Source organism: Acidovorax sp. GW821-FHT09B03, assembly GCF_059418305.1.
Genome location: NZ_JBWKPP010000005.1, coordinates 338,300 through 395,104 on the forward strand (window position 1 = coordinate 338,300; position 56,805 = coordinate 395,104).

A 56,805-nucleotide genomic window follows, 5' to 3' on the forward strand; every position below is an offset into this window, starting at 1 on the left:
TACACGCGGGGCACTCCGTCTCGCTGGGCCTGCTGGCCGCGGCCGTGGTGGTGGTGCCCGTGGGCGTGGTGCATGCCGGCACCGCGCTGCTGTCGCCGTACGTGCTGCTGGTCGGTCTGGGCGTGGCAGCCGTCTCCAGCGCCATCCCCATCTCGTTGGAGATGATGGCTCTCAAGCGCCTGCCCAAGGAGGCCTTCGGCATCATGATCAGCATGGAGCCCGCTGTTGCCGCCCTGCTGGCCCTGCTGCTGCTGGGCGAGGTGCTCACGTTCAACCAGTGGCTGGCCATCGCGCTGATCATGTCGGCGTCGATGGGGACGGCGATGACGGCGCGAAGACCGGAGCAGGCGACGCTGCAACCGGCATAGCCGCGCCGAGGGAGGCGGGCTTGCCGCCTGGCCATTCTGCGCTGGCACCCGCCTGCGCGCGTTGCTACATTGCGCTACGCCAGGGCCCGCTCGCAGGCGCAGCGGCAGCCGCGTCGGCCCTCCCCAACCTGAAGCCCCTCTGCATGACCATCCCCGCCAGCAACACCCGCTACCCTCCACGCCGCCTGGGCACGACACATGTGCCAGTGCGGCCATCGCGCCTGGCCAGCGCCGTGCAGCGCCTGGGCAACTGGGCAGCGGGCCTGCGCCTGTTGCCTGTGCTTGCCGTGTGCGGCAGTGCCCACGCCGCGCCCGAGCCCCCTGTCGTGCCGCCAGGGCTCCAGGCGTGCTCCATCGTGCAAGCGCGTGCGGTGCCCGGCGGGGCCGTGCTGCGGTTCCAAGAGAAGGAGTGGCGCTATCGCGACTCACTGGGCAACGCGGGACGGATCGATCGCCGCGGGGTCACCCGCTTCTCTCAACGGCCCAGCGATCCGGACTTTCCTCCCGAGCCGACCCTTGCCGTGCAAAGCGGTGCAATGCTCACTCTGTTCGAGCACCACTTCGGCTGCACCGTGTCGGTGGACACCGTGGACGGCCGCACCGTGCTCAGGATCCGCAGCTCCTTCAGCTACCCCGGCCACCCGGGCCGCAAGGACGAGTACGAGGTGCCGCTGTAGGGCAGGCGGGCAGGCAGCCGCTTGTACTCGCTTCCTCTTGGGCGCCTGCTAGCCGCCTCCGGCAGAATCCGCCCAGGCACTGGAGTGCATCCCGCTCGCCAATGCCGGCATCGCAAGGAGAAAGATCAGTGACACGAATGATGGGCATGGCCCTGCTCGTTCCTCGGGCCCTGCGCGCTGCGGGCCTGCGCATGCGCCTGATAGGCGGCCCGGTGCTGGCTCTGTCTCTGTCGGCGGGACTGACCCTGTCGGGATGTGCCCCCCCGGATGCCCCTGCCGCCGTGATGGCCGATGGCAAGATCTCGGAGGTCCGCAACTGCCCGCCTTCGGATGCCAAGTACGAAGTGGAATGCCTTCGCCTGGTGTGCGAGAAGGTCCTGTATGAACGGGGAACGATCCCGGCGGGTGCGCGCGTCATTGCGGCCCAGGGTAGGTACGGCATGTCCGACATGCCTGGAAAGACCTGGCACCAGGTGAAGTTTTCCCAGGCCGATGGCTACGGGTACGCGGAGTGCGAAATGCAGGGCAGGGACGTGGTCGCCGCGCACGGCCTGAGGGCACGCGACCAGAAATGGTAGGAGCCGAGCAGGCGCCGCCAGGCACGCGTGCATGCATGCCTGAGTTGTCAGTGCGCGCCAGCCGACACGCCACCCGCAAGCAGCGCGGTACGGCACCCTCTACAGCACCTTGCCAAAGGTGGCTGCCCCCAGCGAGCGATGGGCGCCCCCGCATCACTCCACCACCAGCAACACCTTGCCAATGGCCTGCCGGCCCTCCAGCGCCCGGTGGGCCTGTGCGCCGTCGCGCAGCGCAAAGCGGTGCGCGATGCGCAGCTGCAGCTCGCCCGCCTGGAGCGCGGCGAACAGCTGCGCCGCGCGCGAACGGCGTTCCTGCGCGCTGGTGAGAACGTTCCACAGGTCGCCGCCCACCAGCGCCAGTGAACGGTCCATCAGCAGGCGCGGGTCCACCGGCGCCGGGTCGCCTGCGGCCATGCCGTAGAAAACGATGGTGCCGCCGGTGCGCGCGGCGGCCAGGCTGTCGGGCAAGGTGGTGCCCACCGAGTCGTACACCAAGTCCGCCCCGCGCCCGCCGGTAATCGCCTGCACGGCCTGCAGCCAGCCCTCGGTGGGGATGACCGCCGCCACGCTGGCGTCCGCGCCCAGCACCTCGCGCACTGCCTGGCGCTTGGCCTCGGTCGATGCGATGGCGACAACCCGCGCGCCCAGGCCGCGCAGCATCTGCGCGAGCAGCAGCCCCACGCCGCCCGCCGCTGCATGCACCACGGCCCAGTCCCCTGGGCGAACCGCATAGCTGTCACGGCACAGGTACTGCGCCGTCAGGCCCTGCAGCAGGCTGCCCGCGGCCGTCTCGAACGAGATCGCGTCGGGCAGGGGGATCAACCGGTCGACATCCACCGCGCACAGCTCGGCATTGGCGAACGGGCTGTCGGCAAAACCCACCCGCTGCCCGGGCTGCAAGCCGCTGCCCGGCGGCGCGCTGATCACCTCGCCCGCGCCCTCGTAGCCCAGCACCCATGGCGGCGACCCGGCCAGGTGGTAATTGCCCTTGCGCCGGTACACATCGGCAAAGTTCAGCCCCACGGCCCGCATGCGCACCAGCGCCTGGCCGGGCGCCGGGGTCGGCTCGGGCACCACTTCATGGCGCAGGACGTCGGCATCGCCGAACTGGTGGAAGACGAGTGCGTACATGGCGGGGCCTTTCTGTGGCGGGCGGACGGGGGAATGGCAACGAAGCGAATTTTTCTCCTGCCATGGGCTGGGGGCAGCCCACCGGGCACCGCTGTGGCATGGCGGGCCGTGGCATGTGAAGGCAGTCAGGTTAGCACCGGCAGGCCGGTGCAGCGAGGAGCTTGGGCTGCATTCAGTCGGTAGAAAAACTGCTGGCTTGGCGGGGGTGGCGCCAGCAATGAGGTGGGTATATACTGAACTTAATGGTTCAGTATTCGGATGCCCACCTCGATGCCGCCTTTGCTGCGCTGGCCGACTCCACCCGGCGTGGCGTGCTGCAGCAGCTCGGGCGCGCCGATGCGTCCATCACCGAGCTGGCCGCCAAGTTCGGCATGACCCTCACGGGGATGAAAAAGCACATCGGCGTGCTGGAGCAGGCCGGGCTGGTCACCACGCAGAAGCTCGGGCGTGTGCGCCACTGCCAGTTGGGCCCGCACCCGCTGGAGGCGCAGGCGCTGTGGATCGAGCAGCACCGCCAGCTCTGGCATGCCCGCTTCGACGCGCTGGACCAGGTGGTCGAGGAATTGCAACACCAGGAGAAAACCGATGGACGCAGGAAACACAACTAGCCAGCCCGCCTCTCCGCAGCACCGCCTGTCGGTGGAGCGCAAGTCCGAGCGTGAACTGGTCGTCACGCGCACCATCCAGGCCCCGCCGCGCACAGTGTTCAAGGCCTGGACCGATGCCGCGCTGTTCCAGCGCTGGTGGGTGCCCCAATCCTTTGGCCTGGCGCTGCTGTCCTGCGAGCTTGACGTTCGTGTGGGCGGCAGCTACCGCCTGGTGTTCAGCCACCCCGACGCGCCGCAGGGCATGGCCTTCCACGGCCGCTACCTGGAAGTGGCACCGCCCTCGCGCCTGGCCTGGACCAATGACGAAGCCGGCGGCAGCGGCCAGGTCACCACCGTCACCTTCGAGGAACAGCCAGCGGGGCACACGCTGCTCGTCGTGCACGACCTCTACCCTTCCAAGGAGGCGCTCGACGCCGAGATCGCCGCCGGCAGCACGGGCTGGAACGACGAGACATTCGACCAGCTTGACGCGCTGGTCGGCCCTACAGGTTGTTGAGCCCGACAGGCCCTACTCCTTGATATTGACGGTTTGCACCACCTTCTGGTTGCGTGCGTATTCGGCCTGCACGAAGCGGGCCAGGTCCTGTGCCGAGCCGCTGCCCGGCAGCGCGCCCTGTTCCTGCAGCTTGGTGCGGACTTCGGGGGTGTTGAGCACCGCGTTGAGCTCCTGGTTCAGGCGCGCGACGATGGGCGCGGGCGTTTGCGCGGGGGCGAACAGGCCGGTCCAGGCCACCGGGGCGTAGCCTTTGAGGCCAGGCATTTCGTCGAAGGTGGGCACGTTGGGCAGCGATTCGAGGCGCTTGGTGCCGGTCACGCCCAGGGCCTTGAGCTTGCCGCTCTGCACGTAGCCGGGCACCGCGCCGGCGCTGATGAGCATGGCGGTGTCCACCTGCTCACCGATCACGTCGGTGGCGATCTGCGCTGCGCCACGGTAGGGGATGTGCGTGACGAAAATGCCGCTGCGCTGCTTGAGCAGTTCCATCGACAGGTGCAGCACCGTGCCCACGCCCGAGGTGGCATAGCTGGTCTTGCCGGGCGAGGCCTTGGCGAGCTTGACGAAGTCGGCATAGCTCGCCACGCCCAGGCCGGGCCGCGCCACCAGCACCATGGGGGCCGTGTTCACCATGCCCACGGCCACCAGGTCCTTGAGCGGATCGAACTTGTACGCGGCGGGGTTGACCAGCTTGCCGATCGCAATCGTGCTGTCGGGCGCGGCCACGATGGTGTAGCCGTCGGGCGACGCCGCGGCCGCCTTGGCCACTCCGATCGCGCCGCCGGCACCGCTCACGTTCTCGATCACCACCGACTGCTTGAGGCGCTCCGCCAGCCGCGTGGCCACCAGGCGCGCCACGAAGTCCACGCTGCCGCCGGCGGAGTACGGAACGATCAGCGTGATGGGTTTGGCAGCAGGCCAGGCGGGCGCCTGGGTCTGTGCCTGCGCCGTGCCCAGGGCCAGCAAGGGCAGGGTAGCGAGCAGAGGGGCAGCAATGTATCGCATGTTGGGGGTCTTTCGGGGTAAGGGGGCTGTGGGGGGCTGTGCGGGTCGTCAGGCCAGGCCGTGCGCGTCACGCAGCGCATCGAACTGTGCGCTCCATTCGCTGCGCCAGCGGCGGCGCTGTGTGTCGTCGATCCAGGCGCCGTCCAGGCCGTTGTGCATGAAGCCGCGCAAGTCGTCCAGGCCGAAGCCGAAGTCGCGCGCCATCTTCAGCCAGGCCCCGGTCGGCGTGACCTGGTGCAGGGTCGGGTCGTCGGTGTTGGGGTGGATGCGCAGGCCCAGCGCCGGCATGTGCCGGATCGGGTGGTCCAGCGCCCAGCGCTCGGGCGCCAGCGTGCGCAGGTAGTAGGAGTTGGTGGGCACCACGGTGAAGACCACGCCGCGCTCGGCGCACTCACGTGCGAACGCCGGGTTGTCGACGACCGTGTAGCCGTGGTCGATGCGGTCGACCTGGAGCACGTCGAGCGCGGTGCGCACATTGGTCCAGGGCATGCCGAACTCGCCGGCGTGGGCGGTAGTCTTGAGGCCCGCGCGCTGTGCGTCGCGGTAGGCCTGCAGAAACAGCTCGGGCGGCCGGTCGTTCTCGCGGTAGTCGATGCCGATGCCGATCACCTCGTCGCAGCGGTGCGCCGCCACCCACTGCACCATCTCCACCGCGGCCTCGGGCGAGGCCTCGCGGTCCACCGCCGCAATCAGCCTGCCGGCGATGCCGAACTGCTGCTCGGCATCGCGAATGGCGCGCACGATGGCGCCTTGCGCCAGCGGGTAGGCGATGCCCGAGGCGTGCACGGTGCCGGTCGGGTTCCAGAAGAACTCGGCATGGCGCACCGCGTGGGCCGCCGCGTCCTCCAGGTATTCGATGGTCAGCTGGTACAGGTCATCGGCCGTGCGCACCAGTTGCGCGTCAAGCGCGCGCAGCACGCGCAGCACGCCCACGGGCTTGTCGCCGCGCGTGTAGAAGCCTTGCACCTCTTCATCGGCCAGCGGCGAGCCGGCCCGGCGGTTCAGCGCGGCAAAGGTCGCATGGCGCACCGTGCCGAACAGGTGGCAGTGCAGCTCCACCTTCGGCATGGCGCGCAGGAAGGCCTCCAGGGGCGCATCGGCGGGGGCGGGGTTCGGGCTCATGCGGAAAGTTTAGGCAAGCCCCGCAGATAAGGAAAATTTCAAATATCTATATATTCATTCATCGGATCTATAACCGTCGAGGGAGAACCAGGCCATGGGCACCACCGCACTCCATGCGCTCACGCTGCGGCAACTGCGCTTTTTTTCCGTGCTGGTCGAAGAGGGGCAGTTCGGCCGGGCGGCGCGCCGGCTGTCCATCACCCAGCCGGCCCTGAGCAATGCCATCAAGCAGATGGAGCGGCTGGTGGGCGCCGAGCTGCTCACGCGCTCCACGCACCAGCTACAGCTCACGCAGCTGGGCGCCGAAGTTCTGGCGCGCACCGACTTCGTGGTGCACACGGTGGACAGCGCCCTGAAGGACATCGACAACACCGTGCAGCGCGGGCGGGCGCTGGTGCGCATCGGCGTCATCCCGTCGGCCAGCGCGCGCGTGGTGGCAGCGGTGGGTGAGTTCCTGCAAGAAGACCAACAACAAAGCGCTGGGGCGCCGGCGCAGCGCAGCCGCATGGACCTGGCCTGGCGCGACGCCCCCTCCACCACGCTGCTGGCCGAGGTGCGCAGCGGGCAGCTCGACCTGGCCATCGCCGCCATCACCGAGCCCCCGGGCAGCCTGGTGTGCACCGACCTGTTCCGCGACCCGCTGGTGCTGGTGCTGCGCCGCGACCATGCGCTGGCCCAGGTTGACAAGCCGGTCGCCTGGCAGGACATCGGGCACGAGCGGCTGGCGCTGTTTGAAAGCGGCAGCATGCCAGCGCTGGGCGAATCGGCCCGCGCGCAGTTCGCCCAGCATGCCGAGCCCTACCGCGTGAGCTATGCCGAGACGCTCTACGCGCTGGTCCGGGGCGGCATGGCCCTGGGCCTGATGCCGCGGCTGTACACCGCCGCGCTGCGCGACCCGGACCTGGTCGTTCTGCCGCTGGTCACGCCACACATCGAGCGGCGGGTGGTGCTGGTGTACCAGCCGGGCCCGATGCGCAGCCAGGTGGTGCAGGCGCTGCGGGCGTTCTTGCAGCAGCGCCTTGCCGCCGCCCCTGCGCCCAGCAAGCCGGCGCGCCGGGCGAAGCGCACGCAGTGACTGCGGTGGCCCCGCGCCGCTGGAGGAAGAAGAAAGAAAAAAAGTGTTTCTTTCCGGGCGCTTCCTGTCGATCTGGCGGATCCTCGTTCGTCGAGTGCTTAGAACGTGTTTACGATCTTTTCAGGGCCGCGCAAGTACCTTGCCGGGATGGGATGCTAGGCGCGGGGCGCAGTTGATAGCTCGGCACAACCAAGCGCCGCAACGCCGCAGACCGCCCGGCAAGGCACTTGCCCGAAGGGTTGGGGCGAAATCGGGCGATTGGACGCCTCGGCTGCTTGCATGGGCATGAGCCCATGCGGCACATCCGGAGCATCCACTCATCCCGATTGCGCCCCAACGCGGCCCCGAAAAGATCGCAAACACGTTCTTACGGGGTGCCCATGGCGGGTACGCCGCATGGTCGTCAACCCAACAGGAGTCAAGACATGTCCTACATCGATGGTTTCGTGATCGCCGTCCCCACCGCCAACAAGCAGAAGTTCATCGAGCACGCGCGCCAGCTCGACCCGATCTTCATCGAACTGGGCGCCATCCGCGTGATCGAGGGCTGGGGCGATGACGTCCCCGACGGCAAGGTCACCGACTTCCGCCGCGCAGTGCAGGCCACGGCCGAGGAGACGGTGGCCTTCTCATGGGTCGAATGGCCGGACAAGGCCACGCGCGACGCGGGCATGAAGAAGATGATGGAAGACCCACGCATGGACCCGTCCACCCCCGGCAACCCGCCCATGCCCTTCGACGGCAAACGCATGATCTTCGGCGGTTTTGAGCAGGTGGTGGAAGTGAAGGCTTGACCAGGGTGTGGGATAGTCTGTCGCCGGGACCGTTGCGCACCCCGCCGCCCCGAGATCCGAAGCCCATGACCGCCGACTCCCACGCCAGCAGCAATAGCCCCACCGCCCCGCCCCTACAGGGCCTGCCCTCCCTGAAGGCGCTGCACGCCTTCGAGGCCGCTGCGCGGCACCTGAACTTTCGGCTGGCGGCCGAGGAGCTCGATGTGACGCAAGGCGCCGTGGCGCAGCAGGTGCGCGCGCTGGAGGCCGAGCTCGGTATTCGCCTGTTCGAGCGGCGCGCGCGCGGCCTGGCACCCACCGAGGCGGGTGCCACCTACGCGCTGCGCGTACGCCGCGCGCTCGAAGAGATCGCCGACGCCACGCGCCAGCTGCGCCCGGGCGAGCGGCAGGTCACCATCAGCGTGGCGCCCACGCTGGCTGCCAAGTGGCTGCTGCCACGCCTGCCGCGCTTTGCCGAGCGCCACCCCGGCACCGAGCTGTGCGTGCTGGCCACCGAGCGCGTGTCGCGCTTCCACGCGGAGGGCGTCGACCTGTCGATCCGCTATGGCCAGCCCCCGTTTGGGCCGGGGCTGCACGTGCAGCGCCTGCTCGAGAACACGCTCATCGCCGTGGGCAGCCCGGCGCTGGTGGGAGCACCGGGCGCGCTGACGCCAAAGCGCCTGGCCAAGCTGCCGCTGATCCACGACGCCCATGGCTCCTGGCCCGCGTTCTTCGCGCAGGCCGGCATGCCGGCCCCGCCACCGGGCGGCACGCGCTTCAACCAGATCAGCCTGGCCATCGACGCGGCCATCGCCGGCCAGGGCCTGGCGCTGGCCAGCCCCTTCTTCGTCGCCTCCGACATAGCTGCCGGCCGCCTGGTGCGGGTGCTGCCGCAGGTGGCGCTACGCACTGGCATTGACTACCACCTGGTGTGGCCGCAGCGGGCGCGCAGCGGCGATGGGGGCTTGCTGGACGAGGTCACTGCATGGCTGATGGAGGAGGCTGCGCGCGAGGGAGCGCTATCCACGCTGCCTTGAGACCGACTTCGATACTGCCTTGCAGGCCAGTACGGCAAAGGTGTATGTAGGACAGCCGGGCCTGCGAGGCGCGGCTTGCAGGCCCTGGGCGAGGCCCTTGCTCCTACACCCCTTGCGTGAACCGCGCGCCATAGTGGCAGTGCCGCTTTCATGGTGCGGTGCCACGTGGGCAGACGTGGCCGGATAGGCGCCGAGGCGTTTGCGGGTACTCCAGCCGGCCTGTCTTTTGCTCGCCCTTCGGGGCGGGCATTTTTTTTCCGTGTCGGCTGGTGGCTGTGGTGTCACGGCCTGCGGTGCGGGCTGACAGGGTGGAATCGAAGGCGCCCGAGGGGCTCTGAACGTCGCTTTGTCCCGTTCTTGTCCCGTTTTCGGGGTGGGCTGCGCCAAGTGGTTGATTCCAAAGGCGGGAAGTGGTCCCCTCGACAGGAATCGAACCTGTATCTAGCGCTTAGGAGGCACTCGTTCTATCCATTGAACTACGAGGAGGACGCAGCGGGCGATTGTAGGGGCAGTGCGGGGTGGTCCCGGCAATGCCCGCTTTTTGCTCCGCGCCGTGCCCCGCATGCGGCCTTGCCTTCAGCCGCATGGCTAGGCGGGAAGCCGCAGACAGTGCTTTAGAACCTGTTTACGATCTCGCAGGGGATCGCGTTGGGGCGCAATCGGTATGAGTGGATGCTCCGGGTGCGCCGCATGGGCTCGTGCCCATGCAAGCAGCCGGGGCGTCCAATCGCCCGATTTCGCCCCAACCCTTCGGGCAAGTGCCTTGCCGGGCGGTCTGCGGCGTTGCGGCGCTTGTTGATAGCGGGGCTATCAACTGCACACCGCGCCTAGCATCCCATCCCGGCAAGGCCGCTGCGCGACCCCTGCGAGATCGTAAACAGGTTCTGAGCACGGCAAGGCGAACCAACGACGCCAGGCGGTTGAAGGCACAGCCGCATCAGTCGTACTTCAACGTGTAGATGATGTCCACCGCACTCTGCGCCCCCGTCTGCCCGCGCAGAGTCAGGCGGCGCGACAGGTCGTAGAAGATGTACAGCGTGCCCAGCGTTCCCGACAGGCTGCGCTCGTACGTCACGTACAGGTCGGTGGACAAACGCTTGCCGAAGGTCAGCGCGGCGCCGGTGGCGTCTTCACCGGCACCGGGGCCCTTGAAGCCGATTTCGTCCAGGCCCAGGCGGCTGGCCATGTTGGCGGTGGCGCCGGTGCCGCCCTTGCGGCCGAGCAGGGCCAGGGCGGCTTGCTGCAGCACGGCGGCTTCGGCGCCGCCGGCGGCGGCGTCGCGGCCCAGCACCACCCACGACAGTTTTTCGGCATCGGGCAGGTCGGGGTCCGAGTACAGGCGCACGCGCGGGGCCAGGGCCGAGCCGCTGACCTGCACGCCGGCACGAACGCTGATGTTGGGGCGCAGCGCCAATATGTCGAGCGAGGGGTTGTTGTACGGGCCGCTGAAGCGGATGAGCCCCGTCTCCACGTCCAGCACCTGGCCCCAGGCGCGGTAGCGGCCCTGCTCGGTGCGCACCTCGCCGATCACGCGCGGGGGCGCGCCGGGCACCGCACTGCTGCGGATGTCGAGCTCGCCCGTCAGGCGCGTGGTGATGCCCTGGCCCTGCAGCGCAAAGTCGCGCCCCAGGTTCAGGGTGATGGCGATGTCGGGCGGCTTGGCCGTGGTGGGCGTGGTGCCGGTGGCAGGCTGCGCGGCGGCCTGGTTCGCCTTGGCCACTGCCTGGGCCTTGGCCTGGGCTTCGCGGTCCTTGGCGGCCGAGCGCACCACCACGTCGCTGCCCAGGCTGGGCGCGGTCTCGTCGGGCAGGATGATGGTGGCGCGGTCGGTGGTGAGTTGCCCGCGCACGCTGAACTGGCCCTGCTGCAACTGCGCCTGCACCTTGCCCGACACGCTGACCTGCCGGTCGGCCCGGCCCAGCACCTGCAGGGCCTTGGCCTCGGCCTGAAAGCTCATGGCCAGGCCCGACATGCCACCGTTGTTGCTGGTTGCCGCATCGCCCCAGGTCACGCGGCCGGTGCCGGTGAGGCTGCCGCCGTCTTGCGGGGCGCTGGTGCGGTTGCCGCTGTAGCCGGGGATGCGCGCCTTGCTGCCGCTGCCCCCGCGCAGGCTGAACTCGGTGATATCGAGCTGGTTGCCATTGAGCGCCGCGCGCAGGCGCCCGCCCTGCAGGTCCACCCCATCGAGGATGGAGCGCACGGCCAGCTCGTCGGCCCCCAGCGTGCCGGCCCAGCGCGGCGCAGCGCGCGTGCCCGACAGGGTGGCGTTGGCATCCAGCGTGCCGCGCACGCGCCAGCCCGGCGGGGCCAGGGCCGACCACACGCCCACGTCGGGCAGGCGGGCGCGCAGGGTGCCGGCCAGCGGCGCGTCGGGCGCCAGCGTGGTCGCACCCAGCGTGCTGCCCAGGGTGAGGCGGGTGCTGGCGGTGGCGTCCACCTCGCCGGCGCGGTCGCTGGCCCACACCAGTTTGGCGCGCAGGGCATCGCCCTCGGCCTCCAGGGTCAGCTCGGCCTGGCGCACGCCGGCATTGCTGCCGCTGCCGGGCTCTTCGGTCACGGTAGCCTTGGGGCTGCCCGCGCCGGTGCCCTGGCCGCTGCTCTGCACGGTGGTGATGGGGGCCGAGTCCACCGCGAGAATGCGCAGGTCACCCGAGGCGCGGCGCACGCTGGCGCTGGCGCGCAGCGGGCCGCTGGTGGTGTCCACGTTCCACTGCCCGTCGAAGACGATGTTGCCGGCCAGGCCCAGGCGGGCCAGCAGGGGCTGGGCGGGCTTGCCAGCGGGGTCGCTGCCGCCCCCAAAAGCATCCACCCAGGCCATGGGCAGGCCTTGCAGGCTGCCCTGCGTCTGCAGGCGCAGCGGGCTGCCGCTGCCGCCCGCGTAGCTGATGGGCTGCCAGCGCAGCGTGGCCGTGCCCGCCACCGGCCCGGTGATGCGCGCCTGCCCGGCCGATGCCTGCACCGACAGGGCTGCCGCACCGGTGGCAGAAGGGGCTGTGCCCGATGCTGCCGTGGCCGGTGCCAGCGCGGCCCCGCCCATGCGCAGCTTCACGGTCACGGTCACGGGCTCGGCCAGTTGCACGGCCCAGGGGCCGGGCAACTGCGTGTCTTGCGCTTGCAGGCGCAGCTCGGTCACCTGGGCTTGCCACTCGTTGGCACCGCTGGTGCCGCCCGCCAGGCGCGTGCGCACCGTGGCGCGCTGCGTACCGGTGCGGGCCTCGCCATCCAGCGCCAGCGTGGCCTGGGCCAGCGAGCCTGAGAGCTCGGCATTCACCCCGCGCAGCTGGATCGCGGACATGGGGCTTGCGCCGCCCTTGCCTGGTGGCAGGACCACATCGAGCTGCGGCGCGTTGACGCGGGCCTGCAGGGTGAAACCGCCGTCCTTGCTGGCCAATGCGGGCAAGGCCTTGCCGGCCGCCAGGGCTTCGATCTGGTTTGCTGCCGTCTGCCAGCCACCCGTCCAGCGCGCATTAAGCTGTGCCTGGCCTTTGGCCGTGGCGCCCTTCATCGCATCACCCAGGCCCGGCAGGCTGGCCAGCCAGGCTTGCGTGCGCTCGGCATCGCTTAGCTGCAGCTGCAACTCGCCCGCGCCCTTGGTGGGCGCCATCTGGCCGTTGGCATTGGCGGTGGCGCCCGGCACCGTGGCGCGCAACTGGCCCTGGGCCGATTGCTCGCCAAGGGCCACGCGCAGTTGCGTGGCCTCGACTTTGGCCTGCAGCGCGTCGAGCAGCAGGCGGTCGAGCTGCACCGTGCCGCCACCCGTCTGCGCCAGGTACTGGCCCTGGGCGGTGAAGGTGTTGATGCGCAGCAGGGGCGCGCCCTTCTTGCCAGGGGCCGCTGCGGCCGGCTGCACCGGCGCAGCGCCCGTGGCGCGGATGTCGGCGGTGAAGCGCACGGCCTGGTCGGCCTGGCCCTGGGCGGTGATGCGCCCGCCCAGCGGCGCCGCCGCCAGCGCGGTGTGCAGCGCATCGGGGCGCAGGTTGCGCAGCTCGGCCAGGCCCTCGGCCGCGCCGGTGGCGGGTGTGAACTGGCCCTTGAGGGCAATGGTGCCCGCGGCCTTGCCCGTGCCGATGGTGGCCGTGGCCGCAGGCACATCCCAGCGCGTGCCATCAAAGCCCGCGCGGGCCTGCAGTACGGCCAGGGGCAGGTGCCTGGTGTCCCAGGGGCCTGGCAGGTCGTTGCGCAGGTCGGCCTCGATGTTCCAGCCGGCGATGGCGGGTGCGGGGGATGAACCGGTGGGTGCCGTGGCAGCGGTCGCATTCACCGGGTCCACCTTCACCGTGCCATGCAGCAGCGTGCGCGGCGCCTGGGGCCACAGTGCGGCCAGGTCCAGCGCCTTGAGGGCGGCAGCGGCTTGCTTGAGGGGCTGGGGCACCCAGGGGAGGATGGTGGCCTGCACGTCAGCCTGCATGGGCTCGGCAGGGGCTGCCGGCGCCTTGGCGCTGGCCGGTGCGCCCTTGCGTGCGGGTGTGGCTGCGGCCGATGCCGCCGGAGCCGCAGGCTCAGCCGCCGCCACCACCACGGGCTTCAACTGCGCCGCCGCTTGCAGCTGCGCGGCGGCCGTGGCCAGCGTGCCCTGCACGGTGGCATGCGCGGCCACCTGCAGCGGGTTGCCGCCGCCCGGGGGCGTGGTGTGCACGGTGCCGTCCAGCGTGGCGTCGATGGCCATAGGGGCTTGGGCCTGCAGCTTCACGCGGGCCTGGTACTGGCCCTGGGCCAGCTCCACGTTGTCGATCTTCAGGTGGTGTTCGGTGCCGTCGTAGCGGTAGTCGCCGGCCAGGTTCTGGGCCCGCACGGCGGGCTTGCCGGCCAGGCTGATCTGCTGCTCGGGCGAGCCCGCCCACTCCAGGCTGTCCACCTTGAAGGGCACGGCCACCTGCACCGGCAGCACCAGCTGCTCCAGCGGTTTCAGGGGCTCGGTGCTGGCGGGCGCCGTGGCCTGGGGGGTGATGCGCACGCGCGCGGCGTGCACCTCGCCCAGCTCCACCTTGCGGCTGAGCAGCGGCGCCAGTTGCCAGCCGATGCGCGCGCCGTCCACCTCCACCACCAGGGCCGGGCTGCTCCAGCGCAGCCAGCCAATGCTGCCGCCCGTGCGCAGTGATCCGCTCACGTCGCGGCTCTCCAGCTTCTGCCCGGCCGGCAAATACTGCGCGGCGCGCGCCAGCGCCAGGGCCAGCGATGTGCTGCTACCCGCCCACCACCACGCCGCGCCGGCCACGGCCAGCACCAGCGCCAGCAAGCCCAACACCAACCACACCAGCAGCCGCAGCCAGGTGCGGCGCCGGCGCGGCGGTGGCGGCGGTGCCGACGACCCGGCGCTGAAATCGGGCGAGCGGTTGGCGGCAGAGGCGGGCGGGTTGCGAGAGGGCATCAATCAACAGGTCAGGAAATCAGGGGCGGTAAAAAGGCAGGCCGTGCGGCCGTCTCAGAACGTGAAGCCCAGGCGCAGGTGCAGCCGCAGCTCCTTGGCCTGCACGCCATAGGCCAGGTCGGCCTGCAGCGGGCCCACGGGGCTGCGCCAGCGCACGCCGGCACCTACGCCTACGCGCGGGTCCAGGTCGCCCACCTTGTCGGCCACGGCGCCGGCATCCACGAACAGGGTGCTCTCCCAGTCCGTCATGCTGCCCTTGTAGACGATGGGGCGCTGCCACTCCAGGCTGCCCACGGCCAGGTAGCGCCCGCCGTACAACTGGTCGTTGTCGGTGCGCGCACCGATCTTGCGGTAGCCGTAGCCGCGCACCGTGGTGTCGCCACCGGTCAAAAACAGCTGCGTCACCGGCAGCTGTGCGCCCTGGCGCGCAAACACCGCGCCGCCCTCGGCGCGCACCGCCAGCCGCGCTGCGCGCGAGGCGCCGTCGTCGGCCTCCACGCGGCCCGCGGCGATAAAGGTCTGCCAGCGCAGCAGCGTGCGCACGAAGGGGTCGCGCTCGGGCGTGAGCGTGGTGCCCACGCCCAGCTCGACCGCAATGCCATGGCCGCGCGTGGGGGCCGTGTTGTTGTTGAAGTAGCGCCCCGTCCAGCCGTAGTTGATGCTCAGCGCTGTGCCCGAGGGCGGGGCGTTCAGCCCCTGGCTCTTGGCATAGTCGTACTGCAAAAAGTAGTTGCGGTCGATGTTCTTGGTGCTCTTGCTGCGGCCACCGCGCAGCCGGGCGCTGTTGGTCTCGTAGTCGCCCGTGTCCTCGCGCTGCACCTGCCCGCCGGCAAACCAGCGCCAGCCGTTCTCGCCGGGCAGGTCGGTCCACTCGGTGCTGAGCAATTTGTTCTTGCGGTCGAGCGAGAGCTTGCTCACCGCGCGCCAGCCCAGCAAGGGCATCTGGTTGTGGATGTGGTCAATCGTCAGCCGCGGCCCGCTGTCGGTCGACAGGCCGGCGCCGAACACCACCTTCTGCAGCTGCGCCTCGCGCACCTGGGCCACCACCGGCACGGCCAGCGGGTCGGTGCCCTCGGTGTCCAGCGTCAAGAACACCGCGTCGTAGTACCCGCTGCTGGCGAGGCGCAATTGCGCGTCCAGCAGCTCGGTCTCGTCGTAGATGGCGCCCGTGGGCAGGCGCGCCAGGCGGCGCGCACCATCGGGGTCGTAGCGCTGGTTGCCCTCCACCCGCAGCGGGCCAAAGCGGTACAGCGGGCCCGTGTCGTAGGCCACGCTCAGGTTCGCCTCGTGCTTGTCGGCATCCACCTCGGCGCGGCTGTTGGTGATGCTGGCCGTGGGGTAGCGGCGCACCTGCAGCTGGCGCAGACCATCGTTCTTGGCCCCGTCCCACGCCGACTGCGTGAAGGCCCGGCCCGGCGGCAGCCCCCAGCCGCTTTGCACGCGCCGCAGCTGGCGCGCGCGGCCCTCGCCATCTTGCGCATTGCTCACCGCCTCGGCAAAGGTGATGTCGGCCTTGGCAATGTGCGTCTGCGGCCCCGGGTCCACCGTCACCACCACCGTGCGCGGCGCCAGTTTGGCATCGGGCGTTTCGGTCAGCTCCACCGTGATGGTGGGCGCAAAGTAGCCCAGCGTGCCCAGCAGCTCGCGCGCGTTGGCATCGGCCGCGCCCAACAGGCGCTGCAGCTCGCTGGCCTGCAGGTCGGGCAGCTGGCGAAAGCGCTGCAGCTCCAGGTGCTTCTCCAGCGTCTCTCGCACCGTGTCGGGCGCGCGCACCTGCACGTCGAACGAGGGGCTGCCATCGCTGTCCGCCGCAATGGGGCTCGATGCCGCATCGCGTGGCGCCTCTTCGCCCCCCCGCCCGGGCAGCAGGCTGCAACCCTGCAGCAGCAGCAACGACGAGGCGGCGGCGCTGAAAAGCAGCAACGCCGACCATCGGGCCGGCGTTGAAGGCTGGGAGAACGGGGCAGTGTGCGAACGGGGGCTACGGGACACGGCAGGCGGCTTCGGTTGGGATGGACGACGGGGGCATGGTACGGCACGGCGCACACACGGCAGGCACAGCGGCACCAGGGTGCAACGGCGTGCGAAGGGCGCAGGGGGCCTGCCAGCGATGCCACACTATCGCCGCAAAACGCCCGTTTTCTTGTAAGACAGATTCCCGCAGCGTATCGGGGTGTGTCCGTTGAGAGGGCGCCTCCTGGCCGCAATCGCCTGGGGCATATGCCCCATCAAAGTACCACCCACAGCGCCACCCCCGCCACCGCCCCCACCAGCAAGGCCGGTGCGGCCACCGACCAGTCCTGCGTGGACGGCACGCTCGCCCCGAAGGCCGAGGCGGCCAGCCAGGCATGCAGCCCGTACGCCACGCCCGACCCGGCCCCCGGCATGAAGGTGGTGGCCCACCAAAAGCTCAGCGGCGCCAGCGCAACCGGTGCCAGCGCAATCGGCAGCGAGCGAAAGTACCCCGCCTGGAACCGCACCGACCCGAGCCGCCAGCCCCCATGCGTGCGCACCGGCACCAGGGTGGGCATGGTGGGCCGGGCGCCCAGCAGCGCTGCCACGGTCCAGTGCATGGCCTCGTGCAAGGCCGTGCCTGGCAGCACCGCCAGGCAGTACGTCCACATGCCGATGTGCACGCACAGGCGCTGGAAGACGAGGATGCCCGCGAGGACGAGCCAGTCCCTGGAGCCCAGGGCCTGGGCGCGCGCGGTGGCCCAGGCCAGGGGGTGGGCGAGGGCTTCGGTGATCCATGCGGTGCTGTCCATGGGGGGTAATCAGCCAGTCATTGAAGAAGTGGGTGGGGAAGCGCGTGCGCCAGACGCTTGGCACACAGGGGCCATTGTCACGACGAAGCCCGACATGTGCGTCAGACGGCATGCCTTGTTGGCCGGTATCGACCGGCTTGTCCCGCAGGTTCTGCGCCGTACATTACGTCCTGGGCGGCACGGGATGGATGGGGACTCCGCGACGGTGCCCGCCCCCGTAGCCAGGCGGCGAGTGGCTCGTCGCGCATCTTGAACGGAAGAGACACCATGGGACTCTTGACTTTCAGCATCAACCTCACCCTGGATGGCTGCATCGACCACCAGGAAGGCATCGCCGACGACGAGACGCACGCCTTCTTCACCCGCCTCATGGACGAAAGCGCAGCGATGCTGTGGGGCCGCGTGACCTACGAGATGATGGAGGGCTACTGGCCCGCGGTCGCCCGCGGCGAGGTGCCGGCACCGCCGGCGGTGCGCGAGTGGGCGGTCAAGCTCCAGGCCAAGCCCAAGTACGTGGTGTCCTCCACGCGAACGGACTTTCCGTGGGCCCACAGCCACGCCCTTGCTGGCGACCTGCGCACGGGCGTGCAGCAGCTCAAGGACGCGACCCCGGGCGGCGTGCTCCTGGGCAGCGGCAAGCTCGCCACCGCACTCGACCGGCTGGACCTGATCGATGAGTACCAGCTGCTCGTCCACCCGCGCATCGCCGGCCACGGCCCGACCCTGTACGCGGGCGGGCTACCCGCCACGCGGCGGCTTGATTTGCTCTCGGCCACGCCGCTGCGCTGCGGCGCGGTGGCCCTGCATTACCGGCGTGCGGGGTGAGGGGGAGAGGGGCAGTGTCCGAAGCCACGGATCGTGCGCAGGAGAGCAACTGCTACTGCGGTTCTAGCGCGACCTCGGGCGGTGGGGCTCCATGGCCACGGCCCTCATGCGCCAGCAGGCCCCGGTCACACCGCGCGAACCGGTCTGCACCGCGCTCGATGAGCATCGCCACATTGCCCGGCTTGCCACCCATGTAGGCGTAGTGGAGCGGGGTCATCTCGAATTCACCAGGCTGGTTGATCTGGGCGCCATGGTCCAGCAGCCAGGCGATGTCCTGCGGTTCTCCCTTCCACGCTGCAATGTGGATGGGGCGCTCGCCGAGTGCGTTTTCTTGGTCCACCGCGGTGAGGGGAATATCCCGTCCTTCTTCATCTGCCAAAGACCACCAATGCGGTTGGAGTCTTTCATAAACCGAGGGCAATTTTCTCTCCTTGTGGGCGATTCGCTGCTGCTCAACCGCTCCTGGCTTTAAGGCTGTTCCGAACTGGAAGGCCTGCGAACATGAGGCAGGTAGCGGCGGTCTGAAGCACCATGCGTAGCGTAGTTTTGGCGTGCTTCAGTCAGGCTGAGTAAACCGTTCGGGCCACCTCGAACCTCATCTGCATCGGCATTGCCTTGGCCATCATCTGTCCAGAAGCACACGGGGCAGATCTCAAATCCACCAGGATCCGTAAGCGTCAATGCCCTGCAGCATGGACAGGCTGCGCCCTGAGGTTTTACGGAGTGATTCGAGTCCATGTGTTGCTCAGTTCCGCTGTTGGCCATTGGCCCGCAGTTTGCCAGCGACTGGCGTCAGCCCTGCGTGAAGCCTCAGGCCGAACCGAAGGCCCTGGTATGGGTGGCTTGCAGCCACGCCTGGTCCGGTGAACCGTTGAAGCCCACCACGGCATCCACGCCACACTGGGGGCAGATGGCAGTTTGGTCCTGGTGGTCGCCGTCGCACCATTCCCTGATGGCGCTGGGCGCAAAGCTGCACAGGCAGTGGTAGCAGGCAGCCAACTCGCTGCCCAGAAGTGCATCGCGATGTAGCGACGATCCGCAATTTCTGCCCATGGTGCCATCCTATCCTGACTGTCATGGCGCCGGCCCCATGGCCAGTCGCAATCGCGGCGGCCCAGGGGGGCTTGTCGTACGCCGCCATCCCGCTGCTTGCGCAACCACATCCACGCGAATGCCAGGCCAACGCCAGCAAAAACGAGGTGCAGCGCCCACGCCCTGGAGACGTACCACTCCCACCGGATGGGGTACCTGTGCCTGGACGAAGGCAAGAGACCCAGCCAGACGCCGAGCGGGCCGGACAAGACCCCCAATACCAGTCGCAACAGGAGTGGCGCCGAAGCGGAACGGCACAGCTGGATCGGCAAGGCAACGATGGCCAGGAAGAGTGCCGTGAGCACTGTGCCAAGGGCTGCCGCGGCCAAAAAATCCATCGACAGGATGACAGGCCAATACCTGCCACGCGCTCCGAGCAAATCCCACACGTAAAACGCACACGGGCCGAGCAGCAGTGCCCGGACGGCGAGAAAGCGCGCGGTACTCACCATGATGGTCAGTGTCCTGTCCCGCAAATAAATGCCAATAAAACCGCGTCTTTCACAACAGGGCCGCATTCCTGCGTGTGCATCCATCCGATCATGCCACCGGGCCTGCGCACAATGCCCGATTCAGCCGCAGCCGCGGCGCTTCTGATGCCGCTGCCTGAGCATCTGCGCCCCCACCCAGGCCACCGCCACCCGTCGATGCCGGCGCCATCAGCAGCGACACTGGTTGGCTGCGCAGGTACTCGGCGCCCTGGTCCAGCAGCCAGGCGATGTCCTGCGCCGCGCCCCGGCTGCATTGACCACCTGGAGGGCATTGCCGACGACGAGACGCACGCCTTCTTCACCCGCCTCATGGACGCGCGCGGCGCCATGCTGTGGGACCGCGCCACCTGCGAAATGATGGAGGGCTACCGGCCCGCCGTGGCTCTTAGCCGGTCATCGCCTTCAGCGCGGCCACCAGCTTGTCCATATCGCCCTCGGTCGTATAGAGCGCCGGCGAAATTCGGATGCACTGGCCCTTGGCCACGCCGGCACGGCGCACCGAGAAGATGCCGTGCTTGTCGCGCAGCTCCGCGACGATGGCGTTGTTGTCCGCCGCGCTGGTCTTGCCCGCGAGGCGGAACGAGGTGATGCCGGCGGCCATGCCCGGCTCGTCGGGCGTCAGGATTTCCAGGCCCTTGAAACCACGCGCGCGGCTGACCCAATGGTCGCGCAGATGGCGCAGCCGCGCCTGCTTGGCGCGGGCACCGATGTCCTGGTGCAGCTTGAGCGCAGTGGGCAGCGTGAGGAAGGCCGCAAAGTTGGTGGTGCCGGTGTGCACGCGCGAGCGGATGTCTGCAGGCGGAAAGTCCTCGTCGCCCAATGCGCGGTCGATGTCGGGCAAACGATTCTTCTTGATGTACATGAAACCCGCGCCCAGCGGAGCGCCGATCCACTTGTGCAGGTTGAAGCCCACGAAATCGGATTGGAGGTCGCCCACATTGAAGTCGATCTGGCCCCAGGAGTGGGCCGCATCCACCACCACGTCCACGCCGCGCGCGCGGGCCATGGCTGCGATTTCCGCCACCGGAATCACAAGGCCGGTGCGGTGGCTCAGATGCGTGAGCAGCAACAGGCGCGCCTTGGGGTTGCTCTCCAGTTGCTTCTGATAGGTCTGCAGTACGGCTTCGCGCGTTGCGGGCTCCGGGATGGCAAAGCGCACCACGTCGACACCGCGGCGGTCCTTCAGCCAGTTCATCGCGTACTGCATGGAGTCGTAGTCCAGGTCGGCGTACAGCACGGTGTCGCCGGCCTTGAGCTTGTTGTAGCCGGCGATCAAGAGCTGCAGCGCCTCGGTGGCGCCACGCGTGAAGGCGATTTCTTCCACGGAGCAGCCCACGGCGGCGGCCAGTGCGGCGCGGATCGGCTCGATCTCGCGGCCGTAGGCGTTGCGCGCATAGAACGAGTTGTCGCGGTTCACCATGTCGGTCTTGGCAAGGTACTCGCGGCGCACCGGCTCGGCCATGACGCCCCAGTAGCCGTTTTCCAGATTGACGATGTCAGGTGTGACCGCGTAGAGGGAGCGCACTGCCGCCCAGTAGGGGGCGTCGGTCGCCAGGGCCTGGCCCGGCGCGGCGGGCAGGGCCACCAACGAATTGGCCGTTTGTGCGACGGCGCGGCCGACAGAGGCCACGGTGGTGGCAGTGGCCGCCAGACCCAGCATGAAGCCACGGCGTTCGGAGGAAGTGATCATGGGTTTTTCCTTCGTCAAAATGGTGTGTGCCTGCGGTTGTAGCAGGCTGGCATGACAGTGGTTTTGCCAACAAGAGTGGCCAACGACCACCTGTCGCCCTCCAATTGATCGACCACCAGGGCAGCGACAGGTCCGACCCCAGCTCCAGCACCTCGCGAAAGCGCCCTGCGCGCAGCATCCCGTGTGGCGTGCGAAGGGATTCCCCGGCGCTGCTGTTTCTCCCCCCTCTATTTGTCCCCGGCGACCGAGAATCCGTAGATCGTCTCGGTGACACGCTTGTGGATGCCCTGCCACCTAGCGCGCCAGCAGCCGCCCTTCCACCTGAGTGAGCTGGTTCTTGGGAAGGATCTCCACTCAACTGGGCTGCACACCGTAGGCGACCAGAAGCATCACCAGCACGAAGGGAACGCACTGGATACCGCCTCTCGGGGGGCGACCAACCAACCAGCCCAGCAGGCACAGCAGGCCCTGGGTGCTTTTCACAAACATGTCTGCATGCCCTTGACGCGCTCCAGCGCTCACTCCAGGCGGGTCGCACAGGTCAGCTACGGGCCACCCGCCTTGCACCACGCAGGGCCGTTGTCATGCAGCGTGGGCGCGCAGCCAGGCAACGATGTCCGCAGTCACCTCGTCGCGATTCGTCTCGTTGAGGATTTCGTGGCGGGCTGCGGGGTACAGCTTGACCGTCACGTCGGCAATGCCTGCATCGCGGTAGCGCTGGCCCAGCAGCTGGATCAGTGCACCGCCACCGGCCAGCGGATCGGCGTCGCCCGAGGCAATGAGGATGGGCAGGTCACTGCGGATGCCCGCCAGCAACGCGGGGTCTGCCAGGCGGGAGGCGGGGGCGAAGAGCGAGGGGATCACATCGTCCGGCACATCCCATCCGCACCAGGGGTCGGCCACGTAGGCATCGACCTCCGCGTCGTCCCGCGACAGCCATTCGTACCCTGTGCGGTGCTCGAAGCCGGCATTGAATGCCGCGAGCCCTGCCGGCGCTTCTGCCGGGGCATTGGCCATGGCAGCGGCCAGCGCATCGAGTGCGGTGGAGCCCGAGAGAATGACCCCTGCCCATGTCGACGCGTGGTCCAGGAGAGCGGCTTGCGCTGCAAACGAACCCATCGAATGTGCCAACAGAAACACCGGCAGGCTGCCATGCTGCGCACGCAGTGCCGATCCGTACTGGGCCACATCGGCAATCAGCCCGCTGAAACCGGCCGCACCGAAGTTGCCCAGTCGACCCCCGGCGGTACGCCCGTGCCCACGGTGGTCGACCGCATGGACCACAAACCCCGCGGCATTGAGCTGCCTGGCAAAGCGGTCATAGCGCTCACCATGCTCGGCAAGCCCGTGGGCAATCTGCACCGCGCCAACGGGTTTGCCAGCCACGTCTGCCCAGGTGTATGTCGCGACCTTGGTGCCGTCTGCGTTGGAGAGGAAGGAAGAGGTGGATGAAGTGCTGCTCATGCTTTCATTCTGGCACGCAGGAGGTTGGGGTCGAAGGGATGATTGGCTGGTGGGGCGAGGGGGGGCAGGCGCCCACTCTGGCCGTTGGAATCGCTGGCATCGCTTCGTGGCGCCACCCCCTCAATACACCGGCCACGGCAGCCCCAGGTCCGGCCCCAGCTCCAGCACCTCGCGAAAGCGCCCCGCGCGCAGCATCTCGTCCACATCGCTGCCATAGCCGATGAACAGGCGCAGGCCCTCCAGGCCTGGGCCGTCCAGGCGCGGCAGCAGGGTCAGCGGTGCGGACTGCGCCTCGCTGCCCAGCTGCACGTTGCTGGCCAGGGCCGGCACGGGCCAGCGCAGCGGGCCCCAGTGGCCCTGTGCGTCGAGCTGCACCCACGTGCTGCTCGGGCCAGGCACGCCCAGGGTCGCCAGAGCGTACAGGTTGGCCCCGGCCGGCGTGCCCGCGCTTCCGAACACCTCGCCCTTGAAGGCCAGGCTGCGCGGGTTGCCCACCAGTTCCATGTTCACGCGAAACGGCGGGCGCTGGGGAGTGCCGGCCGTGGTGGGCAGGTTGGGCGTGGCGGGGTCCAGGTCCAGCTCGCCCCGGCCGGCCTCGCCCGCTACGGGCGTGGGCTCGACCGCGCTGGCGTAGGCGCCCGTGCCCAACTGCCCGTAGCGGCCCTGGCCCAGGGCCCACACCGTGCCATCGGCCAGGCGCAGGTGCACCGAGCCGCCACGCTGGCCGTAGGCGACGATGCCGGACTTGTCCTCGTCCATGCCCATCGACACCGCGGTGATGGGCGCGTGCATGCGCAGGCGCCGGCCCAGGTGGTCGTTGAACAGCTTGCCGTAGCACTGGGCCGTGCCATCGGCCAGCACCGCGCAGGCGTTGAACTCGCCACCGTGGATGGACACCGCCTTGCCCGGCAGGGGCAGCACGATAGGTTCCTGCACCAGCCGGTCTGCAACGGGCAGCAGCCTGCCGTCCTGCCCGGAAATGCCGTTGTTCAGCCGATAGCCCCAGAACCACACCGTGCCCGAGGCATCCAGCGCGTACGAAGCGCCACGGGTGTCATCCACCGTGGCCACCTGCACGATGGTGGCGGGCAGGCCCAGCACCTTGCGCGGCGTGTACAGCCAGCCAACTGCGGTCGGACTGAGTATGTCGGTGCCCGGCGGCAGGTAGCCCGTGCCGCCATTGCTGCCGATGCGCCACACCGAGCCATCCACCCCCAGGATGAGCCCGTGCCCATTGCCGCCCACCGCCACATCGCGCGCCAGTGGCATGCCCGACGATTCGCCCACGATGACCGGGCGGTTGTGGGTTGCAGGGTACACGCCCCAGCCGCCCGAACTCCACACCTTGCCATCGGTGTCCACCGCCAGCCACTGGCCCAGCGCCGTGGCCAGCTTCTTCACGGGCGCAGCCAGCGCCACCTGTGTGGGCAGCTGCGGCGGAAGGCCCGCGATAAAGTTTGCGCTCGGGTCGTAGTGCGTGGCCCCCTGGCCCCAGGCAAAAATACGCCCGTCCTGCAGCAGCGCATGGCTGCCCGTGCCGCTGGCGTGCACGCTCACTGCGGGCCCGGGCAGCGCCACCTTGCGCGGGCTGGCGGATGACTCCAGCTCGCCCGATGCCGGCGCGGCCAGGTGCCCGCCCGTGTTGGAGCCCAGCGCATGCAGCTTGCCATCGCGCGTGATGTACATGAAGACCGATGCCACGCCCATTGGCTCGGTGCGGGAGCTGCTGGCGTCCACCACATTGGTGGCCAGCTTCTCCAGCGCAATCTGCCAGCCCGGTGTTTCGTAGGGGTTCACATAGCGCCAGCGCCACAGGTCGCCCTCGGCCGTCAAGCCCAGGTAGCCATCGCCCCCCACCATGATGGTCTTGATCTGCACGCCGGCGCGCAGCAGGTCCGGGTGCACCGCGTAGCGGTGGCGGTCGAACGGGTCCACCACGTTGTCGAGCAGCCGCACCGGCGGGCAATCCGTTTTTTGCGGCGGCGGTAGCGCGGTCTGGCTGCGGTACACCGGGTCGGTGCCCCAGGTCCACAGCGTGCCATTGGCCGCCTTGGCCGTGATGCGCGCGGCGGGCAGCTCCCTGGGACCATAGCCCTGCCATTCAGCCAGCGGGGCCGACGCGTATACATCCAAATCCACCATCGGCGGCAAATCGCGCATGGCCACCGGCTGCGAGTAGGTGGCCGATGCCGCGCACGGCGCCCCCTCGCCCCACGACCACACCACGCCCTGGTCGTCCAGCGCCACCGTGGTGCGCGCCTGGTGCAGCACCCGCACCAGCCGCGCCGGCACCTGCGCCGTGGTGGCGCGCTGCGGCACGGTGGCATCCACCCCGTTGTTCACCCCGCTCGGCAACGGCCCCCACCACCAGGGCTGGCCGTCCTTGTCGATCACGAACGAAGGCGCCCACTCCCCCCCGTTGACGATGTAGGTTGCCCCGCGAAAGATGATTTGCGGCGCAGCCCGGTCCGCCCGCGTGCCATCGCCCAGCTCGCCCCGCAGGTTGGTGCCCCAGCTCCACACATTGCCATCGGCATCCAGCACCAGCGCCGAGGTGCGGCTGGTGCGCACCATGGCCGCCTTGGCCGGCAACACAATCTCCCGCGCCGTGCTCGCATAAATCGTGCGCCCCTGGCCCAGCTGCGCCTGCCGGTTGTCACCCCAGGCCAGCACGCTGCCATCGGCCTGCAGCGCCAGGCCGTGGCGGGCGCCGGTGGAGATGGTTTGGGCTTGGGTGGGGGATGGTGATGCGAGCAGGGCGGCTGCGCAGAGGAGGAGCAGGGTGGGGGTGAGCAGGTGCTGCCGCTGCCTCCATGCGCGGGCCCAGGCCCGGGTGGGGGCGTTGGGGTGTTGTTGTTGTTGTTGTTGTTGTTGTTGAAGTACCGGCTGCGGCAATTGCCTTGCCGGGGTGCTTGCTGTTGCTGTCTTCATGGCCTCGCCTCTCTGTCGAACTATCTCGGTGTTGTGGCGGCCATTGTGAGGGTGGGGTGGAGAGGAGACGGTGATGGGGGTCACGTGGGGCGGTCCCTAGGTGATTGGTCAGGCTGAGCTCTTGTCTATGTCTATGTAGAAGGGGATCAGTTTATGTTGTTCCGTGTTGTTCCAATTTGCTTGACGATCATCTTCGTGGTGCGTAGAATTCATTCGGAACAACGTGGAACAACAAGGAGTGTAAAGAATGGCCTACACCGCTTCTATATCGACAACGCCCGGCCGACCGGGCTTCAGCATTGGCTTTCGGCATCCGTTGAAGCTCGATTCAAAGGGCAAGCCGGGCCTGAAAATGCGTCGTGGTCTTGGCACCAACGACCGGGCCCAAGCCGAACTCCTGGTCGCCCAGATGAACTGCTTGCTCCAGGATGAGGCTTGGTGGACAGCAGCAAAGCGCCAGGATGCAGTCCAAGCATTCGACCAGCGCATCGTCGATGCCTTCTACGATGGCATCCAGGCCGGAGTGGCAGACTCTTTCGAAACTCGTGACAGCATCATTCCAATGCCCGGCAAGGCAGAGGGCTATGCTCGAACGCTGTTCGTCGGTACGACTGGTGCGGGCAAGACCTCGCTGCTGCGACATTTGATCGGTTCAGACCCCGAGGTAGACCGGTTCCCCTCCACTTCGACTGCCAAGACTACAGTCTCGGACATTGAGGTGATTCCGGCCACTGGCTCGTTCTTGGCTGCGGTGACCTTTTTCTCCGAGACTGTCATTCAGGCCAATGTCGAAGACTGCGTGCTCAATGCCTGCGCTGCTGTCTGGGACAAGCTGCCCGAAGACAAGGTCGCGGATCGGTTTCTGCACCACCCGGATCAGCGCTTTCGGCTTAGTTACCTGCTCGGTTCATGGCGGAAGAATATGCCTGTCCAGCCCGCCGCAGAGGACTGGGACTTTGGCGAGCCCGATCAGGCGGCCACGGTGGCGGCGAGCAGCGACGAAGCCGTTTCCGGCGCAGATGCCGACGCTCTGCAGGCGCGGCTGACGGACTACGTCAGCCGTATCACAACGCTTGCAGCTGCGAAGGCTGAGGCGATTAGCAAGGCGCTGCTCCCTGATCCACATTCTGCAAGCGCCGAGGACCGCGAAGCGGCGCTGGAAATCTTCCAGGGTGAAGTGTTTACCGACGAGCAGTTCCACGAGATCGTCCATGACGTGATCGACGAGGCACTGCAGCGCTTCGACGCGCTGAACGGTGGCAAACTGACCTATCGCAGCGCCAGTTCGAAGTGGCCGCTCATGTGGACTTACAGCACTGAGGATCGGACTGAGTTCCTCAAGCAGGTGCGCTGGTTCTCCAGCAACTTCGCGCCATCTTTCGGCAGGTTGCTGACACCGCTGGTCGATGGCATCCGCGTCATGGGGCCTCTTTTTCCGACCTTTACCGGTCATCAGGCGAAGGTCGTGCTGCTCGACGGCCAGGGGCTCGGCCATACACCGGATTCGTCGACGAGCGTCACTACCCACATCACACGGCGTTTTGCTGAGGTCGACGCGATCCTGCTGGTGGACAACGCTGAGCAGCCTGTGCAGGCTGCAGCACAGTCGGTCCTACGTGCTGTCGCGTCGAGTGGCAACTACAACAAGCTATTGCTGGCTTTCACGCACTTCGACCAGGTCAAGGGTCTCAACCTTCCGACCTTTGCAGACAAGCGCGCGCACGTGCTTGCTTCTGTTCACAACTACCTTTCAAAACTGAAGGAAGTGCTGAACGCCCCGATCGTTGCCGCGATGGAGCGAACCATTGACGACCAGAGCTTCATGCTTGGCGCTTTGGACGGACCAAGCTCGAAGTTGCCGCCGGGGGTGAAATCGCAACTTGGCAGCTTGATTGCATTCGTCGAGAAACTCGTCGAGCCGCCTCCGGTGCCGGACGCAAGACCACAGTACGACGCCTCCGGGCTTGGATTTGCCGTGCAACGTGCAGCGGACAGCTTCCAGAAGGCGTGGGCGGCGCGCCTGGGCCTAGCGGTCGGCGCTACCCTACCTGCAGAGCACTGGACCCGCATCAAGGCGCTCAACCGCAAAATTTCTAGCGAGACCGGAGTCGAGTACGACTCGCTGCGGCCTGTTGCGGATTTGGTCGGGCGCATCACGGAAGAGGTCGCAAATTTCCTCGACAACCCGATCAATTGGTCTCGACCGCCTGTTGATGCCGATGAAGTGCAACAGGCAATCGTGCCGATCCGGCAGGCCGTTTTCAGTCGGTTGCACCAACTTGCGCTACATCGCCTTATCGATGAACACCTAACAGAATGGCGCCGTGGTCTGGAGCACAAAGGCAAGGGCTCGGCGGCGCGTCGGGCCGTCGATATCCGTGGTATCTATGAGCTGGCAGCGCCTATCCCAGGCACGGTCAACACGGCTCAGGCAATCGAGTTCATGCGGGGCGTCCGCGAGCTGGTCCGCGCCTCTGTTGTTGAGAGCGGCGGGGTCATGCAACCATGAGCCGCCGTCTAACAGCTCTCGTCATTGGCAATGCAGACTACGCGGATGCAGGCAAACTGAAAAATCCTGGGAACGACGCTACAGACATCTCTGCGAAACTCGTCGAGTGCGGCTTCACTGTTGCCAAGCACTTGAACTGCTCGCATCGAGAGCTGGATCAGGCGCTTAGAGACTTTAAAAAGGCACTGAAGGATAGTGATGTTGGACTGTTTTTCTTCGCTGGCCACGGCATGCAGATTGATGGCAGTAACTACCTTGCTGCCGTCGATACTGACGTGAGTGATGAAGTCGAAGCCAAGCATTCCTCGTTGGAACTAAACCAAGTGATCGAAGTGATGGAGAAGTCCGACAACGCATCCAGCATCATCATTCTTGATGCGTGTCGTAACAACCCATTTGAGCGCGCTTGGGCTCGTTCGATGAGTGCCCGTGGACTTGCACCTGTCTATGCACCAAGGGGGACTATGATCGCCTATGCCACCTCGCCAGGGCAGGTCGCCAGCGACGGTCGGGGGCGGAACGGCGCGTACACAGCGGCGCTCCTTGAACACCTCGCGACCCCTGACTGCTCAGTCGAGAGTATGTTCAAGCGCGTGCGCAACACACTTAGCACTGCGACCGGTAGCAAGCAAATTTCATGGGAGCACACATCCCTCGCTGGTGACTTCTTCTTCAATCTGAGCCTTGGCGCGCGTATCGATGAGTACGCCGATACATCGCTGCGGGACGGCCTATTTGTTCTCGACGAAAAGAAAACATCCCACGGCATCATCAGAGCGTTGAAGTCGCAGGACTGGTACCGGCAAAATCCCGCAGTTGAAAAATTCACTGCTGAGGTAGCCGGAGGGGCATCGACGAACTCACTCTTCGTCGTTGGCCGTAATATCTACCAAGCGGCATGCGGAGGATCAAACGCTGCGACCGCATATATCTCCGACTTCATGTCCCGCACGACGGGGCTGAGACAGGAGAAGCGCAAGGCATTGCTGGACGGGATGCTGTTCGAAGTTTTTTTTAATCCTGATGCCCGTTTCCGCAAGCAGTTCAAGATGCGACGGTTTCAAGAGCTGTTCCATCTGCGGCAGCACGCGCGCCTCAAACCCAGCTTCGATTTCATCGCCGAGTGCCTGCTGCCAGACATCGGGCGCTTTTACGCTGTGCCCGGGAAGGGGCACGCGGTTGTCGTCGATGTAGTCACCAAGAGTGAGAAGGGTGGAAAACATGTCCTGAAGTCGATCCATTGTGGGGGGGACAGCATCTTGTGGATGGAGGATGCAGACTATGCGCCGGAGCCTGGGGATCCCCCCTTGCTCGAAAGGCTGAGTCTTGCCAAGTTTGAGGAGCGCATTGCCGAACAGATGGTTGTTCCTGTATCGCAGCTCACCATCAAATACTCGTCCTTTTCCAAGGCCGGCGACGAGAAAATTTACTTCCCTTACGGTTGGACGACGCGAAGGCGGTAGGGATTTTTGCGAAGCGGCTCAGGCTAGGCCTGTAGCATCGCGAGCATTGCGGGTAGCGCACAAAAGCGCAGCGATTGCACCCAAGTGTGTCGCGGCCCTCATCCCCTCACTTCGACAATAAGCGCATCGTCTTTTCCCGCACCTTGAGCGATAGATAGCAAGCACATGCGGTTCCCAACGGGCTGCTGATGATACCGATGCTCTGCCGGGACTGCCTTACCCCATGTGGTTGATCCACACGGACCTGCGGAAGGCGAGGGGGAGGCGCTGATCCATGCGGGTTCCGCCGGGCTGTTCGTTGTTGTGTTGTATTCCATGCTGCCGCTAAGCTGCAGAATCTGGTGAGGCCATATCCATCGAAAGAAGCGAGCAGGCTGCTTCCCCCCTGGGTTCTCGTGCTTCATGCTCGCAGGCTCCATCCCTTCCGATTCAACTCCCATGCCCATCCGCACCGCCACCCCTGACGACGCAGCCTCCATCGGCGCCATCCGCGTGGCGGCCTGGCAGGCGGGCTACCGTGGCGCCATGCCGGATGCGTACCTCGATGCGCTGGACCCTGGTGCGAACCTGGAGGGGCTGCGTGCGGCGCTGGGTGCAGAGCCTGCGCCCTTCACGCTGCGCGTGGTAGACGATGATGTGGAGGGCCTGCCGGTGGCGTTTTCCATCGTGGGCAAGCCGCGGTATGCGGTGGCGAGCCCTGCGTCCACCATGGAGCTGTGGGCGTTGAATGTTCACCCCTTGCACTGGCGCAAAGGCCTGGGCCAGCAGCTGGTCCGGCAGGCGCTGGTGGATGCCCGGGCGCAGGGGTTTGCAGCGGTCGAGCTGTGGTGCATTCACAGCAACGCGGCCGCGCGGCGGCTGTACGAGGCATGTGGGTTTCGGGCCAGCGGCGCGGTGCGCACGACCAGCCACCTCGCCGGTTATCCGCTGCAGGAGGTAGCGTACCGGGTTGCGTTGTGAAGCAGCGCTTGGCGCTGCCCCCACCCCTCACTTGGACAACAAGCGCATCGTCTCTTCCAGCCCCTTGAGCGACAGCGGGTACATGCGGTTGCCGATGAGCTGCTGGATGATGCTGATGCTCTGGCGGTACTGCCATACGCCCTGGGGTTCGGGATTGATCCAGGCAAACTTGGGGAAGGCGTGCGTCAGGCGCTGGATCCACTCGGCGCCGGGCTCTTCGTTGTTGTATTCCACGCTGCCGCCGGGCTGCAAGATCTCGTAGGGGCTCATGGTGGCGTCGCCCACGAAGATCAACTTGTAGTCCTTGTTGTACTTGCGGATGATGTCCCAGGTGGGGAACTTCTCGGCAAAGCGGCGGCGGTTGTTCTTCCACATGAAGTCGTAGACGCAGTTGTGGAAGTAATAAAACTCCAGGTGCTTGAACTCGCCCTTCACGGCGCTGAAGAGTTCTTCCACGCGCTGGATGTGTTCGTCCATGGTGCCGCCCACGTCCATGAGCAGCAGCACCTTCACGTTGTTGTGGCGCTCGGGCACCATCTTGATATCGAGGTAGCCGGCGTTGGCCGCGGTGCTGCGGATGGTGTCGGGCAGGTCCAGCTCCAGCTCGTTGCCCTCGCGTGCAAACTTGCGCAGGCGGCGCAGGGCCACCTTGATGTTGCGCGTGCCCAGCTCCTGCTGGTCGTCGTAGTCCTTGTAGGCGCGCTGCTCCCACACCTTCACGGCGCTCTTGTTCTTGCCGGCGCCGCCAATGCGCACGCCCTGCGGGTTGTAGCCGCCGTGGCCAAAGGGGCTGGTGCCGCCGGTGCCTATCCACTTGTTGCCGCCTTCGTGGCGTTCCTTCTGCTCTTCGAGGCGCTTTTTCAGCGTCTCCATCAGCTCGTCCCAGCCCATCTTTTCGATGGCGGCCTTTTGCTCGGGGGTCAGCTCGTTCTCAAGGATCTTGCGCAGCCAGTCGGCGGGCACTTCCTTGGTGAAGTCGGCCAGCATCTCCACGCCCTTGAAGTAGGCGCCGAAGGCCCGGTCGAACTTGTCGTAGTGCTTCTCGTCCTTGACCAGGGTCAGGCGCGAGAGGTTGTAGAAGTCGTCCAGGCTCCAGGCGTCGTCGGAGCGGGGGCCCACCACGCCGGCATCCAGCGCTTCGAGCAGGGTCAGGTACTCCTTGACCGACACGGGCAGCTTGGCCGCGCGCAGGGTGTAGAAGAAGTCGATAAGCATGGTGGGGAGCCTCCTCGGGCTGCTGGGTTCTTCAGGCCGTCGTCGTTTCGCGGCGCGCGCGCAGGTACTGCAGCTGGGCGCGCGCCTCGGGCCATTCGCCGGCGCGCATGCTGTACATCACGGTGTCGCGGATGGTGCCGTCGCGGCGCACGACATGGCCGCGCAGCACGCCGTCCTTGTGCGCGCCCAGGCGCTCGATGGCGCGCTGCGATGCGAAGTTGTAGTTGTCGGTGCGCCAGCCCACCACGTTGCAGCCCAGGGTGTCGAAGGCGTGGCCCAGCAGCAGGAGCTTGCAGGTGGTGTTCACATGGCTGCGCTGCACGCTTTGGCGGTACCAGGTGTAGCCGATCTCCACGCGCTTCACCGCGGGCAGTATGTCGTGGTAGCTGCTGGTGCCCAGCACGGTGCCCGTGGCCTCGTCGATCACGGCAAACGCAAAGCGGTCGCGCGTGGCAAGCGCCGTCTCGATGTAGGCGCGGGTGTCCTGCGGTTCGGGCACCGAGGTCACGCGCAGCGTCCACAGCTCACCGTCGGCCGCGGCGGCCTGCAGGCCGGCTTCATGCTCCAGGGCCAGGGGCTCCAGGCGCAGGCCACGGTCGCGCAGGGTGACGGGTTGCACGAAGGAGGGCATGGGGCTCATTTGTTCTTCTTCTTGGGGGAAGGTTGTGGCTGCGGCGGCTGTTGTTGCTCGGCCTGCAGCTTGTGGCGGCGTTGCTGCTGCCAGCGCCGCGCTGCGTGCAGGCCCAGGCCGCCGCCCAGGCCCACCAGGGCGATGCCGAGCAAGGCCTTGGTGCCGTAGCCCGGTGCAAAGATGTCGAAGCCCGCGAGCTGGCCCAGCCAGAAGCCGGCCAGCGCACCGCCGACAAAGCCGATGGCGTCGGCCACACCGTCGAGCAGCGAGGGGGTCGTCGGGGTTGGCTGCGTCATGGCGGTCCGATCAGCGGTTACGCTGGTTCATGAAGACGAGTTTTTCGAACAGGCTCACGTCCTGCTCGTTCTTGAGCAGCGCGCCCACCAGCGGCGGCACGGCCACCTTGTTGTCGGCGCTTTGCAGGGCCGAGAGCGGGATGTCTTCGGCCACCAGCAGCTTGAGCCAGTCGAGCAGTTCGCTGGTGGAGGGCTTCTTTTTCAGGCCCGGCAGGTTGCGCACGTCGTAGAAGGTCTTCATCGCCACGCTGAGCAGGTCGGCCTTGAGCGTGGGGAAGTGCACGCCGATGATCTGGCGCATGGTGTCGGCTTCAGGGAACTTGATGAAGTGGAAGAAGCAGCGGCGCAAGAAGGCGTCGGGCAGTTCCTTCTCGTTGTTGGAGGTGATGAACACCAGCGGGCGGTGCTTGGCGCGGATCAGCTCGCGGGTTTCGTAGCAGTAGAACTCCATGCGGTCGATTTCGCGCAGCAGGTCGTTCGGGAACTCGATGTCGGCCTTGTCGATCTCGTCGATCAGCAGCGCCACAGGGCGGTCTGCGGTGAAGGCCTGCCACAGCACGCCCTGGATGATGTAGTTGCGGATGTCCTTCACGCGCTCGCTGCTGTCGCCATCGTTGAGCTGGCTGTCGCGCAGGCGGCTCACCGCGTCGTATTCGTACAGGCCCTGCTGCGCCTTGGTGGTGGACTTGATGTGCCATTGCAGCAACGGCATGTCCAGCGCCTGGGCCACTTCCTCGGCCAGCATGGTCTTGCCGGTGCCCGGCTCGCCCTTGATGAGCAGCGGGCGTTGCAGGGTGATGGCGGCGTTCACGGCCAGCATCAGGTCTTGGGTCGCAACGTAATTCTGGGAACCTTGGAATTTCATGGCAGGGAAAACACCGGATCGTTGATGAATGGGCTTGACAGGCGCTGGCTATAATTGGCCGGTTAAGCAGAGCCCTCGGGCTGAACTTCCACGAGATTGTGCGCGCAAAATGAACAAGACGTTGACCACGATATTTGCCCTGGCTGTCGCTTCCGTGACGGCCTTCTCTCACGCTCAGGAAGTCAAGGGCGATGTCAAGGCGGGGGAAAAGAAGATCGCCATGTGCATCGGCTGCCATGGCATTGTGGGCTACCAAGCCAGCTTTCCGGAGATCCACAAGGTGCCCATGATCTCGGGCCAGAGCGGTGCGTACATCTCCTCCGCCCTGGACGCCTACCGCAAGGGCGACCGCAAGCACCCCACCATGCGCGGCATTGCCGACTCGCTGACCGACCAGGACATCGCCGACGTCTCCGCCTACTATTCGCAGCACGGCAAGGCCGGCGCCGCCGAGTTGCCGGCCAAGCCCAAGCGCGAGCCCAGCGTGCAGGTGGCAGAGCTGCTCAAGAAGGGCGCCTGCGTGTCTTGCCACGGCGACAACTTCGCCAAGCCCATCGACCCCTCGTACCCCCACATCGCGGGCCAGCACGCGGACTACCTGTTCGTGGCGCTCAAGTCGTACAAGGCCGAGAAGAACCCCAACCTGGGCCGCAGCAACGCCATCATGGCCGGCGTGGCCAAGCAGTTCACCAATGCCGAGCTGAAGGCCCTGGCCAACTACCTGGGCAGCCTGGAAGGTGACATGCACGTGGTGCCCCAGTCGCGCTTCCGCTGAGCCAAGCCGCTCCCAAAAGACAAAAGCCCGCGATCGCGGGCTTTTTCTTTGGGGCGGTGAAACCGATCAGTCGCGCGTGGCGCGCCTTTGCACGGCGGCAATATAGGCATCGCCATCGGGCGGGCGGCCCGAGCGCTGGCTCTCCCACAGCATCTGGCCCAGGCACTCCATGGTGGCGTGGTGCGCGTCGTGCAGCGAATCCAGGCGCTTGGCCAGCAGCTCCACCGCCTGGCGGATGCCGCGCGGCTGGTCGATGCTGCACTGCTCGCTGATCGACAGGTGCATCGACAGGTGCAAAAACGGGTTGGTGCGGTCCGGCGTCTCGTCGTAGTTGCGGGCCACGGCGGCCTCGGCATCGGAGAAATCGGCGTGGTACTCGGGGTGCTCGGCGATCCACAGGCTGGCCAGCGTCTCGATGGCCTCCATGGGGGCGCCGGTCTGGGACTTGGCGTGCACGCCGCAGAGGAAGCGGCGCACGTCGGCTTGGGACGGGTTGAACATGATGGGGCTGCAGCGTAGCACGCACGGCGTGCCGGGGTGGGGTGCGGGGGTATGTGGGCGGGTGGCGAGCCTGCCCCCGGTCACCGCTGCCGAAAGCGGCCCGGTTCGCACCAGAAGCGGGTCTTGACGCCCGGCTGGGCCTCGAACAGGTCAGCTGCCTGGCCGCAGTTGGCCATGTTGTAGGCCTTGCCATCGGCCGCATCGAAGGTGGCGACATGCATCCGCAGGGCGCCGTTGACGGCGCTGTTGCGGTACAGGGTGAACACCACGGTGTTGTCATCCGTGGCGGCAGTGGAGGTGGTTGCCGAGATGGCCGCGCAGCACGCGAAGAGTACCGCGAGGCCCGGCGAGCGGGTGCCTGTCAGGAACGTCATCGGGCCAATCTAGCAGCCTGGCGTGACAAGCGGTAGTGCCAAATTACCAGCGCAGGCGGCGAGGTTTTGGCGGCTGGGGCGGTGCCGGCTGGCGAATTTGCTGCACAGGGCGGGGCGAATCTGTCCTACGAATGTGCCACGGACCCGAACCTACATTGGAGCCGCGGGGGATGCACACAGTTGGTCACCGCGCGATACATCCCAAGACAAACACCACCATCCAAGGACACTGCCATGAACAACAACGCAACGCGCATCATCGGGGCCCTGCTGCTCATCGTCGGCCTGGCCGGCTTCTTCACGGGCGGCTTCAGCTTCACCAAGGAAACCACCCAGGCCAAGCTCGGCCCGCTGGAGCTCAAGGTGCAGGAGAAAGAGTCCGTCAACGTGCCCCAGTGGCTGAGCGTGGGCGCCATGGCGCTGGGCGCGGTGGTGCTGGTGCTGGGGTTCAAGCGCAATTGACGTTACCGCCAGGCCGCTTCGCTCCACCAGCGCGTCGCGTGCCAAAATTCTGGTTGCATCCTGATACGTTCGCGCTAGCATCACGTCCAAAAACTACGGGAGGACTCGAGCTATGTTCATGGCGTTGAGGGTGTTGCGGGCCCTGGTGGGCGTATTCTTTATCTGGCAGCTGATTGGGCTCTTGCCGGTGATTTCCTGGCTGCTGAACCCGGCGGCCATCACCGTCAACATGGTGGCTGCGGTCGTCGTCAAGCTGGTGCTTGCAGCCATCGGTTTCGGTGTTTTCTTCAGCCTGAAAAAGCTCATCAACTACCTGCATGTGAAGAAGCACGGCGAGCCGCACCCAGCCTTCCAGGGCAAGGCCTATGACCCTGAGGCCCACCGCGCGCCTGCAGGGAAACTGTGACCCCTTGCCAGGACACCCGCACTCTGCGATGGTGGGTGGGGAGCGCAGGGCTGAACGCATGGAGCGCGCTCAGCCCCTGGTGGCGCCAGCGGCGCCATGCCCGCCCTTCACGGCCTGGCACCGATCAAAAAACGCCCCACCGTCACCACATCCCCCCGGCCCGTCAGCCGCAGCACCACGTCCTGGTCCTTCTGCGCGGGCGTGCCGAAGCCGGTGGACAGGCGCAGCATCAGCGTGGTGGCTGGGGCTACGACCTGCTGGTTGTGGCCGTAGAAGCGGGCGCGCACGGTGTAGGTGCCGGGCTTGGCGTTTTTCAGTGAAAACTCCTCGGGGCCATAGCCGCCCGTGAAGTCGGCCGACATGCGCCCGCCCCGGGTGGTGAGGCGGTGGGCGAAGTAGGCCTCTTCGCCATTGGGGTCCAGCACGTAGAGGTCGATGTCGGTGTTGTCCGCATCCCACGAGAGCACGGCGCGCAGGTCCAGGGGCAGGTTGCGCAGCAGGCGCGGGTCCACGGCGCTGGTGTTCACGGGCTGGCCGGCGGCCTGGGCCTTCGCCGCTATCGCATTGAGCTCGGCCAGCGCGATCAGCTCCACGCCGGGGAAGCGCCCGTTCCAGGGCTTGGCCACCACCTGCCACAGCTGGTCCACTGCCGCCTGGTGCTGGCCGGCCTGGCCCAGCGCCAGGCCCAGGTCGCGCCAGGACTGGGGCTCGTCGGGCGCCAGCGCGAGCACGCTGCGCAGCACGGGCAGGGCCACGGCGGTGTCGCCCGCCTGCTGCAGGCGGTAGGCCAGGATGCGCAGCACATGGCGGTTCTCCAGCTCCATCTCGGCCAGGTTAGACAGTACGCGCCGCGCCAGGGCGGCGTGGCCGCGCTCGTACAGCAGGTCGGCTACATCGAGGAAGAAGGCTGTGCTGTGGGTGTGCGAGGGGCGCTCGTCGAGGTAGATGGCCTCCAGGTCCTCCACGCTGCTCGCCGCGCGCAGGCGGCGTAGGTAGGGCGCATCGGGCTGCCAGGCGCGCAGCTGGATGGAGGCGGCGGGGGGCGCTGCAGACGCAGCCATCGGCGCAGCCTCGGCGGGAAATTCTCGCACCAGGCCCCTGGAGCCCGTCGTTGGGGTTGGTCTTGCGGGGCCCGAGATGCTCAGTATCTTGCCGGATGCGTCCCGAATCGCCGTGCGCGTGGGCGCTGGCGGTGGCGGCGCGGCAGACTTGTCCACCATGCCGCCACGCGCCTGCTCCTGCAGGGTCTGTATAGGCGGTGCGTCGCCTTTCGGAAAATCCTGGTGCCACCAGGCGGTCTTCTCGTCGAACTGGCGCGCGATGCGGTCCAGGTGCTGGGCGCGGGTGGCGGCGTCGCGGCCGGCAGCGTCGGTGCGCAGATGGGCCCAGCGGGCGCGCAGCGCGGGCGGGGGCTCGATGCCGTGGCGCGCATAGTCCTGCACGGTGTCGAGCACGATGAGCGAGGTCTCGCGGCTGGCGATGCGGAACGCCTGGCCCAGGCGGCGCACGGCGGCGCGCTGGCGCTCGCCTTCGGATTCGAGCCGCGCCATGCGCAGCGCGGCCCAGCGGTGGGCAGCCACGCCGGTGGCCAGGTCGGAGCCGTTGTCTGCGGCCGGTGCCGCGATGCGCAGACTGCGCGTTTCGCTGCTGCCCCCGGGCAGGGGCCACTGCAGCGTGACCGCCGCCTCGGGCCCGGTAAAGCGCCCGGCCAGCGCGATGCGGCCCTGCTCGGGCAGGGCCGACGCCAGCTCCACGTTGTCGGCGCCTTCGCTGCCGGTCACCTCCACGCGCGGTGCCTGCTGGGCCAGCGCGTCCAGCGCCTGGACGTTGGTCAGGGCCAGCAGGTCCAGGTAGGTGCCGCCGCTGGCCTCGGCCATGCGGCGCAGCGCGGCGGCGTTGCTGCCGGCAATGGCGGCCACGGCGTAGGTGGGCACGGGCTGGGCGGGCAGGGCCGTCGCATCGTTACCCGAGCCCCAGTTGCCCAGGCCGTCGCTGAAGACCAGGGCCACCTGCACGCCCTCGGGCGCGCGCAGCGCGGCGGCCTGGGTGGCGCCGTCATAGGCCATGCCCTTGAGCCGGTCGCGCAGCGCAGACCAGTTGCCGCCCTGCACGCTGAAACGCTCGATGGGCCCGGCCACGTCGCGCACGGGCTGCAGCACCACCTCCACCGTGCCCAGGCGGCGCAGCCAGCCATTGAGCAGCGCGAATTCGCGCCCATGGTCGCGCCCGGCGCCGGAGCCCGAGGCATCCCACACCAGGCCTACGCGCTCGGGCCGCGCACGCTCGGCACTGCGCGCGGCCACGGGCACCTCGGCATAGAAGTAGCTCGTGCCGTCGAAGCGCTGCGTGGCCACCAGGGGCTGGGCTGCCTGCGGGGTGGAGGGCAGCTCCACGCGCAGCTCTTCGCCCCGGCTGTGCTGCGCGCCCACCAGCGCGATGCGCGTGTCTGCCCCCTCGGCACGGGCCGGCATGCCCAGTGTGCCCAATTGCGCCTTGACGCCCCTCGGCGCCACGCCGGCGACGCGCACCGATACATCGAGCTGTGTGGCCGGTGCCTGCAGGCCCAGCGGCAGGCGCCACACGGGCGCGGCGGCGTTGGGCAGTACCTCGGCGAGCTCCAGCACCACGCGCCGGCTGCCGTAGGCGGGCAGCGGGTACACGCGCAGGCGGTGGTGGTTGCCGCCCACCGATTCGAACAGGGCCGGGTCCACGCGGGCGCGCGTGATGTCCTCGAACACCTGGCGGCCCTTGGCCTTCTCGACCGGCACGGCGGGGCGCAGCTCGCCGTCGATGTCCAGCGCAAAGCCGGTCACGCTTTGCCCTTCGGCCAGGGGGAACTGCAGCTGTGCTTCGAGCGCGCGCGCATTGGGGTTGAACAGCTCCAGCTCGATGCGCGTAGCCGCCGTGCGCCCGACGATGGTGGCCTGCACGTCGAGTCGGCGCAGTTCGATGGGCGTGGCCGCCCCGTGCACCTGCCAGGTGAGGATGCGCGGTGGCTGCACAGGGCCCTGGGGCGTGGGCATCACGCGGAAGCGATGTTGCTGCATCTCTTGTTCGGGCTGGGCCTGGGTGGGCGCAGCCAGCGGCAGCAGGGCCAGGGCGCAGAGCAGGCCGCGCAGCGGGCGCTGCCAGGGGCGCCGGTGCGCGGAGGCCGGAGCAAGGTTCTGGGTCATGTTCATCGCGTGCTCTGAGTGGGCAGAGCCGCACGATAGACGCAGGTCGGCGCGCCGCATGCACCCCGCCGACCACGCGGGGGCCGCTACTGTGATAAATCCGACAGATCAGCCACGCGGCGCCCCCATCATGCGCGAGATCAGCTGGGCTGCCTTCAGCAGCGCGGGCAGCATCGTCTCCTGCATCACCTCGGCACTGGTGCGGTTGGCCTGGCCGCTGATGTTGAGCGCCGCCACGGTCTGGCCGGTGCGGTTGGTGAGCGGCGCGGCAATCGAGATCAGGCCCTCCTCCAGCTCCTGGTTCACCAGGCACCAGCCCTGCTGCCGCGCCTGGCGGATGCGGGTGAGCAATGAGGGCACATCGGTGGCGGTGTGCTCGGTCCAGCGCTGCAGGGAGTGGGCTTCGAGCCGGGCCTGCAGCTCCTCGTCGGGCAGGGCGGCCAGCAGCACGCGGCCCATCGACGTCCAGCACGCGGGCAGGCGCGAGCCCACGCCCAGGTTGGTGCGCATGATCTTGTGTGTGGGCACGCGCAGCACGTAGACGATATCGAGGCGGTCGAGCACCGCGGCAGATGACGACTCGCGCACCTCCTCCACCAGGTCTTCCATCACCGGCTCGGCCAGGTTCCAGATGGGCAGCGACGACAGGTAGGCAAAGCCCAGGTCCAGGATGCGCGGCGTGAGGCGGAACTGCCGGCCATCGGTCTCCACATAGCCCAGCGTCTGCAGCGTGAGCAATATGCGGCGCGCCCCGGCGCGCGTGAGGCGGGTCTGCGCGGCCACCTCGCTCAGCGTCTGCTGCGGCGCGCTGGCGCTGAACGAGCGGATCACCTCCAGCCCGCGCGCAAAGGATTGCACGTAGCTGTCGCTGGGCTTGGGGTCTTTGGCGGGCGCGATTTGGGTATTCATGGGCAGCGTGACTATAATTCTTTCAGCGAACATTTGTTCTATATGCGAACAAATGCCGGCAAATATTCCAGGCGAAGTTGCGGGCGCGAGACAACGAACGCGCGGCTTGCCTCCATTCTCAGGAAAGCAGATCGATGATCAACAAGATTGCAGACTCGGTGGCCCAGGCGCTGGCCGGGGTGAAGGATGGCGCCACGGTGCTGATCGGTGGTTTCGGCACGGCCGGCATCCCTGGCGAGCTGATCGACGGGCTCATCGCCCAGGGGGCGCGCGACCTCACCGTGGTCAACAACAACGCGGGCAATGCCGACCACGGCCTGGCCGCGCTGCTCAAGGCCGGCCAGGTGCGCAAGATCATCTGCAGCTTTCCGCGCCAGGTCGACAGCTATGTCTTCGACGAGCTGTACCGCAGCGGCAAGCTGGAGCTGGAGCTGGTGCCCCAGGGCAACCTGGCCGAGCGCCTGCGCGCCGCGGGGGCCGGCATCGGCGCCTTCTTCTGCCCCACGGCCCATGGCACCGAGCTGGCTGCGGGCAAGGAGACGCGCGAGATCAACGGCAAGCACTACGTGCTCGAATACCCCATCCACGGCGACGTGGCGCTGATCAAGGCTGAAAAGGGCGACCGCTGGGGCAACCTCACCTACCGCATGTCGGCACGCAACTTCGGCCCCGTGATGGCCACGGCCGCCAAGACCACCATCGCCACAGTGCATGAGGTGGTGGAACTGGGCGCGCTGGACCCCGAGGCCATCGTCACGCCCGGCATCCACGTCACCCATGTCGTTCGCATCGACCGGGTCGCCACGCAAGCCGGCGGCATCAAGAAGACAGCCTGAACATCGCGGACCGAGTGCACACCACCATGACCACTTCCACCAGCTACCAAAAACGAAGCAAGGACGACCTGGCCCGCCGTGTGGCGCAGGACATCCACGACGGCGCCTACGTGAACCTGGGCATCGGCCAGCCGACTCTGGTCGCCAACCACATCCCGGCCGGGCGCGAGGTCATCCTGCAAAGCGAGAACGGCATCCTGGGCATGGGCCCGGCGCCCGCTGCGGGCAATGAGGACTACGACCTCATCAACGCCGGCAAGCAGCCTGTGACGCTGCTGCCCGGCGGCGCGTATTTTCACCATGCCGACAGCTTTGCCATGATGCGCGGCGGCCACCTCGACATCTGCGTGCTGGGCGCCTTCCAGGTGTCGGCCACGGGCGACCTGGCCAACTGGAGCACGGGCGAGCCCGGCGCCATCCCCGCCGTGGGCGGCGCCATGGACCTGGCCATCGGCGCCAAGCAGACCTGGGTGATGATGGACCTCTTGACCAAGCAGGGCGCCAGCAAGGTGGTGGCGCAGTGCAGCTACCCGCTCACCGGTGTCGCCTGCGTCAAGCGCATCTACACCGATCTGTGCACACTGGCATGCACGCCAGCGGGCCTGCAGGTCATCGACACGGTGGACGGGCTCACGCATGCCGAGCTGGAACGCCTGGTCGGCCTGCCCCTGCTCGCTGCCGCCTGACCCCTTTCGTCCATCACCGCTTTCATCACAACCATCCTCAGGAGACAAGAACCATGAGCCAGCAAGCCTTCATCTGCGACGCCATCCGCACCCCCTTCGGGCGCTACGGCGGCGCGCTGTCCAGCGTGCGCACCGATGACCTGGGCGCCATCCCGCTCAAGGCGCTGATGGCGCGCAACCCCGGTGTGGACTGGGCCGCAGTGACCGACGTGCTGTACGGCTGCGCCAACCAGGCCGGCGAAGACAACCGCAACGTGGCGCACATGTCCAGCCTGCTGGCGGGCCTGCCCATCGAGGTGCCCGGCGCCACCATCAACCGCCTGTGCGGTTCGGGGCTGGACGCCGTGGGCTCGGCCGCGCGCGCCATCAAGGCCGGCGAGGCGGGCCTGATGATTGCCGGCGGCGTGGAGAGCATGAGCCGTGCGCCCTTCGTGATGCCCAAGGCCGAGACGGCCTTCAGCCGCAACAACGCGGTGTACGACACCACCATCGGCTGGCGCTTCATCAACAAGCTGATGAAGGAAAAGTACGGCGTGGATTCCATGCCCGAGACGGCCGAGAACGTGGCCGTGGAGTTCGGCATCGAGCGCGAGGCGCAGGACCGCATGGCCCTGGCCAGCCAGCTCAACGCCGTGGCCGCACAGAAGGCCGGCCACCTGGCGCGCGAGATCACGCCCGTGACCATCCCCCAGAAAAAGGGCGATCCCATCGTGGTCGATAAGGACGAGCACCCGCGCGAAACCAGCCTGGAAGCGCTGGCCAAGCTCAAGGGCGTGGTGCGGCCTGACGGCAGCGTGACGGCCGGCAACGCCAGCGGCGTGAACGACGGCGCCTGCGCCCTGCTGCTGGCCGACGAGGCCAGCGCCGGCAAGTATGGCCTCAAGCCCCGCGCCCGCGTGGTCGGCATGGCCACGGCCGGCGTGGCGCCGCGCATCATGGGCTTCGGCCCCACGCCCGCTACGCTCAAGGTGCTGGCGCAGACCGGCCTGACCATCGACCACATGGACGTGATCGAGCTCAACGAAGCCTTTGCCGCACAGGGCCTGGCCGTGCTGCGCGCCCTGGGTTTGAAGGACGACGACGCGCGTGTGAACGCCTGGGGCGGCGCCATCGCCCTGGGCCACCCGCTGGGTGCCAGCGGTGCGCGCCTGGTCACCACCGCCGTCAACCGCCTGCACGAGCATGCGGGCCAGTACGCGCTGTGCACCATGTGCATCGGCGTGGGCCAGGGCATCGCCATCATCCTCGAGCGCGTCTGACCCGCAGCTTGTCTACAGGAGCCCAGGCCGTGCCCACCACCTTGTTGCAGACCCCCGCCGGGGCCTTTCGCGTCGCCATCGACGGCCCCGAGGGCGCACCCGTGCTGGTGCTCTCCAACTCCCTGGGCACCACCCTGGAGATGTGGGACGCCCAGGCCGCGCGCCTGGCCCGCGACCACCGCGTGCTGCGCTACGACACGCGCGGCCATGGCGGCAGCGTCGTCTCGCCCGGTCCCTACCGCTTCGAGCAGCTGGGCGGCGATGTGCTGGCCCTGCTCGACGCCCTGGAGGTCGAGCGCGCCAGCTTCTGCGGCATCTCCATGGGCGGCTTCACCGGCCTGTGGCTGGGCGTGCATGCCGGCCACCGGCTGAACCACCTGGTGGTGGCCAACAGCGCCGCCAGGATCGGCACCGAAGAGGGTTGGCGCACGCGCGCCGCCCTGGTGCGCGACAAGGGTGCCGCCGCCATGGCCGAGTTGGCCGCGTCGTCTCCCGGCCGCTGGTTCAGCGAGGCCTTCGTGGCCGCGCAGCCCGACCTGGTGCGCCGCGCCCAGGGCTGGATCGCCGGCATCGCCCCCGAGGGCTATGCCGCCTGCTGCGAGGCGCTGGCCACCAGCGACCTGCGCGGGGACATCGCCCGCATCGCCGTACCCACCTTGCTCATTGCCGGCGTGGCCGACCCCGTGACCACGGTGGCCGACGCACGCGCCATGCAGGCCGCGATACCCGGTGCGCAGCTGGTGCAGCTGCCGGCATCGCACCTGTCCAACCTGGAAGCTCCAGCCGAATTCGACGCCGCACTGGCCGCCTTTGTGGCCTGAGCACTGAAACACGCCACTCCTGCCACCGCGCCGAATGGCGCGTGTGGCGCCCGCTGGCTGGGCGCAACCCTGGCCACCCCCTGAACATTGGAAGGAAGAACCCCCATGACCCAAGCAACGAGCCTGCGCGAGCGCGTCCTCATCACCGGTGGTGGTGCCGGCATTGGCGCGGCCACGGCCGAGCGCTGCCGGGCCGACGGCTACGAGCCCGTGGTCATTGACCGTGTGGTCGACCACGTGCCCGGCGGCATCCAGGCCGACCTGTCGAACACCGCCGACACGGCGCGCGCGTTGCAGCAGGCCCTGGCCGGCGGCCCCATCACGCGGCTGGTGAACAACGTGGGCATCGTGGTGCCGGCCGAGGCCGAGCAGCAGACGCTAGAGCAGTTCGACCTGGCCGTGGCGCTGAACCTGCGCTGCAGCCTGCAGTGCATGCAGGCCCTGCTGCCCGGCATGAAGGAGGCGGGGTTCGGGCGCATCGTCAACATGTCCTCGCGCGCCGCGCTGGGCAAGGAGCTGCGCACCGCGTATTCGGCCACCAAGGCCGGCCTGATCGGCATGACGCGCGTGTGGGCGCTGGAGCTGGGCCGCCACGGCGTCACGGCCAACGCCATCGGCCCCGGCCCTATCCGCACCGAGCTGTTCGACCGTGCCAACCCGCCCGACGCGCCGCGCACCCGCGCCATCATCGAATCCGTGCCCGTCAAGCGCGTGGGCACGCCGGACGACGTGGCGCATGCCGTGTCGTATCTGCTCGATGCGCGCAGCGGCTTTGTCACCGGGCAAGTCCTGTATGTCTGCGGCGGCATGACGGTCGGCGTGGCCGGCGTCTGACGCCCCTGCATTTTTCCCCCGAGGTCCTGCAGTGCCAGCGGCCTTGCCTTCTCCCATTTCTAACCGTGTTCAGGAGATGACATGAACCCCATCCGTATTCCCTCCACCCGCCGCACCCTGCTGGCGGCCCTGGCCACCGCCGCCGTCGGCGCTGCCATCCCGGCAGGCGCCCTGGCGCAAGCCGCCTACCCGAGCAAGACCGTGACCATCGTCGTGCCGTTCGCGGCGGGCGGCACCACCGACATCCTGGCGCGCATCATCGGCCAGGCGCTGACCACGGAACTCGGTCAGCCGGTCATCGTGGACAACCGCGCAGGCGCGGGTGGCAACATTGGCGGCGCGCTGGCCGCCAAGGCGCCGGCCGACGGCTACACCCTGTTCATGGGCACGGTGGGCACGCACGCCATCAACGCCAGCCTGTACAAGAAGATGCCCTTCGACCCGATCAAGGACTTTGCGCCGCTCACGCGCGTGGCCAACGTGCCCAACCTGCTGGTGGCCAACCCGGCCCAGCCCTACAAGAGCGTGAAGGAACTCATTGCCTACGCCAAGGCCAACCCCGGCAAGGTGAACTTCGGCTCGTCGGGCAACGGCAGCTCCATCCACCTGTCGGGCGAGCTGTTCAAGTCGCTGGCCAAGGTGGACATGGTGCACGTGCCCTACAAGGGCAGCGCCCCGGCCGTCACCGACCTGCTGGGCAACCAGATCGGCATCATGTTCGACAACATGCCCTCGGCCATCCAGCACGTGCGCTCGGGCAAGCTCGTGCCCATCGCCGTGACCACCGCCAAGCGCTCGCCCGAGCTGCCCAACGTGCCCACCATCGCCGAAGCCGGCGTGCCCCGCTACGAGGCGACTTCGTGGTTCGGCATGTTCGCGCCCACGGGCACGCCCGCACCGGTGTTGGCCAAGCTCAACACCGCCCTGGTCAAGGTGCTGAACCAGGCCGAGGTGAAGAAGAAGATCAACGAGCAGGGTGCCGAGACATACAGCGAAACGCCCGCGCAGTTTGCCGCCTTCATCCAGGCGGAAAGCGTGAAGTGGGGCAAGGTGGTGCAGGAGTCCGGAGCCAGCCTGGACTGATCGAAGCCTTGGGGGCTCAGGCTGCCACGGCCCGGGGGCGCAACGCCCACCAGGTCAGCAGCCCCAGCGCCAGCCCCCAGCACGCCGAGCCCAGGCCCAGCAGGCTGGCGTTGGACGCGGTGACCACGAAGGTGACGAGCGCAGCCTCGCGCTCGCTGGGCTCGGCCAGGGCGCCGGCCAGCCCGTTCTGGATGGCGCCCAGCAGCGCCAGGCCGGCCACGGTGCTCACCAGTGCGGCGGGCAGCTGCGCAAACGCAAACGTGATGGCCCCGGCAAAGCTGCCCAGCAGCAGGTAGAACACGCCGCAGGCCACGCCCGCCACCCAGCGCCGCTCGGGCCGGGGGTGGGCCTCTTCCCCGGTGCAGATGGCGGCGGTGATGGCCGCGAGGTTGATGCCGTGCGCCCCGAACGGTGCCAGCAGCAGGCTGGCCAGCCCGGTGCCGCCGATCAGCGCATTGTTGTTGTGGCTGGTGTAGCCCGCTGCGCGCAGCACGGCCACGCCCGGCACCTGTTGCCCGGTGAGGCACAGCAACGCCAGCGGCAGGGCCGTGCCCAGCGCGGCGTTCCACGAAAATTCGGGCGATGTCCACACCGGCCACGCAAAGCCCCAGCCGGCAAGCCCGGCGGTGGTGGCGGCGGCGGGCGTGGCCGCCTGGCCCCAGCCCAGGCCCTGCCACAGCGCCACGCCCAGCAGCAGGGTGAGGGCAATCGCATAGCGCGCAGAGCGCTGCTTGAACAGCAGGTAGCCCGCAAACATGGCGCCCACCAGCCAGGGCGCGCCCGGCACGGTGCTGCGCGCCGCGCCAAAGGCGTCCATGCCAAAGCGCAGCAGAATGCCCGCCAGCATGGCCGCGCACAGGCTGCGCGGTATGCGCGCCATCCACCGGTCGAACACCCCCGTCCAGCCGATCAGCAGCACGGCGGCGGCGGCCAGCAGGTAGGCGCCCACCACCTGGCTGTAGGGCAGGGCCACCAGGGCCGTGGCCAGCAGCGCCGCGCCTGGCGTGTTCCAGGCGCAGATGACCGGCACGCGCTGGCGCCAGCTCATCCACACCCCGCAGACGCCGGCGCCGATGGAAATGGCCCACACCCACGAGGTGAGCTGCGCCGCGGAAAGCTGTCCCGCCTGTGCGGCCTGCAGCACCAGCAGCAGCGGGCCGGCGTAGGAGATGAGCACGGCCACCAGGCCGGCCACGATGGCAGGGAACAGGTCCTGCACGGTGGCCAGCGGTGTGGAGGCGGGCAGGGCGGTGGAGAGGGGGCGGTGCGGCGTCGTCGTCATGCCGCCCATGGTGCCCGCGCAGGGCCGGCCGGTGCGCACAGCCAGCGCGGCGTTTATGCTGTACAGATGGCGAAGAATTCATCTGTACTGCAGCACAGTTACCTGCAGCTCGCGCAGCAGCTGCGCCGCGACATCACCCGGCGCCGCTATGCGCCGGGCGAGCGCCTGCCCTCGGTGCGCGCGCTGGCCACGGCACAGGGCGTGAGCGTGGACACGGTGGTGCGCTGCTACCGCCACCTCGAAGCCCTGGGCGTGGTGCAGGCGCGCCACAAGTCGGGCATGTACGTGGCCGAGCCGCCGCCCGTGGGGCGCACGCCTGCCGTGGCCGTGGCGGCAAGGGCCGGCACGCCCCCGCCGCCGCCGCCGGTGGAGCTGGACCGCCTGGTCTCGCTGGAGCACCGCATGACCCAGCTGTACGCGCTGACCACGCAGCAGCCCCTGCAGTGGGGCCTGCACCTGGCCAACGCCGCGCCCGCCTGGTACCCCACCACGGCGCTGGCGCGCATCGCCCAGCGCCTGCTGCGCACGCAGCCCGAGATGCTGGGCGCCTACCCCACCGGCAGCGGCCTGCCCGCGTTGCGCAGCGAGCTGGCCGCGTGGATGGCGGGCTACGGCCTGGACCTGCCGCCCGAGGCGCTGATGGTGACGCACGGCAGCACCGAGGCGCTCAACGTCGCCCTGCGCGCCGTGGCCCGGCCCGGCGACGCGGTGGTGGTCGAGTCACCTGTGTACTTCGGCCTGCTGCAGATGCTGGGCAACCTGGGCCTGCGCGCCATCGAGCTGCCCTGCACGCCCAGCGAGGGCATGGGGCTCGAAGCGCTGGAGTACGTGCTCGAGCACGAGAGCGGCGTGCGCGCCGTGGTCGTCATGCCCAACTTTCAGAACCCGCTGGGCCACACCATGCCCGAGCGCAACAAGCGCCGCCTGCTGCGCCTGGTGGAGCAGCACGACCTGGCGCTGATCGAAGACGACGTGTTCGGCGACCTCTCGCACACACCGCACCGGCCCCAGCCCGTGAAGGCCTGGGACCGCCATGGCCGCGTGATCTACTGCGGCAGCGCCAGCAAGAGCCTGGCGCCCGCCTTTCGCCTGGGCTGGGCAGCGGGCGGGCGCTGGCATGCGCGCATGGAATCGCTCAAGCTCAGCACTTCGCTGGCCGCCCCCTGGCTTGAGCAGGCCGTGCTGGCCGAGTTCTTGCGCACCGGCGGCCTGCAGCCCCACCTGCGCAAGCTGCGCGAGCGCCTGGCCCAGACCACGCCGCGCGCGGCCGAGGCCGTGCAGCGCCACTTCCCGGTCGGCACGCGCGTGCACAGCCCCGCCGGCGGCTGGTGGCTGTGGCTGGAGCTGCCCGAGGCCGTGGACGCCCTCGCCCTGCTGCGCCTGGCCGTGGGCCAGGGCATCGCCTTCACCCCCGGCGTGCTGTTTTCCACCACCGCCAAATACGCCCACTACCTGCGCCTGAACATCGCCCGCCCCTGGAGCCGCGAGCTGGAGCAGGCCGTGCGCGTGCTGGGGCAGCTGGCGGGGGAGTTGCAGCATGCGGGTGGGGTTGGCGGGCGGGTGTGAGGGCGGCAACCCGCCCCTGCAAAGCAAAGTTTGGCGCCCCGGACGCCTTGAACTAAGATAATCACCGTCTGTTGCAAATTTTTGCAATTGGGGTGGCGCGCCTCCAGGGAAGGCCCGCTTTTTCTGTGCCTGCCGCCGCCTGCGCGTTCCTGCCAGGGCCCGCCTTTCTTCTCCCGGAAGGCTGCCTGGGCGGTATGTCCCACCGAATTCATCTCTTGTTTCATCCACGCCATGCCAACACCGACCATTGCCGAACTTCTGGGTGCTTCCATGACAGGCCCAGGCGGGCAGCAGCTGATTGCGCGCGCCATCCTCACGCTGTACGGCAATGTCGGCAGCAACCTGGATACGCGCGACTGGACGGCCATCATGCAAAGCAGCAATCCGCTGGAGGCTGCCGAGCGGGCCCTGGTGCGCCAGTACCAGGACAAGAACTACCTGCTGAGCAACCTGCAGCTGTACAGCGCGCGCGGGGCCCGGCCAGAGCAGGCCGAGTACACCTACCGGCAGCTGGCCGAGCGCATGGGCTTTGCCTATGACGCCAACTGGTCCGTCGGTACGCCCTACGAGTACCTGCGGCTGAAGTCCACGCCCGAGCTGGCGGGGATTCTCGAACCCATCACCGACCGCACCATCACGACCACCGCGGGCGGCACGTTCACCGGTCTCGTCGGGGCCACGGACGTGTTCAAGTCCACCATTGCCGCCCTCAACGGGACGACCATCGCCGGCGATGCCTCGGACAACGATGTCCTGACCCTGACCACCGCCGGCACGGTCACCATCAACAACGGCAGCACGGGCGGCACCATCAGCGACATCAAGGTGCTGAACCTGGCCGATGGCACCAACACCCTCACCTACAACGTCCCGGCGGGCTTCACCCAGATCAACGGCGGCTCGGGCGACGACACCTTCATCCCCAACACGGCCCTCTTGCCCATCAAGGTCAATGGCGGCGCCGGCACCGACACCATCGTCCTGACGGCCGCCTATGCGGCCACGGCGTCGGGTAGCGGCACCTTTGCCGCCAACGTGACCGGCTTCGAGAAGCTGCGCCTGACCGGGGTGACCAACCAGACCATCGACCTGCAGACCTTGGGCAACTACGGCGATGTGACTTTCTCCGGCGCGAACGGCCTCACCTTGAGCAACATGCCCAACAACGGCAAGATCACGCTGACAGGTGCCGGCACGGCGTTCACCATTTCCAACGCAGCATTCACCGGCGGGGTCAACGACACCATCAACCTCACGCTCACCGACGGCAGCACCTCTGCCGTGGCGTTTGCCACCACCGGCGTCACGGCCAGCGGCGTCGAGAACGTGAACATCACCGTGCAGGACACCCAGGCCACGCCCACGGGCCTTTTCAACAACACCCTGACGTGGATGGGCAACTCGGTCAAGTCCATCACAATCAGCGGCAATGCCGGCCTGACCATGCCTGCGGCCAGCACGTCGCTGATCAATGTGGATGCCAGCGGCATCACCCTGGGCGGTTTCACCTGGACGGCGAACGCGCTGACCGGCACGGCCACCGTCAAGGGCAGCGCCACCGGCACCAACACGGTCAACATGAACTCCGCCACGGCGGGCGTCAACTACACCGGCGGCGCTGGCAACGACAACGTCACCATCAACGCCACCGTCTCCAGCACGGCAGCCCTGGGCAATGGCAACAACAGCCTGGCGCTGAATGGCGTCACCCTCCTGGGCACCTACACCGCGGGCAGCACCGGCACCGACAGCCTGGCCTTCTTCTCGGCCATACCGGACCTCAGCAACGCCACCATCACCGGCTTCGAGAACCTGACGGTGGTCAACAATGCCAACATCACCATGACGGCCGCGCAAATGGCGCAGTTCACCGGCACCGTCAATGCGTCGGGCACCGAAACCATCAACCTGACCACGGCCGGCACCATCAACGCGTTCAGCAGCGTCGAAAAGTACAACCTGGCCAACGGCACCAACAACTTCACCTCGGCCAACGTCGCGGTGAGCGTGATCGGCGGTAGCGGGTCGGACACCTTCAACTTCACGGCGAACCAGTTCGTCAACTTCCTGACGACGGTGGATGGCGGCAACGGCACCGACTCGCTGAACGTCGGTGCCACCACCACCCAGAACCTCGACTTCAGCAGCAAGATCGCCGGCATCGAGATCATCAACGTCGCCGGCAGCACCGGCACGGCCAGTGTCACCAACCAGGACGGCGCGGGCGTCACCCTCAACTACACCAAGAGCATCGGTGACAACGTGATCACCCTAGGCACCGGCGGCCAGACGCTGAACCTGCTGGGCTCCAGCGCCGCCTCCACGACGATCACGGGTGGGGCAGCGGTCGACACGATCAACCTGCAGTTCTCGGGCTCGGGCTCGGAGACACTGATCGCCACCGGCGCCAACATGTCGAACCGCACGCAGATCGACATCGTGGGCAACTTCAACTCCACCGGCACGGACTACTTCAAGACCGGCGTGAATGCCTCGTCCGTGGGCTCCTACATCATCGGCAATGCCGACACCGGCAACTACCTGGCCACCATCGGCGGCGGCCTGTCCATCGTGCTCAACAACACCGGCCAGGCCTACCTCATCACCATCCAGACCGGTACGGCCTCAGGCACCTACCTGTTCCAGAACACGGGCTCCAACACCGCCCAGTTCGACGACACCGACTTCTTCGTGCAATTGACGGGGACCATCGGCACCATTTCGACGGGCAATCTGATCGCCTGAGGGCGGCGGTGCAGGGCCGGGGCCACCTGGCATCCGTGTTGCGGGCAGGCGGTTGCCGCGTGGGCGCACGACCCTGCAGGCCCGCGCGCCCGCCACCGCCACCGGCTTTGTCAGCCCCCCACGCGATAGACCCGCCCGGTCTGCCCGCCTTCCACGCTGCGCTGGTAGGCCAGGGCGGCGCGGGCGGCCGGCACGGTCTCGAAGCCTGGGAAAAACGGGCCGTAGCTGCCCACCGACTCGGTCAGGATGGTGGGGCTCACGGCGTTGATGCGCAGGCCGCGCGGCAGCAGCTCGATGGCGGCAGCCGCCACGAAGCCGTCGATGGCGGCATTTACCGCCGTGGCGTTGGCGCCGTTGCGGATGGGCTCGATGCCCACGATGCCGCTGGTCAGCGTGATCGAGCCACCCTCGTTGAGGTAGTGCTGGCCCAGCAGCGCCAGTTGCACCTGGCCCAGGAGCTTGTCTTGCAGGCCCAGGTTGAACTGCTCGGGCGTCATCTCGGCCAGAGGGCCGAAGTGCAGGTTGCCGGCGGTGCTCACGATGGCATCGACCTTGCCCACGGCCTTGAGCAAGGCGGCCACGCCGCCCGGTTGCGCGAAGTCGGCGCGGTGCGTGCCGCTGTTGCGGCCCGCGGTGATGACCTCGTGGCGCGCCGAGAGGTTGGCCCATACGGCCTGGCCGATGGTGCCGCTGGCGCCGATGAGAAGAACCTTGCTGGTGGAGGACATGGCTTGTTCCTTTTGCGGGTGTTGCCCGAAAGCGTTGAAGAAGCCTGGATTGTTTTGTGAATCAATCAGCACATAAAGTACAGTGAAGTTCTTCTTGAACTAACCCAGGGTTTGCAATCGCCATGGACAAGCTGCGCAACATGGAGGTCATGGTGGCCGTGGTCGAAGCCGGCAGCTTTGCGGCCGCCGCGCGCCAGCTGGACATCTCGGCCGTGATGGTGGGCAAGCACATCCGCCAACTGGAGGAGCACCTGGGCGCACGCCTGTTCCAGCGCAGCACGCGCCAGAACAGCCTGACCGAGGTGGGCGCGGCCTTGTACGAGGACTGCCGGCGCGTGCTTGAACAGGTGCGCTGGGCCGAGTCGGCGGTGGAGCGCAACCGTGCCGTGCCCCAGGGCCTGCTGCGCGTGAGCGCGCCCTTCACGCTGGGCAACCAGGTGATCGCGCCGCTGGTGGCCGACTTCCTGCTCGCCCACCCGCAGGTGCGCCTGGAGCTGCAGTTGACCGACAGCGTGGTGGATATGCCGGGCGAGGGCTTCGACGCGGCCGTGCGCATCGGCGCCATTGCTGACGAGGGCCTGGTGGCCCGGCCGCTCAAACCCTACCGCATGGTGATCGCCGCTACGCCCGGCTACCTGGCGCGCCATGGCTGCCCCGAGCGCGTGGCCGACCTGGCGCAGCACCAGTGCCTGAGCCATTCGGTCTGGCAGCGGCGCGTGGAGTGGACGCTGTACGACGATGGCGGCAAGGCCTTCCAGTGGCCCGAGTTGGCGCGCTTCACCTGCAACCAGGGCGACGGCCTGCGCCAGGCGGCGCTGCGCGGCCTGGGCCTCATCATGCAGCCCGAGGTGCTGCTGGCCGAGGAGATCCGCGAGGGCCGGCTGGTGCCGGTGCTCACCCATTGCGTCCCCGCACCGCGCCCGGTGCACCTCGTCTACGCGCCGGACCGGCGCCAGCTGCCCAAGCTGGCACGCTTTGTCGAGTTCATGGTGCGGGCGATGGGGGAGCGCGCAACGTGAGTCTGCGCGGTCGAGGGCCGTTATTTTGAGGTGTAACGATATAATTCAGCGCCACTCGGGATGCTGGGTTGCCAATAACCAACAGCGCATGGCGCAAATATAAACAGTCGAGGCGTTCGGCCTGCGAGGGGTGTTTGTGAGTTTTCCAATGATTCCCGGGATGGGAATGGCGCGGATCGGTGCGCGCATGTGTTCGGGCGCGGCGCGGGTCGTGGGCCGTCTTGTCTTGCTGGTGAGTTGTTGCCTCGCTGCGCCCCTGGCGCTGGCGGCCCCTACGGTGCTGTCGATCGTGTCCGAGCTCAACCCGGTGCAGGCGGGCCAGTCGTTTTACCTGATGGTGACCTACGACAGCCCCATGGACACGGCAGTCAATCCCGTGCTCTCCTTTCCGACCCCTGGAGAAGACCCGGGCTCGTTTCTCATGCCGAAAAGTTCGGACTGGGTCAATGCAACGACATTCCGGCAGATCTATGAGGCGGACTATGTCACGGTGAACACCAGCACCGTTGATGTGGCCGTGGATGGCGCGCAGGACACGCTGGGCGCGGCACAGGTGCCAGGGTTCAAGGCCGATGTATTCGACATCACGCCTTACGTCGTCGTCATTCCGCCGCCGAGCGTGCAAGACATGCGGGGCGTCATCGACAACGTTTTCGTGAACCCCGCGGGCAGTGGCCGTGTCATCACCGACGCCGATATCGGGAAAACCGTCGAGTTCGTCATCCGGTACAACATTGCGACAGACTATGCAGGGTGTCCCAACGGAGTGACGCTCAACTATCTGTGCCCGAACCTGGTGTTCACCAATACCGGCGGCATACCGCTCAGCTTGACGAACCTCTCCGCGACATGGGCGAGTCGCAATGCGGTCAGAATCTATTGGACGATTGCGGATGGCGATGAGCAGTTCGACAGCATCAACATCACGGTGGCGGGCGGCGTAGGCCGCAAGGACGATACCAACATCAAGAACAGCGACACCGCTCTCACGGGCGTGTTCAGCATCGACACCAAGAACCCCACCGTCGGCAGCGTGACGCCCAGCGCTGCAACCCTCCGCAGCGGGGTGCCCGCCAGCGGCGTGCAGACGCTGACCGTGGCGTTCAGTGAAGCCATGGACACGGCCAGCACGCCTACGCTGAGCTTCCCCAACCAGAGCCTGGGTACGATTCTGACGGCGACCACGGGCAACTGGGCCGACAGCACGCACTATGTGCAGAACTACACGGTGGGCGCCGGTGTGGCGACCTTTGCTGCAGTGGACGTACGGGTTGCCGGTGCACGGGATGCCAATGGAAACCTGCAGCGGGTGGCCACGATGCCGGGCGTCTTTTCGGTCAGCCTGCCCGCCCCCCAGGTGCCGGACGAGCCCGTCTCCGCCCCGACCCTGCCGCTGAACACCTCCGGCACCGCAACCGTCACCGATCCGTCCGTGCCGGTGGTGGTGGGCCCGGGCGCTGCTGGCGGCACCATCGTGCTGCCCGGCACGGGCACCACGCCGGTGACCTTGCAGGTCATCGTCAACGGCCAGCCGGTATCGGTGCAGGCACTGCCCGGCACACAGCTGCGCATCGCCGAGGTCAACGGCAAAAGCGTACTGGTGCTGGTGGTGCTGCAGGGCTGGGCCACCATGACCGCGAGCGCCGTGGGCCAGCCCATGGTGCTGGCGGGTCAGGTGCTGCTCAGCTCCGGCAGCGCCAACACCGTCATCGAAGCCCAGCCGCTGGCTGTGGCAGTGCAGGTGGGCTCGCTCACCGCCCCGGCAGGCAGCTTGCCCGCCGTGGGCAGCATGGGCTTGCAGGCCGGCGAGCGGCTGCAGGTCAACGACCAGGGCGCCGTGGTTGCGATCACCCTGGGCTCGCTCAAGGGCGACACCCAGCAGCCAGGCGATGCGATGGCCTTTGCCAGTCTGCCTGCGTCCATCACGGTGGACAACAAGGCATTCGCCCGACTGACTGGCGCACTGGCGCGCCTGTCGGGCAGCAACCTGGCCCTGGGGCTGGAGGTGACGCCTTCCGGCGTGCTGCTGGTGCGCGATGGCGGCCAGGTCTTCCAACTGCTGCCCACGCTGCCCATCACCATCGATGCGCGCCTGCCCGATGGCCTCACGTTCACCCCCCTGGGCCTGCTGCGCTGGGTGCGCGGCGGCGTGGTGGTGCAGTTCGCCCCCGCAGTGGCCGACCTGGCCGGCCTGGCCAACGCGGTGACAGCCGTGCTGCCCGATGCGACGATCAAGCTCGGCGCCGAAGGCGTGCTGCAGCTGCGCACGGGCGGGCAGACCTATGTGCTGCGGCCGGACTGGGCCGGCGCCGGCGCCATCGCCGGCACGCCCCGCATCGGCTTGGACGAGCAGGGCCGCATCTACCTGCAGACAGGGCCGGGCGCAAGGCAGTTGTTGCTGCCATCGCTGCTCAACTACACCCAGGCGGGCGCCATCGTGAGCGCCGCGATGCCGGGTGCCGGGCTTGCAGTGCAGCCCTCAGCGGCCAACGGCAGCATGGTGCTGACCCTGGGGGGCCAGGCATGGCGCCTGGTGCCGCAGTGGGCGTTGCCCACGGGCAGTGCTGCGCAGCTGCCGCCGCTGGTGGGACCCTGGTGGATGGGAGCCGACGGGCTGTTGTACTTGCGGCTGGGTAACCAGGTGCAGGCTGTGCGCATCACCGATTGAGGCATCACCGGATGCAGGGCGCCTGTTGGATCAAAGGCCTCGGGCCTGATCGAGAAAGCGCAGGGAGGTGCATCGCTCACCGGTCGGACGGAGACTGGACAGTGCGGGCAGGAGCCGGCACTACAGATTGCGCACCTTGCAAGCCGCCGAAATCATGCGCCGCGACCATTCGCTGGACATGTCCTTGAACAGCACCGGGGCCTCGCCCTCCTTGTACTCCTCGCGGCCGACGCTGGGGCCGCCCCACTCGGGCTGTGCGTAGTACGCAAGCCACAGGTACCAGGCCTTGCGCGAGGGGCAGTCGACCACGACCTTGGCGTAGTAGGAGCGGTACTTCTGCCCGCGGAACGAGGTGCGCTGCTGGTCGCGCGAGACGCGCAGGTCGAGCACCACACGCTGGTCCACGCCGATGGGCTCGGGCAGGATCTCGATCAGGTTCTTGCCCGCATCGGCGCGGTCGCCGCTCAGCGTGAACCAGCCATCCGAGGAAACGGGCCGCTGCTGCGGTTGCGGCTGCTGCCCGCCTGCCAGGGCTGCGATACACAGGACAACAGCACACAGCATGGGGGTCTTCGGTCGGTCCAGGGACGGAGGGTGGATGGAGGAGGCAATCGGAAATTCATTATCACTGAGGCGGGTGCCCGGCATTTCCCCGTTACAAAAAGGGCGTGCACCGGGCCGTGGCGTGCCCACCCGTTCAGGTGTTGCGCCAGGCCGATGTTTCTGCCAATACCCAGTTGCGAAACGCCGCCAGGCGCGGCTGCCCGGCCGCCGCCGGGGGGTAGGCCAGCCAGTAGCTGTAGTCGTTGGGCAGGTCGAGCGCAAAGGGCTTGACCAGCCGCCCCGCCGTGATGTCGGCCGAGGCCAGGAACATGCGCCCCAGCGCCACGCCCTGGCCCTCGGCGGCGGCCTGCAGCACCAGGGCCGAATCGCTGAACCCCGGGCCCGCACGCGCGATGGCCTCGGCCTCGCTGCGGCTGGCGCCGGCCAGGGCCAGCCAGCGCGGCCACAGGTCGCCCGGCTGGTCGTGCAGCAGGGTGTGGGCCTGCAGGTCGGCCACGGTGGCCAGCGGTGCCTGCGCCGACAGCAGGGCAGGGCTGCACACGGGCGACAGGCGCTCGCGCGAGACCAGGTCGGCCTGCAGGCCGGGCCAGCGCCCCAGCCCCAGGCGGATGGCCAGGTCGAAGCCGTCGTGCGCAAAGTCGTGCAGCGCCAGCTCGCTGGTGATGTGCAGGTCGATGCCCGG

At 67.9% G+C, this 56,805-nt stretch carries 48 protein-coding genes and 1 tRNA gene (2 of these 49 only partly in view); 25 read left to right on the forward strand and 24 right to left on the reverse strand.

Annotated elements, in window-relative coordinates; all coding sequences use genetic code 11:
* The 3 genes from AC07PA_RS12530 to AC07PA_RS12540 form a co-directional block, all read left to right on the forward strand.
* On the forward strand, nt 1–368 hold the final stretch of the coding sequence (locus tag AC07PA_RS12530; RefSeq protein WP_494605749.1) for an EamA family transporter. 526 nt of this gene lie to the left of the window's left edge; only the last 368 of its 894 coding nucleotides appear in the window; its start codon lies off the left edge, out of view; its stop codon occupies nt 366–368.
* A gap of 143 nt (nt 369–511) precedes the next feature.
* Nucleotides 512–1,045: a hypothetical protein gene (locus tag AC07PA_RS12535; protein ID WP_494605751.1), complete on the forward strand. Its 534-nt coding sequence runs from the start codon at nt 512–514 to the stop codon at nt 1,043–1,045.
* Nucleotides 1,046–1,173: 128 nt separating this feature from the next.
* Nucleotides 1,174–1,623 carry a hypothetical protein gene (locus tag AC07PA_RS12540; RefSeq protein WP_494605753.1) on the forward strand — a complete coding sequence of 150 codons (450 nt, stop codon included), beginning with the start codon at nt 1,174–1,176 and terminating at the stop codon, nt 1,621–1,623.
* Between the two features lie 153 nt (nt 1,624–1,776).
* On the opposite strand, the gene AC07PA_RS12545 is transcribed toward AC07PA_RS12540, so the two are convergent.
* Nucleotides 1,777–2,754 (reverse strand): quinone oxidoreductase family protein, encoded by a 978-nt coding sequence (locus tag AC07PA_RS12545; protein ID WP_494605755.1) that lies wholly within the window; start codon nt 2,752–2,754, stop codon nt 1,777–1,779.
* Between the two features lie 242 nt (nt 2,755–2,996).
* On the opposite strand from AC07PA_RS12545, the gene AC07PA_RS12550 reads away from it, so the two are divergent.
* On the forward strand, nt 2,997–3,362 hold the full coding sequence (locus tag AC07PA_RS12550; protein ID WP_007852988.1) for an ArsR/SmtB family transcription factor: 366 nt from the start codon (nt 2,997–2,999) through the stop codon (nt 3,360–3,362).
* Nucleotides 3,340–3,858, forward strand: a complete 519-nt coding sequence (locus tag AC07PA_RS12555; protein ID WP_494605757.1) for an SRPBCC family protein — start codon at nt 3,340–3,342, stop codon at nt 3,856–3,858. Before AC07PA_RS12550 ends, AC07PA_RS12555 begins: the two co-directional genes overlap by 23 nt.
* A gap of 12 nt (nt 3,859–3,870) precedes the next feature.
* Here AC07PA_RS12555 and AC07PA_RS12560 read toward each other — a convergent pair whose 3' ends face one another.
* Both AC07PA_RS12560 and AC07PA_RS12565 read right to left on the reverse strand, forming a co-directional pair.
* Nucleotides 3,871–4,860, reverse strand: a complete 990-nt coding sequence (locus AC07PA_RS12560) for a Bug family tripartite tricarboxylate transporter substrate binding protein (RefSeq protein ID WP_494605759.1) — start codon at nt 4,858–4,860, stop codon at nt 3,871–3,873.
* A 48-nt stretch (nt 4,861–4,908) separates the two neighbouring features.
* Nucleotides 4,909–5,982, reverse strand: coding sequence for an adenosine deaminase family protein (locus tag AC07PA_RS12565; RefSeq protein ID WP_494605761.1), 1,074 nt, complete (start codon nt 5,980–5,982; stop codon nt 4,909–4,911).
* A 94-nt stretch (nt 5,983–6,076) separates the two neighbouring features.
* Here AC07PA_RS12565 and AC07PA_RS12570 point away from each other — a divergent pair, with 94 nt between their 5' ends.
* The 3 genes from AC07PA_RS12570 to AC07PA_RS12580 all read left to right on the forward strand — a co-directional run bounded on the left by AC07PA_RS12570 (nt 6,077) and on the right by AC07PA_RS12580 (nt 8,867).
* Nucleotides 6,077–7,057, forward strand: coding sequence for a LysR family transcriptional regulator (locus tag AC07PA_RS12570; protein ID WP_494605762.1), 981 nt, complete (start codon nt 6,077–6,079; stop codon nt 7,055–7,057).
* A gap of 425 nt (nt 7,058–7,482) precedes the next feature.
* Nucleotides 7,483–7,851: a DUF1428 domain-containing protein gene (locus AC07PA_RS12575; RefSeq protein WP_494605763.1), complete on the forward strand. Its 369-nt coding sequence runs from the start codon at nt 7,483–7,485 to the stop codon at nt 7,849–7,851.
* Between the two features lie 65 nt (nt 7,852–7,916).
* Nucleotides 7,917–8,867: a LysR substrate-binding domain-containing protein gene (locus AC07PA_RS12580; RefSeq protein ID WP_494605764.1), complete on the forward strand. Its 951-nt coding sequence runs from the start codon at nt 7,917–7,919 to the stop codon at nt 8,865–8,867.
* A gap of 411 nt (nt 8,868–9,278) precedes the next feature.
* Here the strand turns inward: AC07PA_RS12580 and AC07PA_RS12585 are convergent.
* The 4 genes from AC07PA_RS12585 to AC07PA_RS12600 form a co-directional block, all read right to left on the reverse strand.
* A tRNA-Arg gene (locus AC07PA_RS12585) sits at nt 9,279–9,353 on the reverse strand.
* 451 nt (nt 9,354–9,804) lie between these two features.
* Nucleotides 9,805–14,235 carry a translocation/assembly module TamB domain-containing protein gene (locus tag AC07PA_RS12590; RefSeq protein ID WP_494605765.1) on the reverse strand — a complete coding sequence of 1,477 codons (4,431 nt, stop codon included), beginning with the start codon at nt 14,233–14,235 and terminating at the stop codon, nt 9,805–9,807.
* Between the two features lie 54 nt (nt 14,236–14,289).
* Entirely contained in the window at nt 14,290–16,227 is a 1,938-nt protein-coding gene (locus AC07PA_RS12595) for an autotransporter assembly complex protein TamA (RefSeq protein ID WP_494605766.1), read from the reverse strand.
* Between the two features lie 236 nt (nt 16,228–16,463).
* Entirely contained in the window at nt 16,464–17,000 is a 537-nt protein-coding gene (locus AC07PA_RS12600; protein WP_494605767.1) for a hypothetical protein, read from the reverse strand.
* A gap of 267 nt (nt 17,001–17,267) precedes the next feature.
* Here AC07PA_RS12600 and AC07PA_RS12605 point away from each other — a divergent pair, with 267 nt between their 5' ends.
* A complete protein-coding gene (locus AC07PA_RS12605) occupies nt 17,268–17,825 on the forward strand; it encodes a dihydrofolate reductase family protein (RefSeq protein WP_494605768.1) in 558 nt (185 codons plus the stop codon).
* 52 nt (nt 17,826–17,877) lie between these two features.
* On the opposite strand, the gene AC07PA_RS12610 is transcribed toward AC07PA_RS12605, so the two are convergent.
* The 5 genes from AC07PA_RS12610 to AC07PA_RS12630 all read right to left on the reverse strand — a co-directional run bounded on the left by AC07PA_RS12610 (nt 17,878) and on the right by AC07PA_RS12630 (nt 25,493).
* A complete protein-coding gene (locus tag AC07PA_RS12610) occupies nt 17,878–18,165 on the reverse strand; it encodes an ankyrin repeat domain-containing protein (protein ID WP_494605769.1) in 288 nt (95 codons plus the stop codon).
* 128 nt (nt 18,166–18,293) lie between these two features.
* Nucleotides 18,294–18,590: a CPCC family cysteine-rich protein gene (locus AC07PA_RS12615; protein WP_494605770.1), complete on the reverse strand. Its 297-nt coding sequence runs from the start codon at nt 18,588–18,590 to the stop codon at nt 18,294–18,296.
* Nucleotides 18,591–19,793: 1,203 nt separating this feature from the next.
* Nucleotides 19,794–21,098: an aminotransferase class V-fold PLP-dependent enzyme gene (locus AC07PA_RS12620; protein WP_494605772.1), complete on the reverse strand. Its 1,305-nt coding sequence runs from the start codon at nt 21,096–21,098 to the stop codon at nt 19,794–19,796.
* A gap of 582 nt (nt 21,099–21,680) precedes the next feature.
* Complete coding sequence (locus AC07PA_RS12625) at nt 21,681–22,562, reverse strand: alpha/beta fold hydrolase (protein WP_494605774.1); 882 nt, start codon at nt 22,560–22,562, stop codon at nt 21,681–21,683.
* Between the two features lie 120 nt (nt 22,563–22,682).
* Entirely contained in the window at nt 22,683–25,493 is a 2,811-nt protein-coding gene (locus AC07PA_RS12630; RefSeq protein ID WP_494605776.1) for an RCC1 domain-containing protein, read from the reverse strand.
* Between the two features lie 247 nt (nt 25,494–25,740).
* On the opposite strand from AC07PA_RS12630, the gene AC07PA_RS12635 reads away from it, so the two are divergent.
* The 3 genes from AC07PA_RS12635 to AC07PA_RS12645 all read left to right on the forward strand — a co-directional run bounded on the left by AC07PA_RS12635 (nt 25,741) and on the right by AC07PA_RS12645 (nt 30,425).
* Nucleotides 25,741–28,002, forward strand: coding sequence for a hypothetical protein (locus AC07PA_RS12635; RefSeq protein WP_494605778.1), 2,262 nt, complete (start codon nt 25,741–25,743; stop codon nt 28,000–28,002).
* Nucleotides 27,999–29,465, forward strand: a complete 1,467-nt coding sequence (locus tag AC07PA_RS12640; RefSeq protein WP_494605780.1) for a caspase family protein — start codon at nt 27,999–28,001, stop codon at nt 29,463–29,465. The genes AC07PA_RS12635 and AC07PA_RS12640 overlap by 4 nt, the downstream gene beginning before the upstream one ends.
* Nucleotides 29,466–29,903: 438 nt before the next feature.
* Complete coding sequence (locus AC07PA_RS12645) at nt 29,904–30,425, forward strand: GNAT family N-acetyltransferase (RefSeq protein ID WP_494605782.1); 522 nt, start codon at nt 29,904–29,906, stop codon at nt 30,423–30,425.
* Between the two features lie 27 nt (nt 30,426–30,452).
* On the opposite strand, the gene AC07PA_RS12650 is transcribed toward AC07PA_RS12645, so the two are convergent.
* The 4 genes from AC07PA_RS12650 to AC07PA_RS12665 are packed head-to-tail and all read right to left on the reverse strand — an operon-like array spanning nt 30,453 to nt 33,432.
* Nucleotides 30,453–31,640: a vWA domain-containing protein gene (locus AC07PA_RS12650; protein WP_007856486.1), complete on the reverse strand. Its 1,188-nt coding sequence runs from the start codon at nt 31,638–31,640 to the stop codon at nt 30,453–30,455.
* Nucleotides 31,641–31,671: 31 nt separating this feature from the next.
* Nucleotides 31,672–32,280, reverse strand: a complete 609-nt coding sequence (locus AC07PA_RS12655) for a GNAT family N-acetyltransferase (RefSeq protein WP_494605784.1) — start codon at nt 32,278–32,280, stop codon at nt 31,672–31,674.
* Entirely contained in the window at nt 32,277–32,567 is a 291-nt protein-coding gene (locus AC07PA_RS12660) for a hypothetical protein (RefSeq protein ID WP_494605786.1), read from the reverse strand. Before AC07PA_RS12660 ends, AC07PA_RS12655 begins: the two co-directional genes overlap by 4 nt.
* A 10-nt stretch (nt 32,568–32,577) precedes the next feature.
* Nucleotides 32,578–33,432: an AAA family ATPase gene (locus AC07PA_RS12665; protein ID WP_007856480.1), complete on the reverse strand. Its 855-nt coding sequence runs from the start codon at nt 33,430–33,432 to the stop codon at nt 32,578–32,580.
* A gap of 109 nt (nt 33,433–33,541) precedes the next feature.
* On the opposite strand from AC07PA_RS12665, the gene AC07PA_RS12670 reads away from it, so the two are divergent.
* Nucleotides 33,542–34,207, forward strand: coding sequence for a c-type cytochrome (locus AC07PA_RS12670; protein WP_007856478.1), 666 nt, complete (start codon nt 33,542–33,544; stop codon nt 34,205–34,207).
* Nucleotides 34,208–34,273: 66 nt separating this feature from the next.
* Here the strand turns inward: AC07PA_RS12670 and AC07PA_RS12675 are convergent, their stop codons facing one another.
* A complete protein-coding gene (locus AC07PA_RS12675; protein WP_145695689.1) occupies nt 34,274–34,708 on the reverse strand; it encodes a DUF1841 family protein in 435 nt (144 codons plus the stop codon).
* A gap of 80 nt (nt 34,709–34,788) precedes the next feature.
* Nucleotides 34,789–35,082, reverse strand: a complete 294-nt coding sequence (locus AC07PA_RS12680; protein ID WP_494605788.1) for a hypothetical protein — start codon at nt 35,080–35,082, stop codon at nt 34,789–34,791.
* Between the two features lie 234 nt (nt 35,083–35,316).
* Here AC07PA_RS12680 and AC07PA_RS12685 point away from each other — a divergent pair, with 234 nt between their 5' ends.
* Together AC07PA_RS12685 and AC07PA_RS12690 are read left to right on the forward strand one after the other, a co-directional pair.
* The gene (locus AC07PA_RS12685) at nt 35,317–35,544 is read left to right on the forward strand and encodes a hypothetical protein (protein WP_494605790.1); all 228 of its coding nucleotides are present in this window, start codon (nt 35,317–35,319) and stop codon (nt 35,542–35,544) included.
* Between the two features lie 112 nt (nt 35,545–35,656).
* Complete coding sequence (locus tag AC07PA_RS12690; RefSeq protein ID WP_494605792.1) at nt 35,657–35,950, forward strand: hypothetical protein; 294 nt, start codon at nt 35,657–35,659, stop codon at nt 35,948–35,950.
* Nucleotides 35,951–36,057: 107 nt separating this feature from the next.
* Here the strand turns inward: AC07PA_RS12690 and AC07PA_RS12695 are convergent, their stop codons facing one another.
* Both AC07PA_RS12695 and AC07PA_RS12700 read right to left on the reverse strand, forming a co-directional pair.
* Entirely contained in the window at nt 36,058–39,129 is a 3,072-nt protein-coding gene (locus AC07PA_RS12695; RefSeq protein WP_494605794.1) for a DUF2135 domain-containing protein, read from the reverse strand.
* A 102-nt stretch (nt 39,130–39,231) separates the two neighbouring features.
* Nucleotides 39,232–40,032 carry an IclR family transcriptional regulator domain-containing protein gene (locus AC07PA_RS12700; protein ID WP_494605796.1) on the reverse strand — a complete coding sequence of 267 codons (801 nt, stop codon included), beginning with the start codon at nt 40,030–40,032 and terminating at the stop codon, nt 39,232–39,234.
* Between the two features lie 134 nt (nt 40,033–40,166).
* On the opposite strand from AC07PA_RS12700, the gene AC07PA_RS12705 reads away from it, so the two are divergent.
* From AC07PA_RS12705 to AC07PA_RS12730, 6 genes are all read left to right on the forward strand, one after another.
* Nucleotides 40,167–40,868 carry a 3-oxoacid CoA-transferase subunit A gene (locus AC07PA_RS12705; protein ID WP_007856472.1) on the forward strand — a complete coding sequence of 234 codons (702 nt, stop codon included), beginning with the start codon at nt 40,167–40,169 and terminating at the stop codon, nt 40,866–40,868.
* Between the two features lie 26 nt (nt 40,869–40,894).
* A complete protein-coding gene (locus tag AC07PA_RS12710) occupies nt 40,895–41,554 on the forward strand; it encodes a 3-oxoacid CoA-transferase subunit B (protein ID WP_492231388.1) in 660 nt (219 codons plus the stop codon).
* 53 nt (nt 41,555–41,607) lie between these two features.
* Nucleotides 41,608–42,813 (forward strand): 3-oxoadipyl-CoA thiolase, encoded by a 1,206-nt coding sequence (gene pcaF / locus AC07PA_RS12715; RefSeq protein WP_494605799.1) that lies wholly within the window; start codon nt 41,608–41,610, stop codon nt 42,811–42,813.
* A gap of 29 nt (nt 42,814–42,842) precedes the next feature.
* The gene (gene pcaD, locus AC07PA_RS12720) at nt 42,843–43,634 is read left to right on the forward strand and encodes a 3-oxoadipate enol-lactonase (protein WP_494605801.1); all 792 of its coding nucleotides are present in this window, start codon (nt 42,843–42,845) and stop codon (nt 43,632–43,634) included.
* A gap of 105 nt (nt 43,635–43,739) precedes the next feature.
* Complete coding sequence (locus AC07PA_RS12725) at nt 43,740–44,468, forward strand: SDR family oxidoreductase (RefSeq protein WP_494605803.1); 729 nt, start codon at nt 43,740–43,742, stop codon at nt 44,466–44,468.
* 81 nt (nt 44,469–44,549) lie between these two features.
* Nucleotides 44,550–45,551 (forward strand): Bug family tripartite tricarboxylate transporter substrate binding protein, encoded by a 1,002-nt coding sequence (locus AC07PA_RS12730; protein WP_494605805.1) that lies wholly within the window; start codon nt 44,550–44,552, stop codon nt 45,549–45,551.
* 16 nt (nt 45,552–45,567) lie between these two features.
* Here AC07PA_RS12730 and AC07PA_RS12735 read toward each other — a convergent pair whose 3' ends face one another.
* A complete protein-coding gene (locus AC07PA_RS12735) occupies nt 45,568–46,833 on the reverse strand; it encodes a benzoate/H(+) symporter BenE family transporter (protein ID WP_494605807.1) in 1,266 nt (421 codons plus the stop codon).
* Nucleotides 46,834–46,899: 66 nt separating this feature from the next.
* Here AC07PA_RS12735 and AC07PA_RS12740 point away from each other — a divergent pair, with 66 nt between their 5' ends.
* Complete coding sequence (locus tag AC07PA_RS12740) at nt 46,900–48,399, forward strand: aminotransferase-like domain-containing protein (RefSeq protein ID WP_494605809.1); 1,500 nt, start codon at nt 46,900–46,902, stop codon at nt 48,397–48,399.
* 270 nt (nt 48,400–48,669) lie between these two features.
* The gene (locus tag AC07PA_RS12745; protein WP_494605811.1) at nt 48,670–51,144 is read left to right on the forward strand and encodes a beta strand repeat-containing protein; all 2,475 of its coding nucleotides are present in this window, start codon (nt 48,670–48,672) and stop codon (nt 51,142–51,144) included.
* 110 nt (nt 51,145–51,254) lie between these two features.
* Here AC07PA_RS12745 and AC07PA_RS12750 read toward each other — a convergent pair whose 3' ends face one another.
* Nucleotides 51,255–51,872 (reverse strand): short chain dehydrogenase, encoded by a 618-nt coding sequence (locus AC07PA_RS12750; RefSeq protein ID WP_494605813.1) that lies wholly within the window; start codon nt 51,870–51,872, stop codon nt 51,255–51,257.
* 122 nt (nt 51,873–51,994) lie between these two features.
* Here AC07PA_RS12750 and AC07PA_RS12755 point away from each other — a divergent pair, with 122 nt between their 5' ends.
* Together AC07PA_RS12755 and AC07PA_RS12760 are read left to right on the forward strand one after the other, a co-directional pair.
* On the forward strand, nt 51,995–52,891 hold the full coding sequence (locus AC07PA_RS12755) for a LysR family transcriptional regulator (RefSeq protein ID WP_494605815.1): 897 nt from the start codon (nt 51,995–51,997) through the stop codon (nt 52,889–52,891).
* 232 nt (nt 52,892–53,123) lie between these two features.
* A complete protein-coding gene (locus AC07PA_RS12760; protein ID WP_494605816.1) occupies nt 53,124–55,559 on the forward strand; it encodes a hypothetical protein in 2,436 nt (811 codons plus the stop codon).
* Between the two features lie 120 nt (nt 55,560–55,679).
* Here the strand turns inward: AC07PA_RS12760 and AC07PA_RS12765 are convergent, their stop codons facing one another.
* On the reverse strand, nt 55,680–56,123 hold the full coding sequence (locus AC07PA_RS12765; protein ID WP_494605818.1) for a surface-adhesin E family protein: 444 nt from the start codon (nt 56,121–56,123) through the stop codon (nt 55,680–55,682).
* A 133-nt stretch (nt 56,124–56,256) separates the two neighbouring features.
* Nucleotides 56,257–56,805 carry the 3' portion of a transcriptional regulator GcvA gene (gcvA, locus tag AC07PA_RS12770; RefSeq protein WP_494605820.1) on the reverse strand. Its footprint extends 366 nt past the window's final position, so only the last 549 of its 915 coding nucleotides appear in the window; its start codon lies off the right edge, out of view; its stop codon occupies nt 56,257–56,259.

Coding starts and splice junctions, on each gene's coding strand:
- AC07PA_RS12555 (WP_494605757.1), top strand. CDS start 3,340: ATGGACGCAGGAAACACAACTAGCCAGCCCGCCTCTCCGCAGCACCGC.
- AC07PA_RS12675 (WP_145695689.1), bottom strand. CDS start 34,708: ATGTTCAACCCGTCCCAAGCCGACGTGCGCCGCTTCCTCTGCGGCGTG.
- AC07PA_RS12600 (WP_494605767.1), bottom strand. CDS start 17,000: ATGGACAGCACCGCATGGATCACCGAAGCCCTCGCCCACCCCCTGGCC.
- AC07PA_RS12575 (WP_494605763.1), top strand. CDS start 7,483: ATGTCCTACATCGATGGTTTCGTGATCGCCGTCCCCACCGCCAACAAG.
- AC07PA_RS12565 (WP_494605761.1), bottom strand. CDS start 5,982: ATGAGCCCGAACCCCGCCCCCGCCGATGCGCCCCTGGAGGCCTTCCTG.
- AC07PA_RS12680 (WP_494605788.1), bottom strand. CDS start 35,082: ATGACGTTCCTGACAGGCACCCGCTCGCCGGGCCTCGCGGTACTCTTC.
- AC07PA_RS12545 (WP_494605755.1), bottom strand. CDS start 2,754: ATGTACGCACTCGTCTTCCACCAGTTCGGCGATGCCGACGTCCTGCGC.
- AC07PA_RS12550 (WP_007852988.1), top strand. CDS start 2,997: ATGGTTCAGTATTCGGATGCCCACCTCGATGCCGCCTTTGCTGCGCTG.
- AC07PA_RS12725 (WP_494605803.1), top strand. CDS start 43,740: ATGACCCAAGCAACGAGCCTGCGCGAGCGCGTCCTCATCACCGGTGGT.
- AC07PA_RS12665 (WP_007856480.1), bottom strand. CDS start 33,432: ATGAAATTCCAAGGTTCCCAGAATTACGTTGCGACCCAAGACCTGATG.
- AC07PA_RS12765 (WP_494605818.1), bottom strand. CDS start 56,123: ATGCTGTGTGCTGTTGTCCTGTGTATCGCAGCCCTGGCAGGCGGGCAG.
- AC07PA_RS12635 (WP_494605778.1), top strand. CDS start 25,741: ATGGCCTACACCGCTTCTATATCGACAACGCCCGGCCGACCGGGCTTC.
- AC07PA_RS12735 (WP_494605807.1), bottom strand. CDS start 46,833: ATGACGACGACGCCGCACCGCCCCCTCTCCACCGCCCTGCCCGCCTCC.
- AC07PA_RS12750 (WP_494605813.1), bottom strand. CDS start 51,872: ATGTCCTCCACCAGCAAGGTTCTTCTCATCGGCGCCAGCGGCACCATC.
- AC07PA_RS12690 (WP_494605792.1), top strand. CDS start 35,657: ATGTTCATGGCGTTGAGGGTGTTGCGGGCCCTGGTGGGCGTATTCTTT.
- AC07PA_RS12625 (WP_494605774.1), bottom strand. CDS start 22,562: ATGAGCAGCACTTCATCCACCTCTTCCTTCCTCTCCAACGCAGACGGC.
- AC07PA_RS12645 (WP_494605782.1), top strand. CDS start 29,904: ATGCCCATCCGCACCGCCACCCCTGACGACGCAGCCTCCATCGGCGCC.
- AC07PA_RS12710 (WP_492231388.1), top strand. CDS start 40,895: ATGACCACTTCCACCAGCTACCAAAAACGAAGCAAGGACGACCTGGCC.
- AC07PA_RS12655 (WP_494605784.1), bottom strand. CDS start 32,280: ATGAGCCCCATGCCCTCCTTCGTGCAACCCGTCACCCTGCGCGACCGT.
- AC07PA_RS12755 (WP_494605815.1), top strand. CDS start 51,995: ATGGACAAGCTGCGCAACATGGAGGTCATGGTGGCCGTGGTCGAAGCC.
- AC07PA_RS12640 (WP_494605780.1), top strand. CDS start 27,999: ATGAGCCGCCGTCTAACAGCTCTCGTCATTGGCAATGCAGACTACGCG.
- AC07PA_RS12560 (WP_494605759.1), bottom strand. CDS start 4,860: ATGCGATACATTGCTGCCCCTCTGCTCGCTACCCTGCCCTTGCTGGCC.
- AC07PA_RS12700 (WP_494605796.1), bottom strand. CDS start 40,032: ATGAATACCCAAATCGCGCCCGCCAAAGACCCCAAGCCCAGCGACAGC.
- pcaF (WP_494605799.1), top strand. CDS start 41,608: ATGAGCCAGCAAGCCTTCATCTGCGACGCCATCCGCACCCCCTTCGGG.
- AC07PA_RS12605 (WP_494605768.1), top strand. CDS start 17,268: ATGGGACTCTTGACTTTCAGCATCAACCTCACCCTGGATGGCTGCATC.
- AC07PA_RS12745 (WP_494605811.1), top strand. CDS start 48,670: ATGACAGGCCCAGGCGGGCAGCAGCTGATTGCGCGCGCCATCCTCACG.
- AC07PA_RS12730 (WP_494605805.1), top strand. CDS start 44,550: ATGAACCCCATCCGTATTCCCTCCACCCGCCGCACCCTGCTGGCGGCC.
- AC07PA_RS12570 (WP_494605762.1), top strand. CDS start 6,077: ATGGGCACCACCGCACTCCATGCGCTCACGCTGCGGCAACTGCGCTTT.
- AC07PA_RS12580 (WP_494605764.1), top strand. CDS start 7,917: ATGACCGCCGACTCCCACGCCAGCAGCAATAGCCCCACCGCCCCGCCC.
- AC07PA_RS12620 (WP_494605772.1), bottom strand. CDS start 21,098: ATGATCACTTCCTCCGAACGCCGTGGCTTCATGCTGGGTCTGGCGGCC.
- AC07PA_RS12705 (WP_007856472.1), top strand. CDS start 40,167: ATGATCAACAAGATTGCAGACTCGGTGGCCCAGGCGCTGGCCGGGGTG.
- AC07PA_RS12670 (WP_007856478.1), top strand. CDS start 33,542: ATGAACAAGACGTTGACCACGATATTTGCCCTGGCTGTCGCTTCCGTG.
- AC07PA_RS12685 (WP_494605790.1), top strand. CDS start 35,317: ATGAACAACAACGCAACGCGCATCATCGGGGCCCTGCTGCTCATCGTC.
- AC07PA_RS12695 (WP_494605794.1), bottom strand. CDS start 39,129: ATGAACATGACCCAGAACCTTGCTCCGGCCTCCGCGCACCGGCGCCCC.
- AC07PA_RS12650 (WP_007856486.1), bottom strand. CDS start 31,640: ATGCTTATCGACTTCTTCTACACCCTGCGCGCGGCCAAGCTGCCCGTG.
- AC07PA_RS12660 (WP_494605786.1), bottom strand. CDS start 32,567: ATGACGCAGCCAACCCCGACGACCCCCTCGCTGCTCGACGGTGTGGCC.
- AC07PA_RS12740 (WP_494605809.1), top strand. CDS start 46,900: ATGGCGAAGAATTCATCTGTACTGCAGCACAGTTACCTGCAGCTCGCG.
- AC07PA_RS12535 (WP_494605751.1), top strand. CDS start 512: ATGACCATCCCCGCCAGCAACACCCGCTACCCTCCACGCCGCCTGGGC.
- AC07PA_RS12630 (WP_494605776.1), bottom strand. CDS start 25,493: ATGAAGACAGCAACAGCAAGCACCCCGGCAAGGCAATTGCCGCAGCCG.
- AC07PA_RS12615 (WP_494605770.1), bottom strand. CDS start 18,590: ATGGCCAACAGCGGAACTGAGCAACACATGGACTCGAATCACTCCGTA.
- AC07PA_RS12590 (WP_494605765.1), bottom strand. CDS start 14,235: ATGCCCTCTCGCAACCCGCCCGCCTCTGCCGCCAACCGCTCGCCCGAT.